We start from the raw sequence: 54,696 nt of genomic DNA, 5'->3' as shown, positions 1-54,696 counted from the left end.
CCTCACCGGATCGGTCCAGGGCGACACCGTCATCGGCGCCGCCAGCCTCTCCGCGCAACGCGTGATGGGCTTCCGCGCCCCGGTGGTCAGGCCGCCGTCCGGCCTGTACCGCGCGGCCGCCCGGACGACCGCGGGCGCGCAGCTCGTCGGCGGCTGGATCATCCTGCCGAGCGGAGCCCAGGTCGGGCTGGTCAACGACGGCCGGCAGGCCCGCCCCGCCCCCGTCCTCGATCCGGGCGCCGGCGCGATCACGATCGGGAACCGACGGCTCCCGGTCGCGCCCGCCGACCCGGACAAACCCTAAGGAGCACTTCACTGGCGACCTTCGACCCGCCCCAGGTGGGTCCCTACGAGGTGGTGCGGCGGCTCGGGGCAGGGGGCATGGGCGTCGTCTATCTCGCCCATGCCCCCGACCGGGAGTTCGTCGCCGTCAAGGTGATGAACCCCGGCTGGGTGGCCCAGTCCGGCTTCCAGATCCGTTTCGAACGTGAGGTCGAGGCGATCCGCCGGGTCGCCCCGTTCTGCACCGCCCCGGTGCTGGACGCCGCCATCGAGGGTGACCTCGCCTACATCGTCACCGAGTACGTCGAGGGCGACACCCTCTGGCAGACCGTCAAGTCGAAGGGGCCCCTTGCCGGGGCCCGTCTCGAATCGGTCGCCGTCGGCACCGCCGTGGCCCTCACCGCGATCCACCGCGCGGGCGTCACCCACCGCGACCTCAAACCGGGCAACGTGATCCTCTCCCCGGAGGGCCCCAAGGTCATCGACTTCGGCGTGGCCCGCCTGGCGGAGTCCACCCCCATCACGGGCGACGTCGCGATCGGCACTCCCCCGTTCATGTCACCCGAACAGGCCCTCGGCGAGCGGGTCACCCACGCCTCCGACGTCTTCTCCTGGGGCGCCGTCGTGGCCTTCGCCGCCACCGGTCATCCCCCGTTCGGGCGCTCGACCGGCCCCGAGGTCTTCTACTGCCTCGTCCACGAACGCCCAGACCTGACCGGCCTCCCCGACGGCCTCGCCCTCATCGTCAACCGGGCCATGGACAAACGCCCCGGCCGCCGCCCCACCGCCCGCGACCTGATCGACGTCCTGGTAGCCCACGAAGCCCAACCCAACCCCCTGTCCCGCCCGCGGCCCCATGACCAGCCCGCACCGCAGGACCAGCCCGCACCGCACGACCAGCCCGCGTCGGCTGACCAGCCCGTGGAGGGCGGCGAGCTTCAGCCCGTGGAGGGGGGCGAGGCTGAGGCTGAACACCATGACGAGGGCGTGTCTGACGACCAGCATGCGGCCAAGATTCTGGCGATTGGTGAGGAGACGAGGCTCGATCCGGTTGAACGTGAGGGGGACGAGGAACTCGGGCCTCGGGGCGTCGTGGGGTGGCTTTTGCTGGGGGCGGTCATCTGCTCGTTGATCGTGGTCGGGATCGTCTATCTCGTTTCTGCGGACAACGAGCGTTCGTCTGCCGCGTTCGACGACGACTTCGACACCAAGCGCGGATGGCTGGAGCGGGAGCACAGTGACGGGGTGGCCCGTTACTTCGACGGCGGATACCTGCACCAGTTGCCGCCCGAACGGGGCATGGCCGCCACGGCGCCGGTCAAGGCGAACGAGATGGGGGATGTCCGGGTGGTGGCCCGGGTACGGCTGCAGGGCGGGGCCGGGTCGTACGGCATCTGGTGCGGGGGCAACCCGGTCACGCAGGCGACCAATCGGTATGACTTCTATCTCACGAGCGCGCGCACCGCTGGGATCGTGAAGGAACTCCAGAACGGGGCGCGGCAGGAGTTGCGGCCGCTCCAGGCGGCCCCCGGGATCACCGGCGGGGAGAACCGGATGGAGGCCGAGTGCCGGTTCGGGGACGGGGTCACGCGGTTGAGGCTGCGGGTGAACGGGCGCCTCGTCGCCACCTATGACGACCGGGCGCGGCCTCACGGGGCGGGCGCCTGCGGAACCGCCGCCATCTCGGAGGCGGGTTCCACGGCGACGATGACGGTGCGGTACGAGTCGTTCAGCGTCCGATCGCTTCGGGAGTGACCGGCGACGGGTCGGTTTCCCCGGCCGGGTTCACGGTGGTGGTCTGCACCTTGAACCGGCGGACCATCCAGACGATGAACGCGGCGTAGAGAAGCATCGGCGCCACATCGGCCACGACGTACTGCCACGGCACCGAGCCCTGCTCGATGTCCAGCTTGCCGATGGCGGCCGGGAGCAGGAACGCGATCAGGTTGTTGAAGACGTGCACGGCGATCGCCGCCTCCAGGCCGCCGGTGCGGATCACCAGCCAGCCCGCGATCGCGCCGAAGAGGAAGACGTCGAGAACGCCCCAGCTCGTATAGCCATGACCTGCCGTGAACAGCGCCGCGCCGGCGACGATGCCCGGCCAGGGCGTGCGGAAGACCACGCTGAACGCGCGGCCGATCTTGCCGGTACGGGTCTCCAGCGTCCAGGAGCCGATCGCCTGGAGCAGCCAGCCGCGGAAGATGTACTCCTCGGCCGCCGCCTGGAACGGCACCAGGACGATGATGATCACGGCGGGCAGCAGGAAGTCGTCCCAGCCGACCCACTTCTCCGGCGTCTTGGCGGGATCGGGGTCGGTCACGACGAGGGAGGCCGCCCACGAGAAGGTGATCGACACGATGCAGAAGACGACCGCCACGCCGCAGCATCCCAGCAGCCACTTCCAGCGGAGCCTGCCCGTGACGGAGGAGACCGTGCCGGGGCGGCGGCGCTGCACGCAGAACGCCGCCAGCGGCACCAGCGGCAGCAGAATGGCGAGGGAGCCGAGCTGGAAGGCCAGATCGGCCGTGTCGTCGCCGAACAGCTCGTCGCCCCTCGGCTCGTACACCCCGCCGTTGATCACCGAGTACGCGATCGCCCCGATGACCATCAGCCCGATCATCGCGATCAGGGCGCCGATGACGATCAATACCGAGCCGACCAGCGGCCGCCACCAGCGGTGCACGGCGTTCCGGGCGACCTGGTGGTACCTGACCCCGTCCGGCGGCGGAACGGCCCATTGCCGCTTTACCGGCGGGCCGTACCCCGGGTAGACGGGGCCGCCATACGGCTGTGGCAACTCGCCATAGGGCGTTCCGTACGGCTGAGACTGGCCTGCATATGGCGGAGGCTGCTCCGCGTACGGCTGAGGCTGGCCTGCGTACGGCTGGCCGTACTGCTGGGGATGGTCGGTGGGCTGGTACGGAGGCTGTCGCGGTGCCCTGTCAGGAGGCGGGCTCGCCGTCCCCGAGTCCGGCGGCGCCCAGCCGTTGACGTCCGCCGGGTCCGACACGCGCGACCTCCTCGTAGAGCCCTCCAGTACCTGAAATCGTACGTGGCGAAACCGGCGAACCGGACTGGCTAGGCCGGTGGCTCAAAGGTCTTCGTCCGTTCCAGCCCGGCGGCACGGCCCTTCACGGCGATGACCAGGGCCATCTTCCGGGACGCCTCATCGATCATCTCATCGCCCAGCATGGCGGCGCCGCGGCGTTCCACCGTGGTGTAGTACTCGTACGCGTCGAGAATGAGCTCGGCGTGGTCGTAGTCGTCCTGCGCCGGCGAGAACACCTCGTTGCCCGCCTCGACCTGCGACGGGTGCAGCACCCACTTGCCGTCGAAGCCCAGGGCGGCCGAACGCTGCGCCACCCGCCGGAACGCCTCCACGTCGCGCACGTTGAAGTACGGCCCGTCGATCGCCTGCAGGTCATGGGCGCGGGCGGCCATCAGGATCCGCATGAGGATGTAGTGGTACGCATCGCCCTCGGTGTACCCGGGCGGCTGCTCGCCCACCACCAGGGTCCTCATGTTGATCGAGGCCATGAAGTCGCCCGGCCCGAAGACGAGCGTCTCCAGCCGGGGCGAGGACGCCGCGATGGCGTCGATGTTGACCATCCCGCGCGCGTCCTCGATCTGGGCCTCGATGCCGATGCGGCCGACTTCGTGCCCCATCGCGCGTTCGATCTGGGTGAGCAGCCGGTCGAGCCACTGCACGTGGGAGGGATCCTGCACCTTGGGCAACATCACGCAGTCGAGGTTGGCCCCGGCGCCCTCCACGATCTCGATCACGTCCCGGTACGTCCACTCGGTCTCAAGATCGTTCACTCGGACGGCGCGGACCTTGCCCGTCCAGTCCCCCTCGTTGAGGGCGGCGACCACGTTCTTGCGGGCGTCCTCCTTGGCGGCGGGCGCCACCGCGTCCTCCAGATCCAGGAAGATCTCATCGGCCGCCAGTCCCTGCGCCTTCTCGATGAAGCGCGGGTTGCTGCCCGGAACCGCCAGCGTGGTACGTCGTGATCGCATGGCCCGGATGCTATCCACCCGGTGTGCCGCCACGGCGTTCGCCTCCTGCCGGCGTTGTGAGACGCTGGCGGTATGGGTGATGCGCTGGTTGAGGAGGCGGCCAAGAAGTCGGGGCTGCTGTGGCTCGCGCTGCCGGGGCTGTCACAGCCGCGCGCGGCCTGGCACCTGTGGCACGAAGGCGCCGCGTACGTCCTCACCGGCGGCGAGGGCGAACAGCCGCTGCCCGGCCTGCCCGAGGCCGACCGGATCCATGTGACGCTGCGGAGCAAGGACAAGGGCGGCCGGCTCGTCTCGTTCGTCGCGGCGTGCGAGCCCGTGGAGCCCGGCTCCGAGCTGTGGGACACCGTCGCGCCTCTGCTGGCCAAGGACCGGCTCAACGCCTCAAGCCACGAGGGCCAGATCGAACGGTGGGCGGACGAGTCCTACATCATCCGCCTCACGCCGACGGACGAGATCACAGAGGCCCCCGGCGGCTATTCCGGCGACTACGCGCACGTACGGCCCGTCCCGACCCCGGCGACGACCGCCGGGCCGCCGCCGCGCATGTTCGGGGGTAAGAAGCGCAAGGTCGACCGATGACGCTCAGCGCCTGGATCGGCGGCTACCGCAGGGCCTGGGAGTCCAATGATCCGGACGACATCCTGGCTTTGTTCACCCCGGACGCCGTCTTCTTCACCGAGCCGTACGCCACCCCGTTCCGCGGGCACGAGGAGATCGTCGCGGGCTGGCTCGCCAAGCGCGACGAGCCGGGCGCCGCCACGTTCACCTGGGAGCCGGTGACCGAGACGCCGGAGCTGGGCGTCATCCGCGCCCGCACCGATTATCCCGCGCTGGGCGAGACCTACAGCAACCTGTGGGTGATCTGCTTCGCGCCGGACGGCCGGGCCACCGAGTTCACCGAATGGTGGATGGAGCACCCCCGCTAGAGAGGCAGTTCCTGGCCCTCCGCGACCGCTTGGAGCTTGTCCGGGTTGGCCACGAGATGGATGGCCCGGACCCTGCCCTGGTCGTCGATGTCCACCGAGACGGTCGTGATCGGCCCGGCGGGCCCGTCGATGACCAGCGCGTGCTCACCGTTCAGCAGCACGGTCCGGATCCGCATGTCGTGCGGCTCGACGCCCGCGTAGGGCTGGTGCGTGACCGCGGTGAGCCAGCGTGCGACCTTCGCGGCGCCGTGGATCGTCCGCAGTGCTGCCCTGACCTTGCCGCCGCCGTCGGTCCACAGTGCGACGTCCGGAGCGAGGATCTCCATGAGCCGGTTGATGTCGCCGCCCATGGTCGCGTCCAGGAACCGTTCGGTGGCCTTGCGCCGCTCCCGCGGATCGGCCTCGAACCGCGGCCGCCGCGCCTCGACGTGCTTGCGGGCGCGCATGCTGAGCTGCCGGACGGAGGCCTCCGACCGGTCCAGCGCCTTGGCGATCTCCGCGTACGGGAAGCCGAAGACCTCCTTCAGCACGAACGCGGCCCGCTCGAGCGGGCTCAGGGTCTCCAGCACCACCAGCATCGCCATGGACACCGACTCGGCCAGCTCCGCGTCCTCGGCGACGTCCGGCGAGGTCAGCATCGGCTCGGGCAGCCACGGGCCGACATAGGTCTCGCGCTTCACCTGCGCGGACCGCAGCCGGTCGAGAGCAAGGTTGGTCGTGATCCGGATGAGGTACGCCTTCGGGTCCGCCACGTCGGAACGATCAGCGGCGGACCATTTCAGCCAGGCATCCTGCACCGCGTCCTCGGCGTCCGCCGCCGTGCCCAGCATCCGGTAGGCCACCGCGAACAGCAGGTTCCGGTGTTCCTGGAACACCTCGGCCGCGACGTCGCTCACGGACACGAGCTTCTCATGCGTCGCGCCCAGGGGGTCATGGGCCCCTCACGCGCCGCCCTTCACGAGCACACGCACCTCACGCGTCGTGCCGGGACGGGGCGGCAGCACGGCCGGCCGGGGCCTCGCACATCTCCTTGAAGCCCTGGCCGGTCAGGCCCGCCGCCGCGTTGAACCGCGACCGCAGGTTCTCCAGTGCCACGATCATGGTGAGCTCGACCAGCTGCTTCTCGGTCAGGTGCCGGCGCAGCGCCTCGGTCAGCTCGTCGGTCACCTCGGGCGGGTCCGCGGTCATGGCCTCCGCGTACTCCAGGACCAGGCGCTCGTCCTCCTCGAACAGCTCGCTGTCGCGCCAGTGCGGCACCGCCTCGACCTTCTCCAGCGGCGTCCCGTGCATGTTGGCCTCCCAGGTGCCGAAGTCCACGCACCACGAGCACCCGATCCTGACCGCCGCGGCCATGCAGGCGAGATCCTTGAGCCGGTGCGGCAGAGCCTTCCAGCGCAGCACCTGGGCTTCGAGGATCCCGTACGCGGCCGACACCCCCATGTGGTGGCCCATCGCACGGCCGGGGTCGAGCTCCTTGCCGAACTTCTTACGGGTGAGCCACGCGCCGAGGCGGTAGGTGCGCGTCCTCGGGGGGTCCAGCGAGATGCGAGCCATGACGGCCTTCCCTTCTGCTCCGGCCCGCGGTCGGGCCGTTTCCCGGTCATTCCCTACGACGGGACGGCCGCACGGGATGTGACATGGCCCTCGCAAACCGCAGGTCGATCACGCTCCAGGTCCGGGTCAACCCCATGATCGTGGGTAGTGTGCCTCCCATGAGCGGATCCCCGACCCGGGTGTTCATCGCCCGCCTCGCCGGAATCGCCGTGTTCGACCCCGCGGGCGACCAGGTCGGCCGTGTCCGCGACGTGGTGGTCGCGCTCCGCCTGGGCGCCAAGCCGCCGCGCGTCCTGGGCCTGGTGGTGGAGGTACAGCCACGGCGGCCGGTGTTCCTGCCGATCACCCGGGTGACGGTCATCGAGTCGGACGCGATCGTGTTCAACGGGCGGCTGAACGTGCGCCGCTTCCAGCAGCGCGAGTCCGAGACCCTGGTCATCGCCGAGATGCTGGACCGGACGGTGAAACTGACCGAGACCGGCGAGGCCGTGTCCGTGGTGGACGTGGCCATGGAGCCGACCCGGACGAGGGACTGGCTGGTCAACAAGGTGGCGGTGCGGCGCGGCGGCGGCCGCGGGCTGCGCCGCAGGCACGGCGAGGTCTTCGTCGTCGACTGGGATGCGGTGACCGGTTTCTCGGCCGTCGAGCACGGCCAGGGCGCCGCCGGCGTGATCGCCGCGTTCGAGAAGATGAAGCCCGCCGACCTGGCCAACTTCGTGCACGACCTGCCGGAGAAGCGCCGCGCCGAGATCGCGCTGGCGCTCGACGACGAGCGGCTGGCCGACGTGCTGGAGGAACTCCCCGACGACGACCAGGTCGAGATCCTCGGCAAGCTGGAGGTCGAGCGCGCCGCCGACGTGCTGGAGGCCATGGGGCCGGACGACGCCGCCGACCTGCTCGGCGAGTTGCCCACCGACCAGCGCGAGCAGCTGCTGACCCGGATGGAGCCGCAGGAGGCGGCGCCGGTGCGGCGGCTGCTGACGTACCAGGACGACACGGCGGGCGGGCTGATGACCACCGACCCGGTGATCGTGTCGCCGGACGCGAGCGTGGCCGACGCGCTGGCCCAGATCCGCAACCCCGACCTCAACCCGGCGCTGGCCGCGCAGGTGTACGTGTGCCGCCCGCCCACCGAGACCCCGACCGGCCGTTACCTGGGCACCGTGCACTTCCAGCGCCTGCTGCGCGAGCCGCCGTCGTCACTGGTCAGTGGCAGTGTGGACAGCGAGCTCGACCCGCTGCGCCCGACGATGACGCTGGAGGCCGTGGCGACGTTCCTCGCCACCTACAACCTGGTGGCGGGCGCAGTGGTGGACGAGAACGGGCACCTCCTCGGCGCCGTCACGATCGACGACGTGCTCGACCACCTGCTCCCCGAGGACTGGCGGGAGACCGTGATGGACGCCACGGCCGAGGAGACGGCCGACCCCGAGGAGGAGGCGGTCCGCAGCGGCGAGTTCCCGGTCGTCCGCGATGAGATCGAGACCCCGAACGGCACGGAGGGCACCACATGAGCCCGTCCCGTCTTGAGCAGCCACGCGAGATCCGCCGGACCGTGCTGCCGCGGCCGCACTACGATCCCGAGTCGTTCGGCCGGCTGTCGGAACGCATCGCGCGCTTTCTCGGCACCGCCCGGTTCCTGGTCTACATGACCGTCTTCGTCGCGGTCTGGATCCTGTGGAACCTGCTGGCCCCGGCGCCGCTCAAGTTCGATCCGTACCCGTTCATCTTCCTGACGCTGATGCTGTCGCTGCAGGCGTCGTACGCGGCGCCGCTGATCCTGCTCGCCCAGAACCGGCAGGACGACCGCGACCGGGTGCAGTACGAGCAGGACCGGGCGCGCGGCGAACGGAGCATCTCCGACACCGAGTACCTCACCCGCGAGGTCGCCGCGCTCCGTCTTGCGCTGAACGAGGTGGCCACGCGCGACTTCCTGCGTTCGGAACTTCAGGGGATGCTCAAAGAGCTCGACTCCAACGGCAAGAACTCCAGCCACAGCCTCTGACAGCCCCGGCCACAAGAGGACGGGCCCGTTACAGGACAGGCGCCGTCACAGGACAGGCGCCGTCACAGGACAGGCGCCGTCACAGGACAGGCGCCGTCACAGGACGGGAGCCGCCACGACCGGGTCGTCGGCGAGCTTGTCCAGGATGTGGCCGAACTGGCGCAGGTCTTCCTCGTCGAGCCTGCTCAGCACGTACTCGCGTACACCTCGCTGGTAGGTCGGGGTGGCCGCGGCGAGCCGGGCGCGGCCCGCCGGGGTCAGCACGGCGAACAGCCCGCGCGCGTCGCTGTCGCACGACGCGCGGCAGACCAGCCCCTCCCGCTGGAGCCGGTCGACCAGGCGGGTGAGGCCACTGCGGGAGAGCAGCACCCGGTCGGCGAGGTCGTTCATCCGCAGCCGGCCATCCGGGGCCTCGCCCAAATGCATGAGCACGTCGTACGAGGCGAGCGCGAGATCGTGGTCGGCCAGCAGGTCGGCCTGGATGCGGCGGGAGATCTGGACCTGGGCGCGGAGCAGGGTGCGCCATACGGTCAGCTCGGCGGCCGAAATGGTGCTGGACGGCAGTGTCACGCCCCGATCGTACGGCTCCTCGCGGGCCCGCGCGATGCCGTCCGGAGCCGTGTCGTCCCCGGTCATCCCGTTCCGCCGGACCATCTGCCGGACCATCCGAAGATCACCCCCGGGGGGTTTGCGACCCCGGATTAACAAGCATCCGCGCCGACTTCATACCATGGGTGGCATGGCCTCCCAGTTGACGACCGAGCAGGTGACCGCGGCGCTCGCCACGGTGAACGATCCTGAGATCCGTAAGCCCATCACCGAGCTCGACATGGTCAAGAGCGTCGACATCGCGCCGGACGGCTCGGTGCACGTCGGCATCTTCCTGACCGTGGCCGGCTGTCCGATGAAGGACACCCTGACCAGCGGCGTCACCGAGGCCGTCGGCAAGCTGGACGGCGTCACCTCGGTGCGGGTCGAGCTGGACGTGATGAGCGAGGAGCAGCGCAAGGCGCTGCGCGAGAAGCTCCGTCCCGGCGACGCCGGCAAGGAGATCCCGTTCGCCAAGCCGGGCAGCCTCACCAAGGTCTACGCCGTCGCCAGCGGCAAGGGCGGCGTCGGCAAGTCCTCCGTCACCGTCAACCTGGCCGCCGCGCTGGCCGCCCAGGGCCGCAAGGTGGGCGTGGTCGACGCCGACATCTACGGCCACTCGGTGCCGCGGATGCTGGGCGTGGAGCACCCGCCGACCAAGGTCGAAGACATGATCATGCCGCCGTCGGCGCATGACGTGAAGGTGATCTCGGTCGGCATGTTCACCGCCGGCAACCAGCCCGTCGTGTGGCGCGGCCCAATGCTGCACCGGGCGCTCCAGCAGTTCCTCGCCGACGTCTACTGGGGCGACCTCGACGTCCTGCTCATGGACCTCCCGCCCGGCACCGGCGACATCGCGATCTCGGTCGCGCAGCTGCTCCCCTCGGCCGAGATCCTGGTCGTCACCACCCCGCAGCAGGCCGCCGCCGAGGTGGCCGAACGCGCCGGCGCAATCGCCGCCCAGACCCACCAGCAGGTCGTCGGCGTGATCGAGAACATGTCGTACCTCGCCTGCCCCCACTGCGGCGAGCGCCAGGAGATCTTCGGCTCGGGCGGCGGCCAGACCGTCGCCGACGCGCTCACCCAGACCCTGGGCACCCGCGTCCCCCTCCTGGGCCAGATCCCCATCGACCCCCGGCTGCGCGAGGGCAGCGACAACGGCGAGCCCCTCGTCCTGGCCGACCCCGACTCCGGGGCAGGCAAGGAGCTCCGCACCATCGCCGACAAGATCGGCGGCCGCTCCCGCGGCCTCTCCGGCATGTCCCTAGGGATCACCCCCAAGAACAAGATGTGACCCACCCCACGTAAACGAAGGGCCCGCCCCACCTGGGACGGGCCCTTCCTAAGTTCGGCGGCTCATTCGGAATCGAGAACCTCGTCGATCTCGTCTTCCGTCGCCTCGGCGACCCCGAGGTGCTGCATGATCTTGCCTAGGTCGAGCTGTGTCGCGACGCTCTCCCGCCGGATCTTGTAGAGCTGCATGCCGAAGTGATTCTCGACGTCGGCGCCCCTCGCTTCAAGCGCGGTCAACCGGAGTTCGAGCGTCTGCACCGATGCCACTCTTCACTTCCTCTGGTCGCGCTGAATCCGTCACTCAAGGTTAGGTGGCTTCGTTGTCGAAGGGCGGGCGTTCGCCGTATTCGAGGCCGCCGGCCACCGTCGCGTAGGGCTCGTCGTCGAAGACCTGGCCGTTGGCGTGGCCCGGCTCGTCGTCGGGGTCTTCGAGGAGGTGTTTGCGGACGAAGGTCTTGGGGTTGAGGTCAGCGATGTCGAAGTCCTTGAACTCCGGGCCGAGCCCGTCCTGGAGATCGGCCTTGGCACTGTTGGCCATCTGCCGAAGCTGCCGCAGCGCCCGGCCCGCCTGGCCGGCGACCTGGGGCAGCTTGTCACCGAAGATGACTAGTGCGAGCACGACGAGCACGGCCATCTCGCCCAGTCCGACGTCGAACAACCCGTCCTCCACAAGCGCCAGGGGATCCGGGCCGTACAGCCCCGGATCCCCACAGCGTATCTCCAGCCCGGATGAACCGGATCTGAACGTCAGGCCGCGGCGAGGGTGACCTCGACCGTGGCCTCCTTACCGCCACGCGTGTACGTGACCTTGACCTTGTCTCCGGGCGCCTTGCTGCGGATCTGCGCGGAGAGGTCGGCCGGGTCCTCGATCGGCTGGTCGTTGATCTTGGTGATCACGTCGCCGGGCTTGAGACCGGCACGCTCGGCCGGGCCGCCCTTGACGATCGGGACGATCCCGTTCTGCTCGGTATCACTGATCTTCACACCGGGGCCCGGGAAGCGCTGGTCCATGCCGATGCCCAGCTGGGTGCGCTTGGCGGTGCCGGTACTGATGATCTCTTCGGCGACCCGCTTGCCGTGGTTGATCGGGATGGCGAAGCCCAGGCCGATGCTGCCGCTCTCCTGCCCCCCGTTGAGGGTGGCGATGGCGGTGTTGATCCCGATGACCCGGCCCTTGAGGTCGACCAGCGGCCCGCCGGAGTTGCCGGGGTTGATCGCCGCGTCGGTCTGGATGGCGTTGAGGACCGAGCCGTCGCCGCCGCCCTCGCCCCGGGTGGGCACCGCGCGGTTCATCGAGCTGATGATCCCGCTGGTCACCGAGCTCTGCAGGCCCAGCGGCGAGCCGATCGCGACCACCGGGTCGCCGACCGCGAGGTCGTCGGAGTTGCCGATGGTCAGCGCGGGCAGCGAGTGCGCGCCCTCGGGCTTGAGCACCGCGATGTCCGAGGACGGGTCGCGGCCCTTGATCGTGGCGGGCAGCTGCTTCTTGTCGGTGAAGACGACCTTGATTTGAGGATCCCCGCCGCCCGCGGAGACCACGTGGTTGTTGGTGACGATGTAGCCGCCGTTGACGATGAAGCCGGTGCCCGCGCCGCCCTGCCCACCGGGCGTCTCCACCCGGATCATGACGACGCTGGGCAGCACCTTCTGGGCGATCCCGGCGATCGAGTCCGGCGGGCGGTTCTTCACGGCCGGGCCCGCGCCCGAGCCGCTGCCGCCGCCGAGGCTGACGCTGCCGCCGTCGTCGTCGCTCGCCATGACCGCGACCCCCGCACCGACACCGCCGGCCACCAGGGCGATGATGAGGCCGATGACGGCCAGCACGCTGATGCTGGGGCCGCCGCGCACGGGCACGGGAGGCGGCGGAACAGGGGCCCAGTTGGGGCCGCCTGGAGGCGCCCCGAAACCGCCGGGGGCGCCCATCGGCCGCGGGCCACCTGGAAGCGGCGGGCCCATCGGCCGGCCTCCCGGAGGCGGCGGCACCGGGCCGCCCGCACCGGGCGGCGGAGGCTGGTGGCTGGACTGTGGCGGCCAGCCGTACGGGGTGCCCTGCATGTTCTCAGCGGCGGCACGCGGGTCCTGGTTGTGCGGTACGAAGCCGGGACGGTGCCGGCCCGGATCGAGGCCCTCGGGGAGGGGCGTCTCGACTGCGGTCGGCCGCGTGTCCCGCGGCACGTCGTCCTTGGCGAACGGGTCCGGCGGGGCGAAGCCGCCTCCCGCGTCACCGCCCGCGGATCCGACGGCGCCGTGCTCGGCCGTCCAGCCGGGCTCGGTGTCCGGCTCGGCCGTGTCCTCGGCCTGGGGACCGGCCGCCGCCTGCTGGAGATCGTCCGCCTGGTCCTGCGTGCCTGCGGACTCTGCCCGTTCGGCCCCGTAGCCGGCGACGACCCGGTCGTCCCCCGGCGACGCCTTGACCGGCTCGCGGCTGTCTTCCGTCATCCCCATCTCTCCTACGGAGTGGTTCTCATCATCCGCGCTCATCGTGCCCAGCGGCGCATGTGGTGAGCATAAGACCTCAGCCGAAGGGGTTGGCCCATGAGCCGAGTCTGCGCATACCCCGGCCCAGCCGACCCCAGAAGCGCGTCCCGCCGTCCGGGAATGCCTTGATCACCGAGTCGGCGGTGCCGGCCGGCGCGTCGGTGAGGACCGTGTAGACGTAGCCGTCCCCGGACCAGACCGCCCACCGTTGCAGGGAGTCGCGCCGGAACACCGTGCGCCCGTTGCTCTGGGTCCGCTGCCATCCGGCGAAGCGACGCTCGTCCAGGCCGCCGCGCTGGACGAAGACCGACACGGCCGCCAGGCCGTCGGAATAGCTGAGGTGAACGGTGGAGTCGTCGGCCTTCGGGGTCGAACGGCGGGCGTCGTGGAGGGCCAGGCGGCCAGGCAGCTCCTGTGGCATCCGCCAGCCACGGTCACGCAGCGCGCTGATCTCGTCGGCAGCGAGCTGGTCCTGCCAGGGCAGGGCAGCAGAGGCCGACGGGAGCTCTGGCGTGCTTTCGCCCATTGAGCGGCCGCCGCGAAGGTGAATGGGTTCGCCACCGCCCGGCGAGGTGATCCGCACCTCGCGGAAGCCGGTGACCGCGACCGCCTGTCCCGCGTCGTCGATCAGCTCACGGTGCAGCATCAGGCCCGTCTCGGTGTCGAGCCAGAACCGCCCGGCGGCGGTGCCGTCCGGCCGGCGCGCCTCGATCACCCGGGCCCGGCGGCCGCACACGTCGGCGTCGGCGGCGCGGACGACCGAGTAGTTGCGGGTCAGCAGCGCCAGCATCTCCATCGTGAAGCCGGTGAGCGCGCCTCTGATCGCGGACGCGTCGGGATGGAAGGTGCGGCCGGCCGCCATGATCGTGGCCGTGCCGGGCGGCGTGGCCGTCCGGGGCACCGGTGGCGGCGCGCCGCGCGACGGCGCCTCAGGGGTGAAGTGAGTGCCCTCGCCCGGCGTGTGCGCCACCTTGACGAGGGAGGTCTTGGCACCGTCGCCGCCCCAGGTGGTGAGGAACTGCATGCCCTCGTACGGGACCTGCCGGGCCGCCTCGGCCGCCGCCTGCAGCAGCCGTAGGGCCTCGGGGTCGCTCCGCAGCCGCCGTGAGGCACAGGCGTCTCCGGCCAGCGCCGCGGCCAGCGCCAGTGAGCCGACGATGCCGCCCGCCACCAGGGCGCCCCGCCGTCCGCCGTGCGCGGTGCCGAAGGTCACGGCTCCGGAGAGACCTGGACCGGAATGTCCTCGTTCACCGGATCGGTGAGGGGGACGTCCCCGGACGTCAACGCGTGTTCGACCGCGAACCGGTCGAAAGCAGGGGTCACGGTGGGCGCCTCGCGCTCGCCACCGGCGACGTAGGAGGCGGTGCCCAGCCCGAGGAAGAGCGTGGCGGCGCCGACGGCCAGGTAACGGCGGCGCGGCGCGCGATGCGCCAGCACACCCCCGGCGCCCAGGCCCGCACCGCGTCCGGCGCTCCGGCTCACGGCGGCGCGACCGGCTGGGCGGTTGTCCCGTGGCCTGGACGCGAGCGGCGATCTCTCGCGCGGCCCGCCGTGCCGCAACAGCGGCGAACGTACCGGCGACGGCCGTCCGGTCGGCGGAACGACGCCCTCGCCCGGCGCGTTCACGCCCGGCACTCCTTCACCCGGCGCCCCTTCGCCCGGTCCGGTGCCCGGTCCCGTCCCGGTGCCCGCCCCCATCGCGCGCAGCCGGGACATCAGATCACCGGACGGGAGTGGTTCGTCCCCGTCGATCAGCGGAAGGTCGGCGAGACCGCGCAACCGGCCTTTGAGACGGCGCAGCGCGTCCGCCTCTGTCCGGCACCGCTCGCAACGCGCGAGATGGGCGAGCGCGCGATCGCGCTCCTCATGGCCCAGCTCACCGTCGACAAGAGCGGTCAGACGCTCCCCCAGACAACTCACGCGGCTCCCTCGTCGTTCCGATCAGTCACGCCCGACCATGGTGGTGGTCAGACGCAATCGTCGCGCATCCGGCGCGGCTAGACGCCCTCCGGCTGCAGTCTCCGGTGGGGCGCGCGGTGCTCGAGCGCGGCACGCAGCTGCGCCCTCCCCCGGTGGATGCGGCTGCGCACGGTCCCCAGTTTGACGCCCAGCGTCGCCGAGATCTCCTCGTACGACAGCCCCTCGATGTCGCACAACACCACGGCCGCCCGGTATTCGGGGGCCAGGGCGTCGAGCGCGGCCTGGACGTCGGCGTCGAAATTGCGGTCGTCGAACGCCTGCGCGGGCGTGGGTTCACGGCCCTGCAAGCGCTCGGCGGCGTCATCTCCCAGTCCCTCGAAGCGAATGCGCTGGCGGCGACGCGCCATGTCGAGGAAAAGGTTCGTCGTGATGCGGTGCAACCAGCCCTCGAACGTGCCCGGAGTGTAATTGGACAGCGAACGGAACACCCGGACGAAGACCTCCTGCGTGAGATCCTCGGCGTCGTGCTGGTTGCCCGTCAGTCGGTAGGCGAGCCGGTAGACGCGCCCGGAGTGCTCGCGGACGACCTCGTCCCACGAGGGCGGCGCCCACTCCGCGTCCGGAGCGTTCTCCCTGGCTGCTGCGTTACCGAGCCCCTGCCTGGGGCCGACCCCCACAGCGCCCTTGAATGTAAGTGCTGCGACTCCCATGGTCCCGGGTTGTTCCTCTCTGTGCCTCACGCTGTCGCATTGGAACGACACGGTCGCGCCTGGGCTGGGGCGGTTGTGGACCGACTGTCAGTTAGAACGCGACGAAACGCGAGTTGGTTCCCGGTCAGCGATATGGTCTTTCCAGCATGAGCCAGGCGGGGGTCCCGCGAGGAGGCAGCCATCGACGCCATTCAGGCCACCCTGGCCTACGTGGAGGAATTCCTTCCCGAAGACGAACCGATAATCCACGCCCGCCATCTCGGCGAGGAGTTCGGCGCGGTGCCGATCGGCGCCGCGGGAGGCGCCGCGCTGCGCTTTCTCGCGGCCATGATCGACGCGCGGACGGTCGTCGAGATCGGCTCCGGCTGTGGTGTGTCCGGGATCTGGCTGCTCCGCGGCATGCGCAAGGACGGCGTGCTGACCAGCGTCGACGTCGAGCACGAGAACCAGCGGCTGGCCAAGCAGGCGTACGCGGAGGCCGGGTTCGCCGCCTCCCGGACGCGGATGATCGTGGGCCGCGCGCTGGAGGTGCTCCCACGGCTCACCGACGGCGCGTACGACATGGTCTTCTGCGACGCGGCCAAGCAGGAGTACCCCGAATACCTGACCGCGGCGCTCCGGCTCCTGCGGCCCGGCGGCGTGGTGGCGTTCGACAACGCGCTCTGGCACCACCGGGTGGCCGATCCCGATCACCGCGACCCGGAGACACAGTCGGTCCGCGAGGTGAACCGGATGGTCCGCGAGGACGAGCGCCTCGTGCCGCTGCTGCTGCCGGTCGGCGACGGCCTGCTGTGTGCCGTCAAGCGCGACGACTGAGCCGGCCATGGCGCGCACGGACGAGCAGGCCCTCCCGGCGTTCCCGGTCCGGGCCCGCCTGACCTGGCGCGTCGCCGTCCAGATCATCGCGTGCCTGATCCTGATGATCGCCTCGGTGGCGTTCGTCGCGGGCGGCCTGATGCGCGGGATGAGCGGCGGCAGCGTGCTCTTCATCGGGCTGGGGGTGGCAGGGCTGGCGCTGTTCGGCGCCGGGTTGTCCACGTCCGCCGGGACCCTGCTCAGCCGCCGTCCGGTGCTGGAGCTGGACGCCGAGGGCGTGCGCCGCCCGGCCCGCTGGCCGCTGCCCCGCCGCGCCGACCGGGTGCTGCCCTGGCGGGAGATCCACGCGATGTGCGCCGTCCGTCGCGGCCTGACGAACGCCAAGCGGGGCGAGCAGGACTACCTGGTCTTCCTGCCGTCCGCCGAACTGCTCGAAACGGCCCGTACGGCCGAACGGCCCCAGCTGGTCGCGCTGACCCTGCCGGACGTGCCGGCGACCGCCGAGGCCGCCCGGTGGTCCTTCGCCGTCGACGCGAGCTGGACCGCCTCGCTCAAGGAGATCGTCGCCGAGGCGCGCCGCCGCCACGCGGTCCCGGTCGTCGACCGCCGCAAGCAGTGATCAGCATCACCTGAGACCTGCGTCATCACCGGTGAGCTGCGTCATCACCGGTGAGCAGGGTCATGCCGGGAGCGCGGCGGCGAAGACGGGATCGGTCGTCGGCTCCGGTGACCCGCCCTCCGGCTCGACGGTGATCCCGATACCGGCGGCCGCGCCGATACCGTCCACGACGATCGGGCCGGACCCCGTGTCGGTCAATCCGGCGGGGCGCGGCGCCCCGGCCCCCAGCAGCCAGAGCTCGTAGGTCCGCGACGGTGGCGCCGCCGGCAGACCCGTCATGATCACGACGGCCCGGTTCTCCCGCCGGGAGACCACGACCGTGCCCCGGCCTCCGGTACGGACCGCGGCTGTGACCGTACGCGCGTCGGGCGCCGTCAGGACCGACTCCACCTGGCGCTGCCGGGCCTCGACCCGGTCCAGGCGGTCCTGGGTGCGGACGGTGACCACCCCGAGGGCCACCGCTACCAGGAGGCATGCGGCGGCGGCCAGCGCGAGGAGCCGCGGCGGGAACACTCGGCCGCCGCGCCGCCGGATCCCCGCCGCCCAGGGCCGCACCTGGGGCGTCCGGGAGATCTCAGTGAGCACCCGGTCCCGCAGCTGGAGCGGCGCGGTCCGGGCGGCGGCGGTGCCCAGGCGTGCGGCCGTCGCACGCAGGCCGCGCATTTCCCGGGCACAGGTGCCGCATTCCGCGAGGTGCGCTTCGAACTGCCGCGCCTCGATCTCCGGAAGGGCGTGGAGCGCGTAGGCCCCGGCAAGGTCGTGCATCGTCTCGGAAGCCCGTGTCATCGATTCACCCCCCAGTCGCGCACCCGCGCCCCTTTGACACCTATTCGGCTTTGACACCTATTCGGCGCCGGCGGCATCACGGATCGGTCGGCGGCGGATACTTTCCGTTCGTGATTTCGGCCACCTCAGCCATTGCCGGTGACGCGGCCGTGCAGTATGAGCGCCCAGGCGAGGCAGCCCAGCGCGGCGGTGGAGGTCAGCGCCCGGACGATGTTCCACGTGACCCAGCGGGCCTCGAACGCGGTGCGGACGGCGGCCAGGTCCGCGATGTCGGCCGGATCTCCCGCGGCCGCGAGCCGGTCGTTCAGCGGCACGTTGATCGCGAAGGTGATGATCAACACGATCAGGTAGAGCACGAACCCGGCGATGATCCACGGCAGCGCCGGACGGTCGTCGCCCTTCCAGTGCAACGCCGCCGCAAGGCCGGCGAACGCCAGCGCGCCCATGAAACAGATCATGAACCAGCCGTTGACGATCGCCACGTTGATCCGCTGCATCGAGTCGATGAACGCACGGTCGTTGACCTTGGCCAGTCCCGGCATGACCGCGTAGGAGAACGACGCGAAGAGCCCCGCCATGAGCCCCATCGTGACCACCGCGGCGATGAGCGAGCCTGCCTGCAGCACCTTGAACATGAGTTGGCTTCCTCTCAGAGATACGACGTTTCTTCCGTCGTGTCTCAAGCCAACAACCGGCCGGAACGCGGCGACATGTCTCAGAAGCGGCCCCGCATACGCGGGAGTCCAGCTCGCCGGGGCGGCGAGCTCGCCGGCCTCAGGAGGAGGCGGGGGCGAGCCAGCTGAGGAGGAGACGGGCGCCGAAGCCGGTGGCGCCCTTGGTGATCTCGGCGTCGTCACTCGTGGCGCGGCCCGGGCCCGCGACGTCCAGGTGCGCCCAGGCACGATCGCCCACGAACTCGCGCAGGAAGAGCGCCGCCATGATCGAACCGCCGCCGAAGCCGCGCCGCTCGATGTTGGCCACGTCGGCCACGTCCGACTCGATCGCCTCGCGGTAGTCCTCGACCAGCGGCAGCCGCCACAGCGGCTCACCGGCGGCCGCGCCTGCGGCGTCCAGTTCGGAGGCGAGCGCGTCGTCGTTCGCGAAGAGCGCCCCTGTCCGCAGGCCGAGCGCGACCTTCGCGGCCCCGGTGAGCGTGGCGACGTCGACGACGACGTCCGGGGCGAGCTCGGCGTCGGCGTACGCCAGGGCGTCGGCGAGGACGAGCCGGCCCTCGGCGTCGGTGTTGAGCACCTCGGACGTCGTGCCGCCGAAGTGCGTGATCACGTCGCCGGGACGCATGGAGGAGCCGGAGGGCATGTTCTCCGCGGCAGCGATCAGCCCGGTGACCCTGGCGCGCACGCCCAGCGCGCGGAGGGCGCCCATGACCGCGATGACCACGCCGCCGCCGGCCATGTCGGTCTTCATCGTCTTCATGTTGTCGTTGGGCTTGAGCGAGAGCCCGCCGCTGTCGAACGTGATCCCCTTGCCCACCAGAACGATGTGCCGTTCGTCCCCCTCGGAAGGGCCCTCGGGACGGTAGGACAGCTCGATCAGGCGCGGCGGGCGGGGTGACCCCGCACCGACCGCGATCAGCCCGCCGAAGCCGCCCTCGGCGAGCTCCTTCTCGCCGCGCACCCGCACGGCGAGCCCGGTCTCGGCGGCGATCTCCGTGGCGCGCTCGGCGAGCCAGGAGGGCCCCTTCTCGGTCGCCGGGGTGTTGGCCAGGTCGCGGGCCAGCGCCGCCGTCCGGGCCACCACCGTGCCGCGCTCGACGGCCGCCGCGTCGGCCTCCGGGCCCGCCTCGGTCAGGATCGCGAGGGTGCCCAGCGGCGCCTTCTTCGGCGGCCGGCCGCCGGCTCCCGGCAGGGCGGACACAGTGAACGTGTACGAGGCGAGCAGGGCGCCCTCGACGAAGGCCGCGAGATCACCCGAGGGGACTCCAGCGGCCATCGTCGTCCGGCCCCTGCCGCGGCGTGCGAGCGCGGCCCCCGCCTTGCGCAGGTCCGCGGGAGCGGCCTCGCCCACCCCGTACAGCAGCAGCTCCAGCACCCGGCCGCCCACCCGCACAGGGGCGGAGACGAGCTCGCCAGGCTCGCCCTTGGCGCTGTTCAACGTGAGCAGCTCGTCCAAGGTGAACGGCAGGAACGACGCGATCTCGGCCTCCGGCGCCGTCGGCCCTGAACGCACCGGAACGGCCACCACCTCGGCCCCAAGACGCTCAGCCGCCCCGGACAAAGTGCCGCCGACGCTGCTGACATTGGTCTCGATGGGCATGAACGGGGGCCTCTCTCATCGCTCTGGCTGCTGGCGAACACGGCGAGAGTCCCGGCGTCTCCGCCGGGACCTTCACCACAACTCGGGGCTGAGGCGCTAGCCGACGACTTCCTTGAGAGCGTCGCCGAGCTCCTTGGCCTCGTCTGCGGAGAGCTCCACGACAAGGCGTCCGCCGCCTTCCAGCGGGACCCGCATGACGATTCCGCGCCCCTCCTTGGTCACTTCGAGCGGACCGTCTCCTGTCCGCGGCTTCATCGCCGCCATGCGTGCATCCCCTTCCTGCCTAGGGCCGCGTGGGGCCTCCGGGCACCGTTGGCCGCGTGGCCGCCTGTCGCATCCGCGTCATCAGTAGTGGTCCATTATCTCGTCTTCCGAGCGCGAAGTGGTAACGATCAGCCTCCAGATCGAGAGACTGCACTCATGAATGCTCGTTCGGCGCTGTTCGATCTCTACGGCGACCATCTTCGGGAGCGGGGCGGGCAGGCCCCGATAGCGGCGCTCGTCCGGCTGCTGGCCGCCCTGGAGATCGCCGCTCCGGCGGTGCGCACCGCCGTCTCCCGGATGGTCCGCCAGGAGTGGCTGGAGCCGGTCCGGCTGCCGCCCGGACCGGGGTACGCGCTGACCCCGCGCGCGGTGCGGCGGCTCGACGAGGCCGCGCACCGGATCTACCGCGACCTGGGCCCCTGGGACGGTCGCTGGCATCTGCTGGTGGTCGAACGCGTGCGCGAGCGGGCGCGGCGGGACCGGCTCGCGGCGGGGCTCGGTTACCTCGGCTACGCCCGGCTGTCGGAGAACACCTGGATCAGCCCGCGCGCGTCGAGCGAGCTCGATCCGCTCCTGGACGCCGAATCCGTCCGGGCGGAACGGTTCCACTCCGCGTACGAGGGCGACGCGCACGGGCTGGTGGCGCGGGCCTGGGACCTGGACGGCCTGGCCCGCGCGTACGAACGGTGGCTCGCCGACGCCCATGCCCTCGTGGCCCGCGACCAGGCGTTCTCCGACGAGCAGGCCTTCGCGATGCGGAGCCGGCTGGTCCACGAGTGGCGCAAGTTCCTCTTCCGGGATCCGGGACTGCCGCAAGACGTCCTGCCCGAGGGCTGGCCCGGCACCCGCGCGGCGCGGTTCTTCGACGCCGAGGCCGCGCGCCTCTTGCCCGCGGCCTCCCGATTCGTCGAAGGTTGCCTGGAGGACCCCAGCCCGCGGGGCGACGAGGAGGACGACGATGTCTGAGACCGTGCTGTACGACCTCACCGAGGGTGTGGCAACAATCACACTCAACCGGCCGGACGCGATGAACTCGCTGACGGACGAGACGAAGTCGGCACTGCACGCCGCCCTCGAACGCGCCGCGGCCGACACCGCCGTGCGCGCGGTGATCCTCACGGGGGCGGGCCGCGCCTTCTGCGCCGGTCAGGATCTGCGCGAGCACGGTGACAACCTGGCGGCCGGGAAGGGTCTGAACGACACCGTGCGCCGCCATTACAACCCGATCGTGCAGGCCATCGCGGAGATGCCCAAGCCCGTCGTGGCCGCCGTCAACGGCGTGGCGGCCGGCGCGGGCGCGTCGCTGGCACTGGCCTGCGACCTGGTGGTCTCCTCAGACAAGGCCTCGTTCGCCACTGCGTTCACCGCAATCGGCCTGGCACCCGACAGCGGCATGTCCTGGACCTTGCAGCGGCGCGTGGGCTGGACGAAGGCCGCCGAGCTGCTGCTCCTCGGAGACCGGGTGAAGGCCGCCGAGGCTCTCGAACTCGGCCTGGTCAACCGGGTGGTCCCGGCCGACGAGCTGGCGCCGGCCGCCGTCGAGCTCGCGCGCCGCCTCGCCGCGGGCCCGACCGTGTCGTACGGAGCCGTCAAGCAGGCCCTGCACCACGCGTCCACCAGCGACCTGGCCTCCTCCCTGGAGAAGGAGGCGGAGCTGCAGGACCTGTGCGAGAAGACCAAGGACCACCACGCCGCCACCGAGGCGTTCCTGGCCAAGCAACAGCCGACCTTCGAGGGCAGCTAGAGCTCGCCGCGCAGGTAGAGCAGCACCGCACGCACGCGGCGGTGGTCGTCGGGGGCGGGCGGGAGGTCGAGCTTGGCCAGGATCGAGCCCACGTGCTTGATCACGGCCGCCTCGGAGACGACGAGGCGCCGGGCGATCGCGCCGTTCGACCGGCCCTCGGCCATCAGCTCGAGCACCTCGCGTTCGCGCTCGGTGAGGCGTTCGAGCGGCGAGTGCTCGCGCCGCCGGGAGAGCAGCCGCCGGACCACCTCGGGGTCGATGACGGTGCCTCCGGCGGCGACGCGGTCGAGCGCGTCGATGAACTCGGCCACCTCGCCCACCCGGTCCTTGAGCAGGTAGCCCACGCCGCCGCCGGTCTGGAGGAGCTCGGAGGCGTACGACTGTTCCACGTACTGCGACAGGACGAGGATCGGCAGCTCCGGCCGTTCGGCCCGCAGCGCGAGCGCGGCGCGGAGGCCCTCGTCGCGGAACCCGGGCGGCATGCGCACGTCGGTGACCACGATGTCGGGCAGATGCTCGGCCACCGCGGCCGCCAGCCCGGGAGCGTCGCCCACGGCGGCGACGACCTCGTGCTCGAACCGGCCGAGGATCTGGCTCAGGCCCTCGCGCAGCAGCACCGAGTCCTCGGCGATCACAACTCGCATGGGATCTCCACCCGCAGGATCGTAGGGCCGCCGGGCGGGCTGGCGAGCCGCAGCGTGCCGTCGTAGACGGCCACCCGGTCGGCCAGCCCCTGGAGCCCGCTGCCCTCGCCCGCCCGGGCGCCGCCCTTGCCGTCGTCCCGCACCTCCACCACCAGCAACCGGCCCTGGTGCCTGACCAGCACCCTCGCCCGGTCCGCCTCGCTGTGCTTGACCACGTTGGCCAGGGCCTCGGCGATCACGAAGTAGGCGGCGGACTCCACCCCCTCGTCCGGCCGTCCGGGCAGCTCGACGTCCACCTCCACCGGCACCGGCGCGCCCTCCGCCAGCGATTCCACGGCCGCCCTCAGCCCGCGGTCCGTGAGCACCGACGGATGGATGCCCCGGACCAGGTCGCGCAACTCGGCCAGCGCGGCCCGCGCGTCCTGCTGGGCCTTGTCGATCAACTCCGAGGGCGTCTCCAGCCGGGCCAGGCCCAGGGTCATGATCAGGCCGGTGAGGCGCTGCTGCGCGCCGTCGTGCAGGTCCCGCTCGATCCGGCGCCGTTCGGCCTCGAACGCGTCCGCCATCCGGGCGCGGGACGCGCGCACCGCGACCAGTTCGTCCTCGACCGGCCGGACGAGCAGCAGCCGCGCCAGCGCCGCCCTGGCCCCGGCCAGCACCGCCATCACGTACAACCCGACCACGAACATCGCCACGCCGGCGGCGACGCCCACCCACGCCTCCTCAGGCTGGTCGACGGTCCCGTACGGCCCGTACTGGAGCTGATCGCCATGGCCCACCAGATAGGCCGACCCGACCTGCACCGATGACCCCACGATGATCACGAACGGCACCACTACGTCCACCGCGCCGAGCAGCGCGAACAACAGCGCGAACCCGAACTCCCGCCACGTCGCGGCCTCCCGCAGCCGGAGCCGCAGCCACGGCCGCCACCCCGGCGCGGCCGGTTCGCGGTGCGGGGACGGCGCGGGCCGCGCGTCCAGCAGGCGCAGCCTCCGCCGTTCGACCGCCGCCAGCCCGATCGCCGTCAGCGGTACGAACAACAACAGCCCGAGGCCCACCACCAGCGGCGCCAGCAGCACGCCCGCGGCCCCGACGACCAGCACCACCGCCAGCCACCCGACCGCGACCAGCGGCCCGGTCGCCAGGTAGGCGATCGAACGCCACGGCCACGACGACAGCAGGAACCGCAGCGGGTTCCGCGCCATGGCGCGCCAGACGGTCATGCCCTGACCGTAGGCGACGCGCGGGAGAGCAGGCCACGCAGCCGGTCGTACGAGCGGTCCCAGGTCCAGTCGGCCTCCGCCCAGGCCCGCCCGCGCTCCCCCATCCGGCCGTCCTCGGCCGTGAGCAGCTCGATCAGCCGGGCGGTGATCTCGGCGACCGATCCGCCGTCCACCACGTAGCCGGTCTCGCCGTCCCGTACCGCCTCCGGCGCGCCGCCGGAATCTCCCGCGAGCACCGGCAGCCCGGCGGCCGCCGCCTCCAGGAACACGATGCCGAGCCCCTCGGTCTCCAGGCCGAGCCGCCGGTTGCGGCACGGCATCGCGAAGACGTCGGCGGCCGCGTAGAAGGGTGGGAGCTCGTCGTGCGGGAGCCCGCCCGCGAAGACGACCGCGTCGTCCGGGGCCATGCCGCGCAGCCAGAAGTCCTGCGGCCCGGACCCCACGATCAGGAGCGTCGCCCCCGGAACCGCCCGGCGGACGCGAGGCATGGCCCGGATCAGCTGGTCTTGCCCCTTGCGTGGGACGAGCCGCGACACGCTGAGGATCACAGGCCGATCGCCCAGCCCGTAGTGCTCGCGTATCGGCGTCCCGTCGACGTCCGGGTGGAAGCGCGTGCTGTCCACGCCCGGGACCAGCCGGGCGGTATGGGCGCGCGGGCCGAGCGCGGGGGCGATGCGGGCACGCGTGTATTCGGTGAGATACGTGACCGTCCCCACCCGCTCCCCGATCTTGTGGAGGATCTGACGGGCACCCGGGACGCTCGCCCACCACACCTCGTGCCCGTGCGTGGTGGCGACCGACGGCACCCCGCCGAGCTGCCCGGCAAGGAGCCCGAGCGGTGCGGCCGCGCCGAACCACACGCTGTCGCAGCCGTACTCGGCGATCAGCCTGCGCGCGGTGCGCGCGACGGCCCGGGTCGGGAGCAGCGTCCGGGAACGGTCACGGACCACCGGGAACGGGAGCCCCCGGTCGAACGCCTCCGCGCCGGGCTCGTCCGACGTGTAGACGACCACCTCCCTGGCCGGGAACCGCCGGGCCAGCTCGTACACGAACGTCTCGATGCCGCCGCGCCGGGGCGGGAAGTCGTTGGTGATGATCAGGCAGCGAGGCACAGCTCCGCCTCCTTCCGGCGCTCGTTCAGGTAGGCCCAGCAGACGAGCACGGCCGGGTAGATGAGGTAGCCCTCGCGGGTCGCGGGCATGAGCGCGGTGGCGAGCACCAGGCCCAGGGCGAGCCGGAAGACCGCGGCCCTGAGATCACCGGGCGGCCGGACGACCAGCGAGATGCTCATGCCGAGCACGGCCAGCCCGAGGATCGCCACCGCGGCCGCATGCCCGTACGCGCCGGTCTCGGCGAGCAGATGCCCGGGCAGCGGGCTTTCGGCGGGCGACTCCACGCCGGCGAGCCCGAGGGGGAACGCGACGACGTTCTCGAACATCCCAGCCGGATCCACCAGCGCCGGTACCCCGACCCCGAGCGCGACGACCCCCGCGGCCACCACCCCGTACCGCCGCGCCTTGCTCCGCCGGGCCGCGACCAAGGCCAGGCAGACCAGAGCGGCGGGCCAGGCGGTGGCCTTCAGCGTCGCGGCGAGTCCCATGGCGAGGCCCGCGAGCTCCGGCCGGTCCCGTACCGCGAGCGCGAACCCGACGCACACCAGGCCGATCACCGGCAGATCGTCACCGCCGACCACCAGCGGCAACGCCACCAGCGGTGAGGCCGCGAGGATCCTGCCGTGACGCCCCAGCAGCGCGAGGAACACGCCGCCGAACACCAGCCGGGCGTCGATGCCCGTGATCGCCGACGGCAGCCCGAGCAGCGCCATGCCTGGGAGGTAGGGGTTGTACGACTCGTACGAGCCGCCTGCCAGCTCATCCGGGCTCAGGTAGGGCGTGCCGTGGGTCAGCAGATGCTCCCCGGAACGCTGGACGACCGCCACCTCCGGCTGTCCCTGCCCCGCGAGCACGAGGACGGCGAGAGGGAGCACCACGGCACCGCCCAACGCCAGCCAGGCGGCCGCCCGCGTTCGCCAGAACACCGCCGCGAGGCCGTACGCGGCAGCCGCGAAGAGTCCCCAGATCCGGTGGGGACCGAGATGGGTGACCGCCGCCGTCACGGCTGCGAAGACCGCGAAGCCTCCGTAGAGGAGGGGCTCCGCGCGGGTCCTGACGGCGGCCGGGAGGGCAGGTGGGAGGGTCAGCGTGGTCATGCCACCAGGCAACCGGCCGGACGAACCTAGATCATTAGACCTGTCCGCCGACTTGGAGGTATGGCCAGCTCTACCTCCGAACTCCACAGCCCTGGAAGAACACCTGGTCAGCGGCACTCAACGGTGACGCCCCCGCGTTGCAGCACATCGAGCACTTCGTCGAGGGAGGGGACAGGAGGATCGCTCGGCTCCGGCGTCCAGGACCGGCGCGCGACGTCGAAGTCGTTCCAGACCAGGGTGAACCTGCCCGCCGTGCCGTACCCGCCGCACAAGCAGTCAGAGAGCGAATCCAGGCCGGTCGCCGTCCTCGGTCTCGGCGATCAGCCGATAGCGCGCCATCCCTTGTCCCCCAAATGGCCGGGGAGGTAACAAGATCTACCGGTAGGCGCCGCGACGATGGCAGTCCACCAGATGGTCGTCGACCAGCCCACAGGCCTGCATGAGCGCGTACGCGGTGGTGGGCCCCACGAACCGGAAGCCGTGCTTCTTCAGCTCCTTGGCCAGTGCCGTCGAACCCGGCGTGACCGCCGGCACGTCCTCCGTGGACTTCGGCGCCGGAGCGTCCGGGTCGGCGAAACGCCAGACGGTCGCCGCCAGGCCCTCCGCCAAGTCCAGCCCTGCCCGTGCGTTCGCGATCGCCGCTTCGATCTTGGCCCGGTTGCGCACGATCGCCGTGTCGGCCAGCAACCGCGCGACGTCATCGGGACCGAAACCGGCGACCTCGGCCATGTCGAACCCGGCGAACGCGGCGCGGAAGCCCTCCCGCTTACGCAGGATCGTCAACCACGAGAGGCCCGACTGGAACGCCTCCAAGCACAGGCGCTCGTACAGCCCCTGATCGTCGGTGACCGGCCGTCCCCACTCCTCGTCGTGGTAAGCGATGTAGTCAGGAGCCGACAGCCCCCACGGGCAACGCGCGAGCCCGTCCTCGCCCAGGATCGCAGTGCTCATCCGCCCGTTCTACCGTCCACCTCCGACAAACCGGCCAGCCTTCGCAACCCGAGCCGCATGAAAAGCCTCGTCACCGGCCCGAGGACCAGCCACCCGGCCCGCCCGAGCACGCCGAGCGGAAGGTCGATGCGCTCGACCCAGAGCACCCGGCTCCCCACCCCGAGCGGCGTCACCTCGAACCAGGCGTCGCCCCGCACGACCTTCCCGGTGTGCCGGACCACCACCCGCCGCCCCGGCGACCACTCGGTGATGACCATGGTGTCGAGGAACCCGACGGGCCCGATACCCGTCCACCCCTCCAGCGTGGCGCCGACTCCATGCCCGCCCTCGGCCCGCGTGAACGGCATCCACTCCCCGTGCCGGGGCCAGTCGGTCAGCACCCCGAACACCGTGTCGGCAGGCGCCGCCGCGTACGCCTCCGCATGCACCGCGACCCTCATGAGCGCTCATCCCGCCGCACGACCGCAGCCCCGTTCGACTCGTGATCGTCGAAGAGCTCCGCCTCGAAGAGCTCGTCCTCCTCGAACGAGGGCTCCTCCCTGTTCACCGGCCGCTCACCGGGATAAGCCGCCTCCGCCTTGGCCCAGACCGACGTCTCCCCGCCAGCACGCGGCTGCTCAGCCACAGACGCCTCGCCGACGCCAGGCAGCGCCCCAGGTTCAGGCGCTTCCCCAAAGGTCGGCGGCTCGTCCTCAGCTGGCGTCGCCGTGAAGCCAGAAGGCTGCTCCGGCGCGGGCTGTTCTGCGTCGTCAGGCGGCCCTGGCGGTTCCGGGGACGCCGCCCCAGTGGCGGTCGGCGGGATCTCGTCGGTGTCCGCCTGGGCCGGCTCAGGCGTCTCCACAAACGAAAGCGGCTCGGCGGCCAGCGGCCTGTCGTCAGGTGGCGCTGCGGGCAGCTCATCCCGAGCGGGTGGCTCGCCATCAGTGAGCGGCCCTGACACTGGCTCGCTCGATCCAGGCAGTGATTCTGCCGCTGGCGCATCACCGAAGGCAGGCGCGTTGGAAGGCGGCTGCTCCGGCGCAGACGGCTCGGTGGATCCGGACAACGACCATGGCTCAGGCGCTCCGCTGACTGAATCCGCATCGCCGGACGGCGACTCTGCCACAGGCGTTTCCGAAGAGAAAGGCAGGTCAACGGCCGTCCGTGGCTCCACAACCGGCGGATCATCGGCAGGCGGCCGCTCTGGCGCGGGCAGGTCGTTGAAACCCGGGAGCGACTCTCGTGCAGGCGCTTCCGCGCCGAAGGGCGCATCAGCAGTTGGCGGCGAGCCATCGGCAGGCGGTTGCTCGGTGGAGCTGGGCGCAGGCGTTCCGCCGAATGCTTCCGCATCGCCGGGCGGCGACTCGACCGGAGACGCTTCCGGGGAGAGAGGCGCGTCAACGGCCGTCTGCGACTCCACTACCGGCGGGTTGTCAGCAGGCGGCTGGCCCGACGTGGGCAGCTCGCCAAAGCCCGGAGACGACCCTGACGCAGATTCGCCCCTGAAGGAAACCGCGTCTGAGGGCGGCGGCTCCGCGGAGAAGGGCACATCGGCGGCCGTCGGTGGTCCCGCGAGCGGTGGGTCGTCGGCAGGCGGCTGCTCTGGCGCGGGCGACTCGCCAAAGCCCGGCAGTGACCCACGTTCAGGCGCATCCCCAAAAGAAGGCGCATCGGAAGGCGGCGGCTCCGCGGAGAAGGGCGCATCAGCGACCGTCGGTGGTCCCGCGAAAGGCGGGTCGTCGGCGGGGAGTTGGGGTTGGGTGTCGGCGGGGAGGCTTGGCTGGGTGGATTCGGGGGTGGTGCCCAGGCGGTGGTGGAGGTCGGCCAGCTGCTGCTCCAGGGCGGCTGTGCGGCTTTCGCGTTCGGCCAGGGAGTAGGCGAGGCGGCGGAGGGCTTCGTCGGTGGCGCCGACCTGGTAGCCCCAGAGGCCGCGCGGGAGGTGGAGGAGGGCCACGTCGGTGCCTGTGAGGGGGCGGCCGGGGAACGGGAGCGGGGGGTGGTCGGGGTGGGTCGCGGCCAGCTCGCCGCCTCTGCCCATGGCAAGCACGACGACGGCGCCCAGCACGGCCAGGCCGGCCAGGACGAGGACCACAACCACGATCATGCTCCGATCTGTCTACGCCTTCCCATGAACGATCGTGCCATGTCCTGGAGGGTGAAGGCGCATGACCACGGAGGACGCCCCCCGCGATCACTGACCGCAGGGGGCGGACCGTCAGCGGTGCAGGCGGTGCCAAGGGCCGGTGATCGCGAAGGTCACGCCCGGTGTCTGGCGGTTGGCGTAGAGCGTGCGGCCGTCCGGGGAGAACGTGACCCCGGCGAACTCGCTGTCGTTCAGCGCGTTGCGGCCGAACGCGAACGGCTCGCCCTTGCGGGTGGTGCCGATGAGGAACTGCTCGCCGTCGCCGTCCTCAGCGAGGATCACACCGCCGCCGTACGGGGAGACGGTGATGTTGTCAGGGCCGTCGAACTTGCCGCCGGCCTTGAAGACCAGTTCGAGCTCGATCGTGTTCTGGTGCGGGTCGTACTTCCAGACCTGGCCCGCGTGGTCGGCGGCGGCGCCGTCGGACTTACGGGAGTAGCTCGCCACGAAGTAGGCCTTGCCGTGGCCCCACCAGGCGCCTTCGAGCTTCTGGCTGCGGGTGATCGTCTCGAACTGCTTGCGGGTGGACGTGGCGGCCGCCGAGGGGTCGGGCACCTTGACCCAGCGGCAGTGGAACGTGGCGCCGGGTTCCTGGACCATGGAGAGGTCGGGCAGGTCCCGTACGTTCATCGCCTCCAGACGGCCGCCCTCCAGGTAGGAGTGGTATTCGCCGCGGTGGGCGCGGGGCCGGAACCGGTAGAAGAGGCCGAACGGCTTGCTGGCGTCCTCGGTCAGGTAGGCCGTGTGAGTGTGCGGGTCGATGGCCACGGCCTCGTGGGCGAAACGGCCCATGCCCGTGATCGGGACGGGCTTGGTGCGCTTGCCGCGCGGGTCGACCTCGAACACCCAGCCGTGCGACTTGGTCTGCGCGGCGAAGCCCTCGGTCTCCTCGCAGGTCAGCCAGGTCCCCCAGGGGGTGCGCCCGCCGGCGCAGTTGGTGGAGGTGCCGGCGAGGCTGATCTGCTGGTCGACCAGGTTGCCGTGCCGGTCGACCTCCAGGGTGGTGGTGCCGCCGAACGCGGCCGGGTCGTACACCAGCTCCGCGGGCGCGACCGGCTTCACGCCGCTGGCCGTCTGCTCGTGGTTGCGGACCAGGCGGAGCGTGTCGTGGCGCCGGCCGGGGTAGGTGGCCATGCCGTCGTGCTTGCCCGGCACCGTGACGCCGTCCGCGATCAGGTCGCCCTCGGCGGAGAGCGTCTTGTACGAGAAGCCCTTCGGCAGGTCGAGGATCCCCTTCGGGTCGGGGACGAGCGGGCCGTAGCCGGAGGTCTCGGCTCCCGCGGACGTCTGGAAGACCGATTCGAGGCTGCCTGCCAGGGCGATGGACAGCGCGCCTGCCGCGCCGCCCTTCATCACCCCGCGACGGGACACGGACATGGGGACTCCTTCACGTTGAGGGGATCACGCCGGAGCCTGGCCGCGTCCCCTGAACGCGAAGTGAACCGCCGGGGGTCGGATGAGAAACCCCCAGCGCACAGCTCAGATCTCGGCCTCCGCGTAGTCCTCGGCGGTGGGCTCGATGCGCGGTTGGGAGCGTTCCAGCAAGTCGAACGCCTCGTCCACCGAGCCCGTCCAGCCGATGGCGTCGAAGATCTTGGCGCGGGCGAAGCCCTGGTCCATGAGGCCCGTCATGAGCTCGCGCAGCGGGTCGTACACGCCGTACGGGTCGAGGATCACGACCGGCTTCTCGTGCATGGCGAGCACCCGCGCGGTCCAGACCTCGAACAGCTCCTCCAGCGTGCCGATCCCACCGGGGAGGATGAGGAAAGCGTCGCTGCGCCGGTCCATCTCACCCTTGCGGGAACGCATGTCCGGCGTGACGATCAGCTCGTCGTTGTCCTCGTCGGAGATCTCGACGCTGACCAGTCCCTCGGGGATGACGCCGATCGTGCGGGCGCCGCCCGCGCGGGCGGCCCTGGCCACCGCGCCCATGCACGAGACCTGGGCGCCGCCGCTGACCAGGGTGTGGCCACGGCCCGCCAGTTCCGTGCCGACCTGGGTGGCCAGGTCGAGGTACTTCGCGTCGATCCGGCTGCTGGACGCGCAGAACACGCAGACAGCGAATCCCATCAGGTGCCGTTCCCGCCTTCGGCCGCCGTCTGCTGGACGGCCTGTTCCTCCTCGCGCCGCCGCGCCTGCTGCTCGTGCGCCTCGACGATCACCCGGACGACCTCCTCGGGGTCGTCGGTCAGGTGGAAGAGGTCGATGTCGGCGGGCGAGATCTTGCCCGAGGACAGCAGCGAGGTCTTGATCCACTCGACCAGGCCGCCCCAGAACTCCGTGCCGACCAGCACGATCGGGAAGCGGGTGACCTTCTTGGTCTGGACGAGCGTGATCGCCTCGAAGAGCTCGTCGAGGGTGCCGAAGCCCCCCGGCAGCACCACGAAGGCCTGCGAGTACTTCACGAACATCGTCTTGCGGACGAAGAAGTAGCGGAACTCCAGCGAGATGTCGCAGTAGGGGTTGATGCCCTGCTCGAACGGCAGCTCGATGCCCAGCCCGACCGACAGGCCGCCGTTCTCGTCAGCGCCCTTGTTGCCGGCCTCCATGATCCCCGGACCGCCGCCGGTGATCACCGCGTAGCCCTCGTCCACCAGCCGCGCGCCGACCTGTTCGGCGAGCTTGTACTCCTCGGAGTCGGGCTTGGTCCGGGCGCTGCCGAAGATGCTGACCGCCTTGGGCAGCTCGGCCAGCAGACCGAAGCCCTCCACGAACTCCGCCTGGATCCGCAACACCCGCCAGGGGTCGGCGTGGACCCAGTCAGAGGGCCCTCGGTCGTCGAGCAGCCGCTGGTCGGTGGTGGTCTGCGGTACGGCCCTTCCCCGCAACGTCGCGGGCCCCTGCCGTCGGCTCCGGGGACTCAACTCGGAAGTCATGACCTCACCGTAGCCAAGGCCCCGGGCGATCTCCCACGATTAACCTGATCGACCCCGCGACGGCCACGGCCGTTCCCGGCCGCCTTCCGCACGCTTCCCGGCGATTCTCCCGTGCGCCCGAAATCGGGTGTGACGCCCGGGGTGGTTGCGGCGCTGATGTTTGCGTGAGCATCGAAACCCACGCCGGCAACGACGACGCGACCCGCCGGCTGGACGAATCCGCACCAGAGCCTGTGACCACGGTCACCATCGCTCCGGCTCCCACTGAGCCCACGGGACCCGTCTTCGTCGACGGCAGCGGCCGCCGGGCCCGGACCGTCCGCGGCGTCGGCGCCCTCGCCGGCATCGCCTTGATCGCATACTTCGTCGTGGTGGGCGTGAACCTGTCCACGGGCGCCGAGGTGCCGTTCACCCCCTGGCCGGCCGGGAAGTCGGCGACCGATGGGGACCAGCGCGGGCCGGACGGCAAGCCGCGAACCCGCGACCAGTCACCCCGGCCGGTCGGTCCGGGAACGGGGTCGGCGAACGGCGGCACCCAGAACCAGGTCCCGGGCAACGGCGTTCCCTCGAACGGTGGCCTGCCGTCGAACGGGGTGCCCGCACCCGGCAACCCGTCCGCGGCGCCCCAGCCACCCGCCACCGCCAATCCCCAGGTGCCGCCGACCACCGCGCCCGCCCCCACGCCGCCGTCCACCGCCACGCCGGTACCCAGCCCCACGCCGACCCGGCCCGGCAATTCACAGGCCTCACCCCCGGCTCACGGCAAGAAGAAGAAAGAACAGAGCGGCTAACTCGTGGAGAACCGCGAACCCAAGGGTCATTGGATCCTGTTGTTGCTCACCGGGGTGGCCCTGGCCATCGCCCTGCTGGTGAATGGTTTCGCCAGCGGCCAGATGGGCGAGGGCACCGGTGGCCCCGGCAGGACCGCCGGTGAGCCTCCGACTGCGGCCACCCGCGCAGGCGCGGTGCTCAACCTGACCAACGGTGAGCTGCGCAGCGCCCGCCCGCTCCCCCGCAGGATCGCCCTGACGTTCGACGACGGCCCCGATCCGGAGTGGACACCGCAACTGCTGGACGTGCTGCGCAAGCACAACGCCCACGCCACCTTCTTCGCCATCGGCGCCAACATCGCCAAGAACCCCGGCCTGGCCCGCCGCATGATCCGTGAAGGCCACGAGATCGGCAACCACACGTACACGCACATCGACATGGGCTCGGCTCCCGCCTGGCGCACCAAGCTGGAGCTGGACCTCACCCAGCGGGCCCTGGCCGGGGCCACCGGCAGGAGCACCAACCTCATCCGGCAGCCGTACTCCTCCACCCCGTCCGGACTCACCGGCGCGCAGTGGCAGGCCGCCCAGTCCTCGGCCAAGCAGGGTTATCTGACGGTGTTCACCGACCGGGACACCGAGGACTGGGCCCGTCCCGGCATTGACAAGATCGTCGAACGCGCCGTCGGGGCGGGCGCCGGAGCCGGCGCGATCGTCATGCTGCACGACTCGGGCGGCGACCGCACCGAGACCGTCAAGGGCGTCGAGGCGATCCTGACGCGGCTGGCAGGCAAGGGGTATGAGTTCACCACCGTCTCCGAGGCGATCGGGCTGCCGCCGGGGAACACTCCCGCCTCCACTGACGAGAAGGTGATCGGCAAGGCTCTGGTCTGGGGGCAGCTCGGCTCGTCCTGGATCATCGGCGCCCTGGCGTTGCTGTTCGCCGTGGCGGCCGTGCTCACCGCGCTGCGGCTGGCCATCCTGCTGATCTTCGCCCGGGTGCACGTCGGACGGGTCCGGCGGCTACGCAAGCGCCGTGCGCAGCGCCATCAGCCCGTGTTCAGCCCGCCCGTGTCGGTGATCGTGCCCGCCTACAACGAGGAGGCGGGCATCGAGGCGACGATCCGTTCCCTCCTCGACACCGACTACCAGGCGCCGATCGAGGTGATCGTGGTCGACGACGGCTCCACCGACCGCACCGCCGAGATCGCCCACTCGCTCACGCCCCACCCACCTCCCCATAACCCCCTTCACGGCGTCCGCCTCATCCGCAAGCCCAACGGCGGCAAGCCGAGCGCGCTCAACACCGGTATCGCGGCCGCCCGCGCCGACATCGTGGTGCTGGTGGACGGCGACACCGTCTTCCAGCGTGACACGCTCGCCAACCTCGTCGCCCCGATGGTCAATCCGCAGGTGGGCGCGGTGAGCGGCAACACCAAGGTCGCCAACCGGCGCGGGATCATCGGGCGCTGGCAGCACATCGAGTACGTGATCGGGTTCAACCTCGACCGCCGGATGTTCGACGTCCTGCAATGCATGCCGACCATCCCGGGCGCGATCGGCGCGTTCCGGCGGCGGGCACTGGCCTCGGTCGGCGGCGTGTCCGACGACACCCTCGCCGAGGACACCGACCTCACGATGGCGATCTGCCGCGAGGGCTGGCGGGTCGTGTACGAGGAGTCCGCCCTGGCGTGGACGGAGGCGCCCTCCTCGATCCGCCAGCTCTGGCGCCAGCGCTACCGCTGGTGTTATGGGACGTTGCAGGCGATGTGGAAACACCGCGGCTCGCTGTTCCAGGGCGGCCGATCGGGACACTTCGGCCGCCGCTGCCTGCCCTACCTGACCGTCTTCCAGGTGGCGCTGCCGCTCTTCGCCCCCGCCGTCGACATCTTCACCCTCTACGGCCTCTACTTCCTCGACCCGGGCAAACTCGCGCTCTCATGGCTGTTCTTCACGCTGCTCCAGGCGCTGGCCGGGGCGTACGCGCTGCGCCTGGACGGTGAGCCCCTCCGTACGTTGTGGGTGCTCCCGCTCCAGCAGATCGTCTACCGGCAGCTGATGTACCTGGTGACCATCCAGTCGATGGTCACAGCCGTCGCGGGTGCCCGGCTCCGCTGGCAGACCATCCGCCGGACGGGGACGTTCTCCACCCCTCCGGAAACGGCCCCGCAGGTCCGCTGACCGGCTGGCGCCCCGGCCGCATAGGGCGGGAGGCAGCCGGTTCGCCGCCGGTCGGCGGACCAGCCCTCAGGGCGTGAGGCGGACCACCCGTCAGGCGTGAGGCGGACCAGCCCTCAGGGCGTGAGGACGGGCTCGGGCTCCGACGCGGTGGGCTTCGCCGTCCGGCGCGGCAGGAGCACGAGAGCGAGCAGGGCTCCCAGCACGGCGATTCCCGCGCTGGCCAGCATCCCGGCCTGGAAGCCCTCGTTGAGGGCCACCGAGGGAACGCGTTCACCGGAGGCGAAGGCGTCCTCGGTGACGGCGGTGGACACCGCCACCGCGACGGCCAGCCCCAGCGCGCCGCCGACCTGCTGGGTCGTGTTGATCAGTCCCGAGGCCAGGCCGGACTCGGCGGCCGACGCGCCCGCCGTCGCCGCGATCGTCGTGGCGACGAACACGATGCCGCCGCCGACGCCCATCACGACCGCCGGGCCGAACACGTCGACCAGGTAGCGGCCGTCCGGAGCGGGCATCCGGGCGAACCACAGGAGTCCCGCAGCCGCGACCAGGAGGCCCGCCACCAGCGGCACGCGGTAGCCGAGCCGGGTGACCAGCTGTGAGCCGGCCCCGGCGCCCGCGCCCATCGCGATCGCGACCGGCAGCTGCCCGAGACCGGCCTTGATCGGCCCGTATCCCATCACCTGCTGCAGGTAGAGCGTCATCACGAAGAACATCGGGAAGATCGACATGGTCATCGCCACCGCGACGAGGTTGGCACCGCGCAGTTCCCGGACCCGGAAGATCCGCAGCGGTACGAGTGGATGCTTCATCCGCGCCTCGATCACGAAGAACGCGACGATGAGCGCGAGCGCCACCCCGCCCAGCCCGTACGTCTGGGCCGAGGACCATCCGGTGTCGTTCGCGTCGACCAGCGTGTAGACCAGCAACGCGAGGCCGCCGGTGGCCGAGACGGCGCCGAGGAGATCGAAGCCGCGCACGCCGCGGTCGCGGCCCTCCGGCAGCAGCAGCGGGGCGAGACCGATGGCGACGGCACCGATCGGCACGTTCACGTACAGCACGGACTCCCAGCCGAACGCGTCGGTGAGCAGCCCGCCGAGGATCACCCCGGCCGCGCCACCGGCTCCCGCGACGGCGCCGAAGAGCCCGAGCGCCCGGTTGCGTTCGGGCCCGGGCTCGAACAGCGTCATGATCAGCGACAGCGCCGCCGGGGCGACCAGGGCGGCACCGAGTCCCTGGACGGCACGGGCCACGACCAGCGCCATCGAGGTCGGCGCCAGGCCGCCGGCGAGCGAGGCGGCCGTGAAGAGGGTCAGGCCGACGACGAACATCCGCCGGCGCCCGGCGAGGTCGGCGATCCGGCCGCCGAACAGCAGGAACCCGCCGAACGTGAGCGTGTAGGCGTTGGCGACCCAGGACAGGTCGGCCTGGTCGAAGTGCAGGTCCTTGCCGATGGCCGGGAGCGCGACGTTCACGATCGAGGCGTCGAGGACGAGCACGAACTGGACGGTGACGAGCAGGGCGAGCGCGAGCCCGCGATGCCTGCGGTGTGCGTGATGGACGGGGTGGACGTCCGGTGGCATGGAGGCTCCTAACTGGAAGTCGAATTCCGATTCCGCTTAACGCGGCGGGAACGATACGGAATCTGGATTCCTGTTGTCAACTCGTGGTTGACTGGAGCTGATGACCGATTCGCAAAGCTCAGCCGTCAAGGTGACGGCCGACGCCCCCACCTCGCCGGGCCGTCCGGAGGGCCGTGCAGAGGGCCGTCCGCTGCGCGCCGACGCCCGCCGCAACCGGCAGCGCGTCCTGGACGCAGCGCGGGTGGCCTTCCTGGAGCACGGCACCGAGGCTCAGATGGAGGACATCGCCAGGCGCGCCGGGGTCGGCGTCGGCACCGTTTACCGCCACTTCCCCACCAAGCAGGTGCTGGTGGACGAGCTCACCGACGAGTGGATGGCCGAGGGAGCCGTCAACGCGGCGGAGGCGCTCACTCTCCCGGACGCGTGGGAGGGGCTGGCCATGTTCGTCCGCCGGAGCGCCGAGATCATGGTGCGCAACCGCGGGCTGCGCGAGGTGTTCGGCGACGTCGGCAGGCTGCTCGACAACGGCACGGGCATCGAGAATCACGAGCTCCGCACCAACGTGACCGAACTGCTCGACCGCGCCCACAAGGCCGGTGCGCTCCGCGCCGACATCGGCTACTCGCAGTTCCAGGCCCTGATGTGCGGCCTGGCCATGGCGACGACCCGGGCCGTGCCCGGCGAGCACCACATCTACGCGGACGTCATCCTCGCCGGTTTGAAGGCTTGAAAGATCAGGTGGTCAGCCAGGCGCGCATGCGGCGCTCGCAGTCGGCGATCAAGGGGATCTCGACGAATTCGTCCTTCGTGTGGGCCAGCGTCGGCTCGCCGGGCCCGTAGTTGACCGCGGGCACGCCCAGCGCGGAGAAGCGCGCCACGTCCGTCCATCCCAGCTTGGCGCGGACCTCCGCCCCGGTCGCCATCACGAACGCCGCGGCCGCCGGGTGCGTCAGTCCCGGCCGCGCCGCCGCGGCCCCGTCGGTGACCTTGACCTCGAAGCCCTCGAACAGTTCCCGCAGGTACGCCTCGGCCTCGTCCAGCGTCTTGTCGGGCGCGAACCGGTAGTTGACGGTCACCACGCACTCGTCGGGGATCACGTTCCCCGCGACCCCGCCCCGGATGAAGACGGCGTTGAGCCCCTCGTGGTACTCCAGCCCGTCCACGACCGGCCGCGTCGGCTCGTACGAACGCAGGACGTCCAGGATCTCGGCGGCCTTGTGGACGGCGTTCGACCCCATCCACGCCCGCGCGCTGTGCGCCCGTGCCCCCCGCGCGGTGACCTCGACGCGGATGGTGCCCTGGCAGCCTCCCTCGATCAGCGCCGCGGTCGGCTCCATCAGCACCGCGAAGTCCCCGGCGAGCAGCTCGGGACGGGTCTCGGCGAGCCGCCTGAGCCCGTTCCGCTCCGCTTCGATCTCCTCGCAGTCGTAGCAGAGGTACGTGACGTCGCGGGTCGGCTCGGTGACGGTGGCGGCCAGCTTCAACGCCACCGCGACTCCGCTCTTCATGTCGGTCGTCCCGCACCCGTAGAGCCGGCCGCCCTCCACCCGCGAGGGCAGGTTGCCGTTCAGCGGCACGGTGTCGAGGTGCCCGGCGAGCACGACCCGCTCGGCCCGGCCCAGGGCGGTGCGGGCGATCACGTTCTCGCCCACGCGTTCCACGGTCAGATGCGGCAACGCCCGCAGCGCCTCCTCCACCGCGTCGGCGAGCTCCTTCTCGTTCCCGCTCACCGACTCGATGTCGACGATCGCCGCCGTCAGGTCCGCCACGTCCAAGGAGAGGTCAAGCCGCATGACCGCCAACCCTACCGGCGGGACGAGAAGGGCGCCCGGAGCCGGCCGGCCCGGGGCGCCCGCCCTGCTCGCGCCGTGTTCGCGCGCACTGTTCGCGCGCCCTGTTCGCGTGAGGTCAGGTGTTGATGCCGTGGTCGCGGAGGATGTCGTTGAGCTCGGCCTTGTTGTGCCGCTGGCCCTCTTCCAGGCGCTTGAGGATCAGCACGGCGGGCATGCCGAACGTGCCGCCCTTGAACTCCTTGAGCCGGGTGCCGCCGACCGCCACGCACCAGTCGGGGATGCGGCCGCGGCTGATCTCCTCGCCGGTCTCGACGTCGATCACCGGCATCGAGGCCGACAGGTTGGTGCCGGAGCCGACCACTGCGCCCTTGCCGACCCGGGCACCCTCGACGATCATCGACCGGCTGCCGATCATGGCCTCGTCCTCGACGATGACCGGGACGGCGTTCGGGGGCTCCAGCACGCCGCCGATGCCGACGCCGCCCGACAGGTGCACGTTCTTGCCGACCTGCGCGCAGGAGCCGACCGTCGCCCATGTGTCGACCATCGTGCCGCTGTCGACGTACGCGCCGATGTTGGTGAACGAGGGCATCAGCACCACGCCGGGCGCCAGGTAGGAGCCCCAGCGGGCGATCGCGCCCGGGACGACGCGCACGCCCTCCAGGCGGCTCTTGAGCGGGATGCGGTCGTGGTACGCGAAGTCGCCCACCTGCGAACGCGCCATCCCGAGCACCTTGAAGCTCATCAGGATCGCGCGCTTGGCGCGCTCGTCGACGACGACCTGGTCGGACGCCGGGTCGATGAGGGCGACGCGGGCCTCGCCGGCGTCGATCTGGTCGACGGCCGCGACGATCGCCGTGCGCGCCTCGGTGTCGTCCGGGGTGAGCTCGGCGCGCCGCTCCCACAGCTCGTCGATGACGGCGGAGATCGGGCTGGTGAACGATTCGGTCATGGCCCATGAGCTTACTGGGGGCCAACTCCCGGTACCGTCGTCGCGTGGCTGTATGGGATCACCGACGGGCGCGGGTGACCGGGATCACGCTCGCCATCCTGCTCGTGCTCGGGGTCGCCGGGTACGCGCTCTTCGCGCGTGTCCGGCCCTACCTGCACGGGTCCAACTGCGAGGTGCGGACGGCGGCGGGCAAGATGCCGCTCGACCTGGAGCAGGGGGCGAACGCGGCGACGATCGCCGCGGTGGCCTACCGCAAGAAACTGCCCGAGCGGGCGGCGGTGATCGCGTACGCGACCGTGATCCAGGAGTCGCACATCCGCAACCTGCCCGGCGGCGACCGCGACTCGGTCGGCATGTTCCAGCAACGCCCGTCGCAGGGCTGGGGTCCCCCGGAAAAGCTGCGCGACCCGGTGACGTCCACGAGCAAGTTCTTCGACGCGCTGGTCAAGGTGAAGGACTACCTCGACCGTGACCTCCACGACGCCGCGCAGCGCGTGCAGCGCAGCGCCGACGGCACCGCCTACGCCCAGCACGAGCCGCAGGGCAAGCTGCTGGCGCAGGCGTTCACCGGCCGTACGCCGGCGTCGGTGCGGTGCTGGTTCGCTCCGGACAAGAAGACCAAGCCGCGGCGGGCAGAGGCGATCCGGGAGCTGCGCCGAGCCTTCGGCAGCCGCCTCCAGGTCGAGAACCCGGCGGCCAGCGTGAGCGCCACCGAGACGGCCGAGCCCCCGGCCGACTCCGACGCGGTCCGGGTGAGCAGCGGGCGGACGGGCTGGGCGGTCGCCTCGTGGGCGGTGACCCACGCGCAGGCCTACGGGCTCACCGAGGTCAGGCACGGCGGCAAGGGCTGGACGGCCGACGACGGGCACGACGGCTGGACCGACGACGGCGGCGCGCCCAACGACCGCGTGATCATCAAATAGCGCGGGCGATGGCCCGGCGGCTCCAGTCCCCGGCTTCCGGCGTGCTCACTTGCCGACGTTGAGGAGGCCTGCGGCGACGACGCCACGGCCGAACGGGCGGGCCAGCTCGGCCAGCCGCTTGCAGCCGTCCTCGCCGAGGGCCGTGTAGGCGGGCATGGCCAGGGTGTCGGTGCGGTCCTCGATGTGCTGGCGGAGGGCCTTGCCCTCGGCGCTCAGCGTCTCGCCGTCGAGGAGGCCGCGCTCGCGCAGCCGTTCCTCGGTGGCGTCCCACTCCTCCTCCGGCCAGGCCCGGCTGATCTTGAGGAACGCGGTGGTGACGTCGCCGCTGGCGGCATGCAGGATGAGGGCCTCCAGCCCGCTCACTCCCTCGCTGAGCAGCGCCGCGATGTGACCGTCGCCGCGGAACTCGCGAAGCAGGGTCTGGGCGTGCCACAACTGGTCGATCGGCTCGTCCGGCCACGGCAGGGTGACATGGGCGGCGAACAGCGGGCGGCCGTGCAGGTGCTGGGCGGCGGCCTCCGCGGCGCGCCGGGCGAGGCCGAGGGTCTCCTCCAGCCCGGGCAGCTCGTGGATCCCGGCACGGCGCAGCGCCTCACCCGCGGCCCGGCGCCGGGCGTCGAGGATCTGCTCGGGCGTCACCACGTCCCACGCGGCGGGCAGCGACTTCCGCACGAGGTCGGGGTTGAAGTTGTAGAAGGTGGCGATGACCAGCTCGGCCGAGGCGCGCCCGAAGACCGCGCCGCGCGAGGCGAAGTAGCCCGCCATGCCCTTGAGCCCGAGCTCGGCGTAGCGCCGGCCGCCCTCCGGCACGAAATAGATCATGCTGTGCACCGGCTCCAGCCGTCGCCATGCCTGCCGAGCTGCTGCGCGCATTCCGTGCCCCTCTGAGATACCGACCGGTCGGTACTAGAATCTAATTCTAGTCAGTCGGCCGCGTCAATCCCGCCCCGATCCCGGCCGTCTTGACCTTGGCCGTCTTGACCTTGGCCGCCTTGACCTTTGCCGCCTTGACCTTCACGCAACGTCAACGTTTCTAATGAAGGCATGAAGATCGGCGAACTCGCCGCCCTGGTCGGGGTGTCCACCCGGACCGTCCGGCACTACCACCACCTGGGGCTCCTGCCCGAGCCCGAGCGGCTGCCCAACGGCTACCGCGAATACCGACTGCGGGACGCCGTCCTCCTCGCCCGCGTCCGGCGGCTGGCGGAGCTAGGGCTGGCGCTCGACGAGATCCGCGACGTACTCGCCGACGACCAGGGCAAGGAGCTGCGCGAAGTCCTGCTGGAGCTCGACGCCGATCTGGCCGGGCAGCAGGAGGCCATCCGGCTGCGGCGGGAACGGCTCGCCGCGCTCCTCGCCGAGGCCGACCTGCATCCCGACTCGGCGGTGTCGCCCGCGATGGCGTCGGTGCTGCGCGGCCTTCCCTCCGGCGGCTCGAAGTTCGCCGACTTCGACCGGGAGATGCTCGCGCTCGTCGACACGACCGCCGACCCAGGCGAACGGGAGGCGTTCGCCGAGCTGCTGCGGCCGCTCACCACGCCCGAGGCGCTGGCGCGCGGCGAGGCCATCTACGCGCGCATCGACGAGCTGGCGGAGGCCGCCCCCGACGACCCGCGCGTCGCCGAGCTCGCCGCCGACATCGCCGACCACCTCCCCGAGGAGATGAAGGCGATGATGCTCGCGAGCGTGGACGGCCATCCGGACACCTTCAACGAGAACGGCCGGTGGCTCAGCGAGATGTCCCTCACCCTGTCCCCCGCACAGGCCGAGGTCTTCCACGTACTGATGACGATGTTGAAGGAGAGAAGTTGATGCTGAGGGTCGCCCGTGCCGCCCTGTACGCCATCGTTCCCGCCGAAGTGGTGTTCGTGGTCCTGCTCGTGTCCGGCGTTCCCCTCCCGCATTCCGTGGCTCTCGCGACCGAGGCGATCATCACCGCGGTGCTCCTTCTGGAGGGCGCGGTCGCCTTCTGGCTGTACCGGTCGGCGCGCCGGAGGGGCGCGGGCCGCCGCGCCGCCCTCGGCTCGGTCCTGGACGAACTGGTGCCCGCGAAGGTGCGGCGGCTGATCGGATTTGACACGAAGGGACTGGTCAGCCTCGTCCTATGGCTCGGACGGCGCCGCCACGGGGTACCGCCCGGCGCCACCGCCGCCTCGTACTCCGGCGCCCAGACGGCCACGATGATGATGTTCCTGTTCGCGATGGTGGTCGAGCTGATCGGCGTCGAGATCCTGCTCCGGGCGTTCGGCGCGCCGGCGGTGGTGCGCAACGTCTTCCTGGCGATCGACGCCTACTCGATCCTGGCCGTGCTCGCCGTCGTCGCCGCCTGCGTCACCAGGCCCCACGTCATCACGGCCGACGAGGTGCGGATCCGCTACGGCGCGTTCTTCGACCTGCGGATCCCCCGACGGCAGATCGCCTCGGTACGGCGCGTCCGCAACTACGACGAGGAGCGACTGATCACCGTCGAGGACGACCGGCTCGGGATCTCGGTGTCCTCCCAGACCAACATCGTTCTGGAACTGACCGAGCCGATCACCGCCATCCGCCCGTTCGGCCGGACCGCCGAGGTACGGACGATCCGGATCTTCGCCGACTCGCCCGCCACCGTGCTGGACGCGCTCACCCCGCGCCCCAAGCCCGCCGTCGGAGTCTGACGCCGGAGTCCGACGCCGTCGTGCGGCGTCAGAGTGTGGCGTCAGAGTGCGGCGTCAGAGTGTGGCGTCGCGGCTTGGTCCCGTGAACGGTCAGGTTCTGATCGGGGCGGCGGCGAAGACGGAGTCGAATCGCTTGCACCAGATGACCACGCTCTTGTACTGGCTGAGGTCCACTCCGGCCGCGATGGAGTAGTTCGAGCTGCCTTTGTTGCCCTTGAGCGTGCCGAGGTTGCGGTAGTCCGGGCTCAGGTTCTGCTGGGTCTCGTGGCCGCCCTTGGAGAGCACGACCTTGAGGTCTGGGCCGTTGGAGGTGTCGAGGTCTTCCAGGCGCAGCGCGTACGAGCCGTCAGCGTGCTTGTAGACCTTGACCTTGCCGGTCGTGGTCCCGTGCGAGATCGACTGCCAGCTGGAGGTGCTGAAGACCTCCTGCGTCCGCGCCACCGTTCCCTGGGCCGCCCCTTGAGCCGCCCCCTGTCCCGCTCCCTGAGCCGCACCGGCCGCGGGCGCACCAGACCCGGCCGCGCCGGCTGCGGGTGCGCCTGGCACCGGCGGGGCGGCGGCGGGCGGCGCAGCCTCGTTCGCGGTCTGGTCGACCCACAGCTTCCACGGCTGGAACGCGGCGAGGGCGAGGGCGGCCACCAGCCCCATGGCCAGGACGCCGGCGGCAGAGATCAGCTTGTGCCTGAGGATCAGGCTCTTAACGTTCTTCATGCCGGGTACAACGCCGCCAGCCGCCGGGGAAGGCCCGATTTCTTCTTACGTACCGCTTACGGCATTAGTTAGGGAGCTTTCTTTACGAAAACCCCGAAGCCGTTTATCGTCACGATCAGACCGGCGCGGTGTCCGGGGGCGGCCGCGCAGACCTGCTCCCGGAGGTGTCCATGCCGGTCAGAGGCACGCTGCTGGTCAAAGGCGCGCGAGCCACGTTCGTCCAGTACGTCTCCATCCTCGTCACGACGTTCGCGCTGCTCCTCATGGTCGGCGCCTGCGCGACCGGCGGCGACGCCCGTGCGGCCACCGTCGGCTCGGCCAAGCTCACCTCCGGCTGGGCCCTACGCTCAGCAACCGGCCTGGCCGATGCCGGCGACGTCATCTCCCGGGTCGGCTACGGCACCGCCGGCTGGCACCCGGTCACGCTCCCCTCGACGGTGCTGGCCGGGCTGGTCGACAACCGCGTCCACCAGAACATCTACTTCGGCCAGAACCTCAAGAAGGTGCCCGACCTCACCACCCAGAAGTGGTGGTACCGCGGCGAGTTCAAGGCGGCCGCCTCCGGACCCGGCCAGGCGTACTGGCTCCGTTTCAAGGGGATCAGCTACCGCGCGCAGATCTGGCTGAACGGGACGCGCCTCGACGCGAACGCCGTCGGCACACTGGTGCACCACGAGTACGACGTCAGCAAACTGATCCGGCCAGGAGAGGCGAACGCCCTCGCGATCCTCGTGACACCGCCCGCCCACGCCTGCAAGGACCTGTCGATCTGCACGGTCGATTGGAACCACGAGGCACCCGACATGAACGCGGGCGTGTGGGGCGACACGATCCTGGAGACCACGGGACCGATCGCCCTGCGCGACCCGTACGTCCGGACCGTCCTGCCCCTGCCCGCCACAGACTCCGCTGACCTGACCGTCTACGCCGACGCGGTGAACGCGACCAAGGCCCCGGTGACGGCCAAGGTCAGTGGCACCATCAGCAAGGCGGGCCATCCGACGATCACGTTCAGCCAGAACGTCACGCTCGGCGCCGGTGAACGCCGCGAGATCGCCTTCAAGCCCCTTCACGTGAAGAAACCCGCGCTCTGGTGGCCGCACCAGTACGGCAAGCCCGAGCTCTATCACCTGAAGCTCCGCGCGGACATCGACAAAGCGACATCGGACATCAAGGAGATCGACTTCGGAATCCGGCAGTTCACCGACTACCGCAAGTCCGTCAACGGCACCTCATGGGCGGCCTACAAGGTCAACGGCCAGAACGTGCTCTTCCGTGGTGGCGGCTACGTGTGGGACCTGCTCCAGCGCTGGGACACCAGGACGAACGCGACCCACATCCAGTACGTCAAGGACATGGGCCTGAACACGATCCGCCTGGAGGGCACCCTCGGCAACGAGGAGCTCTACGACCTGGCCGACCGGAACGGCATCATGCTCATGCCCGGCTTCGTCTGCTGCAGCGCCTGGCAGAAGGACAACGCGTGGACCGCCGAGCAGACCAAGGTGGCGATGGCCTCCCTCGACAGTCAGATGCGCGCCCTGCGCCACCACGCGAGCCCGTTCATGTGGAACTACGGCAGCGACGAACCGCCGACGCCGGCTCATCTCGCCACGTACAAGAACATCGCCGCGAAGCTGCACTGGCAGAACCCGACGGTGGACAACGTCGCGACCTGGTCGAACCCCGACGCGGGCATGAAAATGGACGGCCCTTACGTCTGGGAGCCGCCGGTCCTGTGGTGGGACACCACCCGTGTCGGGAGCGCGTTCGGCACCACCGGCGAAGAGGGCACGCAGGCACCGCCGCCGCTGGAGAGCGTGCAGAAGTTCTTGGCGCCGTCCGACCAATGGCCTCTGTCTGATGCCTGGAACTTCCACGCCGGGCGTCCATCGACCCCCTTCGACACGACCACGCATTATGACAAGGCGATCGACAACCGCTACGGCAAGGCGACCGGCGCGGCCGACTACGCCCGCAAGGCCGAGCTCCAGAACTACGAGAACACCAGGGCCTTCTTCGAGGCCTGGAGCGCCCACAAGTACACCAGGTCGTTCGGGACCATCTTCTGGATGCTCAACAACTCCTGGCCGTCGGTCCAGTGGAACCTGTACGACTACTTCTTCAAGCCCGGCGGCGGCTATTTCGGCACGAAGAAGGCCACCGAGCCCGTGCACATCGCGTACGACTACAACACCGGCAAGGTCCATGTGGTCAACTCGACGCTCACCTCACGCGCCGACCTCCAGGCGACCGCGACGTTCCACACCATCCCCGACCTCACCCAGAGGCACAGCACAACCAGATCCGTCACCGCACCTGCGAACGCCTCGTCCGAAATCATGAAGGTCCCGGCGGTCGGCGGGTTGTCTCCCACCTACTTCATCCGGCTCCAGCTGAAGGACTCCTCCGGCGCGGTCGTCAGCGACAACCTCTACTGGAACTCGACCAGGCCCGACGAGCTGGGCCCCAAGTCCGACTGGCACCACACCGAGGTCAAGACGTACGCCGACTTCAGCGGACTCAACAGCCTGCCCGCCAACCCTGCCCTCGCCGCCTCTGCCACTCGCACCAGCGCGAACGGGAACGAGACGGCCACCATCAAGCTGACCAACACCAGCCCGAAGAACCTCGCGTTCTTCGTCCGCCCCGAGATCACTGCGGGCGCCGACGGCACCGAGGTCCTGCCGATCACCTATTCCGACAACTACGTCTCGCTCTGGCCCGGCGAGTCCACCACCATCACCGCCACCTACGCGACTCGTGACCTGGGCGGCAAGCCGGCTCACCTCCGCATTCGCGGCTACAACGTCCCCACCAAGTCGATCCCGATCTCCTGATCCCCCCGTTGGCCCGTTGCCACCGGCAGCCCGTTGGTCCCGTCAGCCTGTTAGCCCGTCAGGAGTTTTGAGGAGGCGGCTGCGGAAGAGGTCCAGGACCTGGTTCAGGGCGGCGCGGGTGGGCTCGTCGGGCGCGTCGATGAGGTGCTCGGTCAGCACGGAGTGCCGTTTCGTGAAGGCGTCCGGGTTCGCGCAGGCGTCGTCGAGCTCGACGGCCACGAAGGCGTCGCCGAGCTCGCGGCGCAGAAAGTCGAACCGGCTGCCCGGCACCAGCGTGTCGCCCTCGAAACGGAGCCCCAGGACGGTCAGTCCGTTGGCGCACCTGCCCTTGACCTTCGCCAGGTCCTCGGGCGAGATGTCGATGGCCTCACGCTGCCGGCGCATGAGAGGGAGCGGCAGCGAGGGCTGGGACAGGACCGGGGCGAGCAGGCGATCGTCGGTGGCCATGGCGAGCGCGAAGCCTCCCGTGAAGCACATGCCGACCGCGCCGACTCCGGGGCCACCGGACCGTTCGTGCTCGCTCGCCGCGAGGGCGCGGAGCCAGTCGACCACCGGCGAGGTCTTGCCGGTGGCCAAGACCGTGAACTCCCTGCTGATGCAGGAGGGCACCAGCGAGGAGGCCACGTAGGACGCCGTCGCCCGCCAGCCGTGCTCCTTGGGGTGCGGGTCACGGCCAGGGCGGCCGAACAGGTGCGGCATGACGGCGGTGCAGCCGATGCCCGCGACCATGCGCGCGAACTCGGTCACCTTCGGCGTGATGCCGGGAATCTCCGCGATCACGATCACCGCGGGGCCGGTGCCCCGCCGGTAGATCGTCCGGGTCTTGCCCTGATGCGTGAACGTCGCGGTCTCGAAATCGCGCAGGTCGTCATCGGCCATGGGCCACCTCCGGGGGTCAAGGTTGCTTGAATTCCACCATGTAAGGCACTACTGACAACCGGGCCCACTGCCCTGAACTATGGTGATCGGATGCCGGACTCATCGCCGCGTCGGCTGCCCAGGGGGCGGTACGCGCTGTCTCGCGAAGAGGTCGAACGCATCCAGCGCACGCGGCTGTGCACCGCGATGGCTGAGGCGATGACCGAGAAGGGCTACGTGGGCACCTCCGTCGAGGACGTGCTCAAGCGGGCGGTGGTGTCCCGGCAGAGCTTCTACCAGCTGTTCGACTCCAAGCTCGACTGCTTCATGACCGCCTTCGCCGGGGCCGGCGACCTGCTGCTGCGGCGGGTGCTGGAGTCGGTAGGAGTGGACGAGGCCACCGGGCAGGCGCGGCTGGAGGGCAGCCCGCTGGAGCGGTTCGAGCGGGCGGTCACCGCGTACCTGGACGTGCTGGCGACCGAGCTGCCGTTCGCGCGGCTGTTCCTGGTCGAGGTGTACGCGGCCGGACCCGACGCCATCCGGCGGCGGAGCGAGGTGCAGGTCACGCTCACCAACGCGCTCGCCGACCTGCTGGAGGTCACCGGCGAAGCCGGCCGCTTCACCTGCCAGGTGATCATCGCGGCGGTCAGTGCCATGGTGACCCCGCTCGTGGCCGCCGGCGATGTGGACGGGCTGCGCGCCATCGGGCCGCCGATGATCGACCATGTCCGCCGGCTGTGGGAGTCCGGCACGTTCGGAACGCCCCAACCCGCGGGCTGCGAGACTCAGACCGCCGGAGGGACGCGTCAGGCCATCGGGGAGCCACCGGGCAGTTCGAAGCCGAAGATCCATCCGGAGTAGCCGACGACGAGCACGCCCGCGTCCGGATCCACCCCCAGCCTTGGACGCCACCGGTCGCGGCGACGCACATCGGCAGCGGGCCGTCGCATCTGAAGACGTTCACGCGGTCAAGACGGAGTAGACGAGGGCAATCGCGATGGCGAGGCCGTACGCGATCGTGACGAGGCGCACGGCGCGGAGGCGGCGCGCCTCGTTCCAGCCGATGAACGCCAGGAGCCAGGCGAGCGCGGGCAGGACCAGCACACCGTGCAGGCTCACCCCGTGTGCGAGCTTGAGGAACCCGGTGACGGCGTAGGCGGTCTCCTGGCTGCCGGTGTCGACCTCGATCACACCCCGGGCGATCATGGCGGCTCCGGTGGCCAGGCCGATCATCAGTGTCACGAATCCGGCCCGCAGCGCCAGCCGCATGTCACCGGACAGCCCCACGCCGGGCCGGAAGGCGGCCACGGCCATGATGCCGAGCACCACGATGAGCACGCCGCCGCCCGCCGCGAGCACCGTCGAGACCGCCGAGTCGAACGCCGTCTCCCGGTTGATGTGCGACGGCACGCCCCGCCAGGCCTGCAGGGTGATGCCGCCGACCTCCACGAAGCAGTCCGCCGCGAAGACCCCCAGCAGGACGTTCCGGAGCCGTTCGCTGAGCTGCAGGTACGAGGCGACCCAGGTGATCGTGATCAGCGTCAGTCCGAACGACAAGCCGAACGTGGCCGGCTTCCGCCAGGGCACGGGCCCCGCCCAAGGCCCGCCGTCCACAACGAACACCGCCAGATGGAAGAGCCCCGCCGCGACGAGGAAGGCGCCCAGTCCGTACCAGACCCGCTGCACCCGCCGCCTGCGCGCCGCCACCGTCGCAACCATCCCGAAGCCCCAATCCGCTTGAGAACGGCTTCATCGTGGGGCGGGAAAGGCAAGTGCCGCGTCCTCCAAGGGGAGGCTTCGCGCCTACTCCGAGTCGCGTACGCCGACCTTGGTGGCGCCGATGGCGGCGGTGATGGCGGGCCAGCTCCTGACCAGTTCGCGCTTCCAGTACGCCCACTTGTGCGTGCCCGGCCCGTACAAGTTGGCCGTGATGGGGACGCCCGCCTGCTTCGCGGCGTTCACGAATCTGGTGGCCATGTACCCGGAGAACTGTTCACCGACCCGCCCGGCGTGCAAGGGCTCCATGTCTGGGTCGTCGTACGGCCCGACACGGCCGTCACCCGAGGAGACGTAGACGCCGACGCCCTTGAGCCGGGACACCATCACGGTGGCGTCGTGCGCCTTCCAGTTGGCGCGGTCTCTCACCGGGTCGCCCCAGATGTCGTCGCCGGCGGCAGCGTTCAGCTGCATGAAAACAGTCGGCATACCAGGCGCGGTGATGTTGAGCGCGCCGCTGTAGGACGCCGCGTACTTGAACAACCCCCGGTAGCGCTGGGCATACGTGATGGCGCCCTGCCCACCCGATGACAGGCCGATTGCGGCCCGGGACGACCCAGCGTGGAAGTTGCGCTCCATCAGGGGGATGACTTCCTTGATGTGGAAGTTCTCCCACTGCGGGATGCCGCCCTTGCCGTCGTTCCACCAGTTGGTGTACGAGCCGTTCCAGCCGCCCTCGGGCATGACGACCATCACGTCATGGCCTGCGGCGACCTGCCGGATGTTGGAGTCCTTGGTCCAGGACGTGTAGCGGTTGTTGCCGCCGTGGAAGGCGTAAACAACAGGCCACGTCTTCGTGGTCTTGGACTTCCACGACTTGGGGAACAGAACGCGCGTCTTCACCTCGGTCCCGAGCGCCGGCGTGGCGATCGTGACGTCGTAAAGAGACGCACCGACCTTCTCCAGCTTGGTGATCTTCGCCCCGCTGTCGGCCGGCTTGAAGCCCGGCAGCCCCTTGGCCTTGGGCATCTTCGGCTTCGCCCCGCGCTTGTCACCGCGCAGGTCCGGGTCGTTCGGCGCGGGCCTCTCCCTGCCCGTGCTGAACGGATTGCTCGGCGGCTTCCGATTCGGCGACGTCACCGGCGGGGGCGAGGCCATCGACTCAGGCCCCGGCACGAAGTTGCCCGGGATCGACGGCGGCGTCGGCGTACCGGCCGCAGCCTGGGGACGCTCCTCACTACCACCCGCCCCGGTCTGCGCAATCGCGATCACGCTCCCGGACAGCGTGACGGCGATCGCGACGCCCGAAGCAATCGCGATCTTCTTGTCGATCGAGCGTCTCTTGATGCTCGCCGGCCTCTTGGTGTGCTTCTCCACGGCTCCCCAGTCCGCCGCTCCACACGGAACGAAACTTCGAAGGAAAGTTAGTGTTCCATCCGCCACAAACGCAGGCAACGACAACAAACGCGACATCAGGTCACGATTACCACTCGATTCCCCCGCCCCTTACCTCCGAGGTAATCGCTCCAGGCCAGCCCGAGGTGGAAGGGTCGCCGGCATGGAACGTGCGCTAGAGGTGGCGGCAGGCGGCCGCGTCGTATGGGGGGCACTGGCCTTGGCCGCGCCGGGTCTCAACCTGAAGCTGGCAGGCATGAGCAACCAGGACGCCCCCGAGCTGCGATACCTGATCCGGGTCTTCGGAAGCAGAGCCATCGCCCTGGGCCTGGGCTACCTCGCCAGCGACCCGGCAGCACGACGGCGCTGGCGGAAGCTCTGCCTGATGGTGGACGCCTGCGACACCGCAGCCGGAATCACCCACCTGATCCGCGGCGACGTCCCCCGCGCGACAGCAGCCGGCCTAGCCACAATCACCGGCGCCTACACAGTCCTGGACATCCTGGCCCTCCGCCCTACACCCCCAGAGACCGGCCGATGATCTCTTTCATGATCTCGGTGGTGCCTCCGAAGATGGTCTGGATGCGGACGTCCTGGTAGGCCTTGGCGATCGGATACTCGTTCATGTAGCCGTAGCCGCCGTGGAGCTGGACGCAGCGGTCGACCACGGTCTTGAGCATCTCGGTGGTCCAGTACTTGGCCATCGAGGCCTCTTCGGCGCTGAGCTCGCCCTTGACCTCCTTGGCGATGCACTGGTCGACGAACGCGCGGCTGACGGTGATCTCGGTCTTCATCTCCGCCAGCGTGAAGCGGTTGTGCTGGAACTTGCCGATCGCCCGGCCGAACGCCTCGCGGGTCTTGCAGTACTCCAGCGTCGTCTCGAACGCCTGCTCCGCGCCTGACACGGCCGAGACCGCGATGCACAGGCGTTCGCGGGCGAGGTTCTGCATGAGGTAGATGAAGCCCATGCCCTCTTCACCGAGGAGGTTCTTCGCGGGAATCCGTACGTTGTCGAAGAAGAGCTCGGCGGTGTCCTGGGCGTGCATGCCCACCTTGTCGAGGTTGCGGCCGCGTTCGAAGCCCTCCATGCCCCGCTCGACCATGAGGAGGCTGACGCCGCGCGCTCCGGCGTCGGGATCGGTCTTGGCGGCCACGATCACCAGGTCGGACAGGATGCCGTTGGTGATGAACGTCTTGGAGCCGTTCAGGATGTAGTCGTCGCCGTCCTTGACCGCCGTGGTCTTCATGCCCTGCAGGTCGGAGCCGGCGGCGGGCTCGGTCATCGCGATGGCGGTGATCAGCTCGCCGGAGCAGTAGCCGGGCAGCCAGCGGGCCTTCTGCTCGTCGTTCAGCAGCTGAACGAGGTAGCCGCCGACCACGTCGTTGTGCACCGCGAAACCGGGCCCGGTGGCCATCGCCCGGGCGAGCTCCTCGTTGAAGATCGTGTAGTAGCGGTAGTCGTCATTGCCGCCACCGCCGTACTCCTCGGGCATCTCGATGCCCAGCAGGCCCTGCCGCCCGGCCGCGAGCCACACGTCCCGGGAGACGATCTCGTCCTTCTCCCACTGCGCGTGGTACGGCGCGATCTCCTTCGCGATGAAGGACCGCACCATGTCGCGGAAGGCCTCATGCTCCTCGGTGAAGATCTCTCGCGCCATGCGGTCCCCTCGTAAGTGCTTGCTGATACAGGATTAATGTAACACTGGCACTGTCACATGAGGGAGGAGGTGCGATGGAGCTCACCATCGACGAGCTGGCGGGCCGCGCCGGAGTCAGCGTTCGCACCGTCCGCTTCTATGCCGGACGCGGTCTCCTGCCCCCACCACGCCTGCGCGGCCGGACTGGACTGTACGGCGCCGACCACCTGGCTCGGCTGGAGCTCGTCCGTGAACTGCAGTCGCTGGGCCTCACCCTCGCCGCCATCGAGAAGCACCTCGCAAAGATCCCGCTCGACGCCCAGCCGGAAGACCTCGCCCTGCAGCGAGCCCTGCTCTCTCCCTGGGCGCCCGAGCAGTCCGAAGAGCTCGACCGCCACGAACTCGACCGCCGCGCCGGGCGGCACCTCGACGACGAGGCCCTCAAGCGCCTCGAAGCCCTGGGAGTCGTCGAACTGACCGGCTCCGCCTCCGTCCGCGTGGTCAGCCCGGCCCTCCTCGGCATCAGCGCCGAGCTCGCCGAGCTGCCCATGCCGCTCGACACCCTCATCGCCTCGCATGAGGCCGTGGAGCGCTACACCACTGCGTTGGCCGCCGAACTGCAAGGCGTCTTCCAGGACACCGTGGTCCGGCCGTACCGCGAGCGCGGCCGTCCGCCCGAGGAACGCGAACAGCTCCTCGAACTCGCCACCAAACTCAAGCCACTGATGATCCAGTCGCTGGTCACCTCGTTCCAGCGCGCCGTCGACAAGGCCATCCGCCGCACCGTCCCCCACGACTGAGCGCCGTTACCGTTCTCGGCGCTGCGGAGCGACCGGCAAGCGGAGCCGGGAGTCGCGGGCGGACCTCAAAGCGCTCCCCAGGCCGGATCCGACACTGCGGAAGACGCCCCAGCCAGACTGACACCCGCCGTGACGCTGAACACCGCCGGACGTCTGTGCTTCCTCGGTCGCCTTAACAGCTCGAGCAGTTCGAACCCAACCTGGCCGCCTTGCTGCGGCCTCGTTCAGCGTGAGGTGACCCGGCGCTCCTGAAGTCGGCCCGCCGGCTCATCAAGTCAGACAACAACGCGATCTGGAACAGCACGGCAGCCCGCATCCTGGCGACCGCCGCATCGGCGTGCCCGCCGCGTCTAACCGCTGAGGATCGTACTGATCGCCTTGTCGATGCGCCGCTGCCGCGTCTCCGCGGTTTTGGCCGCCTCGATCGCGAGCACGTGCTTACGCCGGTGGCTGTACGCGAGGCGGTCGAACGCCGCGCGGGCGGCCGGGTCGCTGTCCAGCGCCGCGGCAAGGTCCGGCGGCTCGTTCACCACGCGCGGCTCGGTGTCGAGCTGGAGATCGACCTCGATCTCCTCGCCCTCGGCGATCCCGCTCGCCTTGCGGTTGGCGGCGCTGATCCCGATCAGAAGCTTGCCCCGCATGGCCGCCACCCGGCTGCGCCAGGTGTGGCCGTTGATCGTGATGACGACCGGCGGCCGCTGACCGGAGCCGAGGGCCTCGACGATCTCTGGCGGGACCTCGACCCCGTTGGCGTTGCCGGTGGCGGTGCGCTCCGCCGTCACCGTGGCTCGGAACTTCATGAGCGTTCTCCCTGCGTTCGTCTGCCGACGACTTGGCGCGGCCACCACGTTCGAGGCAGCACCATGTTGGAGAGACTCCTCAGCCGGATTCTGGAGAGACTGCCGCAGCCGGCTCAGGCATCCTGCAGGAGGCCGAACTGGTTGCCGTCGGCGTCCTTCAGGGTGGCGATCAGCCTGCCGCCACCGACGTCCTTGACGTCGGTGACGGTCTCCGCACCGGCGTCGAGGGCCGCCTCCACACTGGCCTTGATGTCGTCCACGTGCCAGTAGGCCACCGGACCCGTCATGCCGCTCTTGTGGCCGTTGGGGTCCAGGCCGATGTCCTGGCCCGCCACCTTGTAACCCACGTAGTAGGGCTCGTCAGCGTACGGTTCGACGCCCGCGAGCCCGGAGTAGACCGCCTTGGCCGCGGCGATGTCGGTGACCGGATAGATGATCGTCTGGATGCCCTTGGACATGGTGCGCTCCCTCTCTCGGATTCATTCACATCGTGTGACTTCGGCCTGGTGGGCCGCCTGTCCGGCCAGTTCGTTCGGGCCGTGACATCACGCTATGAGCCCAGGTGAGGGGTTGGCTTCTTCATTCGTGACCGGTCCCAGTGAAGATGATCCGAGACGTGCTCGGTGAAGACGCCAGAGGTCATGTGCGGCTGCCCGAGAGCCATGGCACCAGCAGGGCCGTGACCTCGCCGGCCGCACGCTCCACATCCGAGCAGCGGGCAAGACAAGCACCCGTCGACGACCAGAACCAGAGACCGTCCACCGTCACCGATTCGCCGA

General features: G+C 70.6%; 58 protein-coding genes (2 of these 58 cut by a window edge). 21 read left to right on the top strand and 37 right to left on the bottom strand.

Annotated features, from left to right (window positions below; all coding sequences use genetic code 11):
* Together F8566_RS42470 and F8566_RS42465 are read left to right on the top strand one after the other, a co-directional pair.
* A protein-coding gene (locus tag F8566_RS42470) for a hypothetical protein (RefSeq protein WP_151568784.1) crosses the window boundary here: on the top strand, positions 1–304 show its 3' end. 344 nt of this gene lie to the left of the window's left edge; 304 of the gene's 648 nt are visible here — the last part of the coding sequence; its start codon lies beyond the left edge, outside the window; its stop codon occupies positions 302–304.
* A gap of 35 nt (positions 305–339) precedes the next feature.
* A complete protein-coding gene (locus tag F8566_RS42465; protein ID WP_151568782.1) occupies positions 340–2,037 on the top strand; it encodes a serine/threonine-protein kinase in 1,698 nt (565 codons plus the stop codon).
* Here F8566_RS42465 and F8566_RS42460 read toward each other — a convergent pair.
* Positions 2,012–3,292, bottom strand: coding sequence for a CPBP family glutamic-type intramembrane protease (locus F8566_RS42460; protein WP_151568780.1), 1,281 nt, complete (start codon positions 3,290–3,292; stop codon positions 2,012–2,014). The genes F8566_RS42465 and F8566_RS42460 overlap by 26 nt on opposite strands.
* A 68-nt stretch (positions 3,293–3,360) precedes the next feature.
* Entirely contained in the window at positions 3,361–4,299 is a 939-nt protein-coding gene (locus F8566_RS42455; RefSeq protein WP_151568778.1) for an HpcH/HpaI aldolase/citrate lyase family protein, read from the bottom strand.
* 72 nt (positions 4,300–4,371) lie between these two features.
* Here F8566_RS42455 and F8566_RS42450 point away from each other — a divergent pair, with 72 nt between their 5' ends.
* A complete protein-coding gene (locus F8566_RS42450) occupies positions 4,372–4,878 on the top strand; it encodes a hypothetical protein (protein ID WP_151568776.1) in 507 nt (168 codons plus the stop codon).
* Complete coding sequence (locus F8566_RS42445) at positions 4,875–5,225, top strand: nuclear transport factor 2 family protein (protein ID WP_151568774.1); 351 nt, start codon at positions 4,875–4,877, stop codon at positions 5,223–5,225. Before F8566_RS42450 ends, F8566_RS42445 begins: the two co-directional genes overlap by 4 nt.
* Here the strand turns inward: F8566_RS42445 and F8566_RS42440 are convergent.
* Positions 5,222–6,121, bottom strand: coding sequence for an RNA polymerase sigma-70 factor (locus tag F8566_RS42440; protein WP_151568772.1), 900 nt, complete (start codon positions 6,119–6,121; stop codon positions 5,222–5,224). The two genes, F8566_RS42445 and F8566_RS42440, sit on opposite strands and share 4 nt — an antisense overlap.
* A 76-nt stretch (positions 6,122–6,197) precedes the next feature.
* The gene (locus tag F8566_RS42435; protein ID WP_151568770.1) at positions 6,198–6,779 is read right to left on the bottom strand and encodes a carboxymuconolactone decarboxylase family protein; all 582 of its coding nucleotides are present in this window, start codon (positions 6,777–6,779) and stop codon (positions 6,198–6,200) included.
* Positions 6,780–6,937: 158 nt separating this feature from the next.
* Here F8566_RS42435 and F8566_RS42430 point away from each other — a divergent pair, with 158 nt between their 5' ends.
* On the top strand, positions 6,938–8,293 hold the full coding sequence (locus F8566_RS42430; RefSeq protein WP_151568768.1) for a magnesium transporter MgtE N-terminal domain-containing protein: 1,356 nt from the start codon (positions 6,938–6,940) through the stop codon (positions 8,291–8,293).
* The gene (locus tag F8566_RS42425) at positions 8,290–8,784 is read left to right on the top strand and encodes a DUF1003 domain-containing protein (protein ID WP_151568766.1); all 495 of its coding nucleotides are present in this window, start codon (positions 8,290–8,292) and stop codon (positions 8,782–8,784) included. The genes F8566_RS42430 and F8566_RS42425 overlap by 4 nt, the downstream gene beginning before the upstream one ends.
* A 96-nt stretch (positions 8,785–8,880) precedes the next feature.
* Here the strand turns inward: F8566_RS42425 and F8566_RS42420 are convergent, their stop codons facing one another.
* Positions 8,881–9,450, bottom strand: a complete 570-nt coding sequence (locus F8566_RS42420) for a MarR family winged helix-turn-helix transcriptional regulator (RefSeq protein WP_225994023.1) — start codon at positions 9,448–9,450, stop codon at positions 8,881–8,883.
* 73 nt (positions 9,451–9,523) lie between these two features.
* Between F8566_RS42420 and F8566_RS42415 the strand changes: the two genes are divergently transcribed.
* Positions 9,524–10,666: an Mrp/NBP35 family ATP-binding protein gene (locus tag F8566_RS42415; protein WP_225994022.1), complete on the top strand. Its 1,143-nt coding sequence runs from the start codon at positions 9,524–9,526 to the stop codon at positions 10,664–10,666.
* A 62-nt stretch (positions 10,667–10,728) separates the two neighbouring features.
* Here F8566_RS42415 and F8566_RS42410 read toward each other — a convergent pair whose 3' ends face one another.
* From F8566_RS42410 to sigE, 6 genes are all read right to left on the bottom strand, one after another.
* A complete protein-coding gene (locus F8566_RS42410) occupies positions 10,729–10,923 on the bottom strand; it encodes a hypothetical protein (RefSeq protein ID WP_151568762.1) in 195 nt (64 codons plus the stop codon).
* A 49-nt stretch (positions 10,924–10,972) separates the two neighbouring features.
* The gene (locus F8566_RS42405) at positions 10,973–11,323 is read right to left on the bottom strand and encodes a sec-independent translocase (RefSeq protein WP_151568836.1); all 351 of its coding nucleotides are present in this window, start codon (positions 11,321–11,323) and stop codon (positions 10,973–10,975) included.
* A gap of 89 nt (positions 11,324–11,412) precedes the next feature.
* On the bottom strand, positions 11,413–13,104 hold the full coding sequence (locus F8566_RS42400) for a S1C family serine protease (RefSeq protein ID WP_151568760.1): 1,692 nt from the start codon (positions 13,102–13,104) through the stop codon (positions 11,413–11,415).
* A gap of 76 nt (positions 13,105–13,180) precedes the next feature.
* Positions 13,181–14,356, bottom strand: coding sequence for a MucB/RseB C-terminal domain-containing protein (locus F8566_RS42395; protein ID WP_151568758.1), 1,176 nt, complete (start codon positions 14,354–14,356; stop codon positions 13,181–13,183).
* A complete protein-coding gene (locus F8566_RS42390; protein ID WP_151568756.1) occupies positions 14,353–15,063 on the bottom strand; it encodes an anti-sigma factor family protein in 711 nt (236 codons plus the stop codon). The genes F8566_RS42395 and F8566_RS42390 overlap by 4 nt, the downstream gene beginning before the upstream one ends.
* Before the next feature lie 77 nt (positions 15,064–15,140).
* On the bottom strand, positions 15,141–15,773 hold the full coding sequence (gene sigE / locus F8566_RS42385; RefSeq protein WP_225994021.1) for an RNA polymerase sigma factor SigE: 633 nt from the start codon (positions 15,771–15,773) through the stop codon (positions 15,141–15,143).
* Between the two features lie 210 nt (positions 15,774–15,983).
* Between sigE and F8566_RS42380 the strand changes: the two genes are divergently transcribed.
* Together F8566_RS42380 and F8566_RS42375 are read left to right on the top strand one after the other, a co-directional pair.
* Positions 15,984–16,589 carry an O-methyltransferase gene (locus F8566_RS42380; protein WP_151568754.1) on the top strand — a complete coding sequence of 202 codons (606 nt, stop codon included), beginning with the start codon at positions 15,984–15,986 and terminating at the stop codon, positions 16,587–16,589.
* Between the two features lie 7 nt (positions 16,590–16,596).
* Entirely contained in the window at positions 16,597–17,208 is a 612-nt protein-coding gene (locus F8566_RS42375) for a hypothetical protein (RefSeq protein ID WP_151568752.1), read from the top strand.
* Positions 17,209–17,268: 60 nt separating this feature from the next.
* On the opposite strand, the gene F8566_RS42370 is transcribed toward F8566_RS42375, so the two are convergent.
* The 4 genes from F8566_RS42370 to F8566_RS42355 form a co-directional block, all read right to left on the bottom strand.
* Positions 17,269–17,994 (bottom strand): anti-sigma factor, encoded by a 726-nt coding sequence (locus tag F8566_RS42370; protein WP_151568750.1) that lies wholly within the window; start codon positions 17,992–17,994, stop codon positions 17,269–17,271.
* 125 nt (positions 17,995–18,119) lie between these two features.
* A complete protein-coding gene (locus tag F8566_RS42365) occupies positions 18,120–18,629 on the bottom strand; it encodes an anthrone oxygenase family protein (RefSeq protein ID WP_151568748.1) in 510 nt (169 codons plus the stop codon).
* A gap of 139 nt (positions 18,630–18,768) precedes the next feature.
* Positions 18,769–20,268: a leucyl aminopeptidase gene (locus F8566_RS42360; RefSeq protein WP_151568746.1), complete on the bottom strand. Its 1,500-nt coding sequence runs from the start codon at positions 20,266–20,268 to the stop codon at positions 18,769–18,771.
* A 96-nt stretch (positions 20,269–20,364) separates the two neighbouring features.
* The gene (locus F8566_RS42355) at positions 20,365–20,532 is read right to left on the bottom strand and encodes a DUF3117 domain-containing protein (RefSeq protein WP_151568744.1); all 168 of its coding nucleotides are present in this window, start codon (positions 20,530–20,532) and stop codon (positions 20,365–20,367) included.
* Positions 20,533–20,688: 156 nt separating this feature from the next.
* On the opposite strand from F8566_RS42355, the gene F8566_RS42350 reads away from it, so the two are divergent.
* Positions 20,689–21,498, top strand: a complete 810-nt coding sequence (locus tag F8566_RS42350; RefSeq protein WP_151568742.1) for a PaaX family transcriptional regulator — start codon at positions 20,689–20,691, stop codon at positions 21,496–21,498.
* Positions 21,491–22,276, top strand: coding sequence for an enoyl-CoA hydratase-related protein (locus F8566_RS42345; RefSeq protein WP_151568740.1), 786 nt, complete (start codon positions 21,491–21,493; stop codon positions 22,274–22,276). Before F8566_RS42350 ends, F8566_RS42345 begins: the two co-directional genes overlap by 8 nt.
* Here F8566_RS42345 and F8566_RS42340 read toward each other — a convergent pair.
* The 10 genes from F8566_RS42340 to F8566_RS42290 all read right to left on the bottom strand — a co-directional run bounded on the left by F8566_RS42340 (position 22,273) and on the right by F8566_RS42290 (position 32,304).
* Positions 22,273–22,920: a response regulator transcription factor gene (locus F8566_RS42340; RefSeq protein ID WP_192810144.1), complete on the bottom strand. Its 648-nt coding sequence runs from the start codon at positions 22,918–22,920 to the stop codon at positions 22,273–22,275. The genes F8566_RS42345 and F8566_RS42340 overlap by 4 nt on opposite strands.
* The gene (locus tag F8566_RS42335) at positions 22,908–24,146 is read right to left on the bottom strand and encodes a sensor histidine kinase (protein ID WP_225994020.1); all 1,239 of its coding nucleotides are present in this window, start codon (positions 24,144–24,146) and stop codon (positions 22,908–22,910) included. The genes F8566_RS42340 and F8566_RS42335 overlap by 13 nt, the downstream gene beginning before the upstream one ends.
* On the bottom strand, positions 24,143–25,258 hold the full coding sequence (locus F8566_RS42330; RefSeq protein ID WP_151568738.1) for a glycosyltransferase family 4 protein: 1,116 nt from the start codon (positions 25,256–25,258) through the stop codon (positions 24,143–24,145). Before F8566_RS42330 ends, F8566_RS42335 begins: the two co-directional genes overlap by 4 nt.
* Entirely contained in the window at positions 25,243–26,355 is a 1,113-nt protein-coding gene (locus tag F8566_RS42325; protein ID WP_151568735.1) for a glycosyltransferase family 87 protein, read from the bottom strand. Before F8566_RS42325 ends, F8566_RS42330 begins: the two co-directional genes overlap by 16 nt.
* Before the next feature lie 375 nt (positions 26,356–26,730).
* Entirely contained in the window at positions 26,731–27,306 is a 576-nt protein-coding gene (locus F8566_RS42315) for a DNA-3-methyladenine glycosylase I (RefSeq protein WP_151568733.1), read from the bottom strand.
* Positions 27,303–27,746, bottom strand: a complete 444-nt coding sequence (locus tag F8566_RS42310) for an SRPBCC family protein (protein WP_151568731.1) — start codon at positions 27,744–27,746, stop codon at positions 27,303–27,305. The genes F8566_RS42315 and F8566_RS42310 overlap by 4 nt, the downstream gene beginning before the upstream one ends.
* On the bottom strand, positions 27,743–29,389 hold the full coding sequence (locus F8566_RS42305) for a hypothetical protein (RefSeq protein WP_151568729.1): 1,647 nt from the start codon (positions 29,387–29,389) through the stop codon (positions 27,743–27,745). The genes F8566_RS42310 and F8566_RS42305 overlap by 4 nt, the downstream gene beginning before the upstream one ends.
* A 111-nt stretch (positions 29,390–29,500) precedes the next feature.
* On the bottom strand, positions 29,501–30,805 hold the full coding sequence (locus tag F8566_RS42300; protein WP_151568726.1) for an alkaline phosphatase PhoX: 1,305 nt from the start codon (positions 30,803–30,805) through the stop codon (positions 29,501–29,503).
* A gap of 102 nt (positions 30,806–30,907) precedes the next feature.
* Complete coding sequence (locus F8566_RS42295) at positions 30,908–31,498, bottom strand: LOG family protein (RefSeq protein WP_151568724.1); 591 nt, start codon at positions 31,496–31,498, stop codon at positions 30,908–30,910.
* Positions 31,498–32,304, bottom strand: a complete 807-nt coding sequence (locus F8566_RS42290; RefSeq protein WP_151568722.1) for an LOG family protein — start codon at positions 32,302–32,304, stop codon at positions 31,498–31,500. Before F8566_RS42290 ends, F8566_RS42295 begins: the two co-directional genes overlap by 1 nt.
* 164 nt (positions 32,305–32,468) lie before the next feature.
* Between F8566_RS42290 and F8566_RS42285 the strand changes: the two genes are divergently transcribed.
* Positions 32,469–33,095 carry a hypothetical protein gene (locus F8566_RS42285; protein ID WP_151568720.1) on the top strand — a complete coding sequence of 209 codons (627 nt, stop codon included), beginning with the start codon at positions 32,469–32,471 and terminating at the stop codon, positions 33,093–33,095.
* Between the two features lie 3 nt (positions 33,096–33,098).
* Complete coding sequence (locus F8566_RS42280; RefSeq protein ID WP_225994019.1) at positions 33,099–35,255, top strand: bifunctional polysaccharide deacetylase/glycosyltransferase family 2 protein; 2,157 nt, start codon at positions 33,099–33,101, stop codon at positions 35,253–35,255.
* A 113-nt stretch (positions 35,256–35,368) separates the two neighbouring features.
* Here F8566_RS42280 and F8566_RS42275 read toward each other — a convergent pair whose 3' ends face one another.
* On the bottom strand, positions 35,369–36,835 hold the full coding sequence (locus F8566_RS42275; protein ID WP_151568718.1) for an MFS transporter: 1,467 nt from the start codon (positions 36,833–36,835) through the stop codon (positions 35,369–35,371).
* Between the two features lie 100 nt (positions 36,836–36,935).
* Here F8566_RS42275 and F8566_RS42270 point away from each other — a divergent pair, with 100 nt between their 5' ends.
* On the top strand, positions 36,936–37,565 hold the full coding sequence (locus F8566_RS42270) for a TetR/AcrR family transcriptional regulator (RefSeq protein ID WP_151568716.1): 630 nt from the start codon (positions 36,936–36,938) through the stop codon (positions 37,563–37,565).
* Positions 37,566–37,569: 4 nt separating this feature from the next.
* Here the strand turns inward: F8566_RS42270 and dapE are convergent, their stop codons facing one another.
* A complete protein-coding gene (gene dapE, locus F8566_RS42265) occupies positions 37,570–38,628 on the bottom strand; it encodes a succinyl-diaminopimelate desuccinylase (RefSeq protein ID WP_151568714.1) in 1,059 nt (352 codons plus the stop codon).
* A 115-nt stretch (positions 38,629–38,743) separates the two neighbouring features.
* On the bottom strand, positions 38,744–39,580 hold the full coding sequence (locus tag F8566_RS42260) for a 2,3,4,5-tetrahydropyridine-2,6-dicarboxylate N-succinyltransferase (protein ID WP_151568712.1): 837 nt from the start codon (positions 39,578–39,580) through the stop codon (positions 38,744–38,746).
* A gap of 44 nt (positions 39,581–39,624) precedes the next feature.
* Here F8566_RS42260 and F8566_RS42255 point away from each other — a divergent pair, with 44 nt between their 5' ends.
* Positions 39,625–40,503 (top strand): hypothetical protein, encoded by an 879-nt coding sequence (locus F8566_RS42255; protein ID WP_225994018.1) that lies wholly within the window; start codon positions 39,625–39,627, stop codon positions 40,501–40,503.
* 45 nt (positions 40,504–40,548) lie between these two features.
* On the opposite strand, the gene F8566_RS42250 is transcribed toward F8566_RS42255, so the two are convergent.
* Positions 40,549–41,376: an SCO6745 family protein gene (locus tag F8566_RS42250; RefSeq protein ID WP_151568710.1), complete on the bottom strand. Its 828-nt coding sequence runs from the start codon at positions 41,374–41,376 to the stop codon at positions 40,549–40,551.
* A 171-nt stretch (positions 41,377–41,547) separates the two neighbouring features.
* Between F8566_RS42250 and F8566_RS42245 the strand changes: the two genes are divergently transcribed.
* Both F8566_RS42245 and F8566_RS42240 read left to right on the top strand, forming a co-directional pair.
* Positions 41,548–42,315 carry a MerR family transcriptional regulator gene (locus F8566_RS42245; RefSeq protein ID WP_151568708.1) on the top strand — a complete coding sequence of 256 codons (768 nt, stop codon included), beginning with the start codon at positions 41,548–41,550 and terminating at the stop codon, positions 42,313–42,315.
* A complete protein-coding gene (locus F8566_RS42240; RefSeq protein ID WP_192810142.1) occupies positions 42,315–43,160 on the top strand; it encodes a hypothetical protein in 846 nt (281 codons plus the stop codon). The genes F8566_RS42245 and F8566_RS42240 overlap by 1 nt, the downstream gene beginning before the upstream one ends.
* Before the next feature lie 90 nt (positions 43,161–43,250).
* Here the strand turns inward: F8566_RS42240 and F8566_RS42235 are convergent, their stop codons facing one another.
* On the bottom strand, positions 43,251–43,871 hold the full coding sequence (locus F8566_RS42235) for a DM13 domain-containing protein (RefSeq protein ID WP_192810141.1): 621 nt from the start codon (positions 43,869–43,871) through the stop codon (positions 43,251–43,253).
* A 170-nt stretch (positions 43,872–44,041) separates the two neighbouring features.
* Here F8566_RS42235 and F8566_RS42230 point away from each other — a divergent pair, with 170 nt between their 5' ends.
* On the top strand, positions 44,042–46,711 hold the full coding sequence (locus F8566_RS42230; protein WP_151568704.1) for a glycoside hydrolase family 2 protein: 2,670 nt from the start codon (positions 44,042–44,044) through the stop codon (positions 46,709–46,711).
* A gap of 42 nt (positions 46,712–46,753) precedes the next feature.
* Here the strand turns inward: F8566_RS42230 and F8566_RS42225 are convergent, their stop codons facing one another.
* Entirely contained in the window at positions 46,754–47,590 is an 837-nt protein-coding gene (locus tag F8566_RS42225; RefSeq protein WP_151568701.1) for a dienelactone hydrolase family protein, read from the bottom strand.
* Positions 47,591–47,680: 90 nt separating this feature from the next.
* Here F8566_RS42225 and F8566_RS42220 point away from each other — a divergent pair, with 90 nt between their 5' ends.
* Positions 47,681–48,430, top strand: coding sequence for a TetR/AcrR family transcriptional regulator (locus F8566_RS42220; RefSeq protein ID WP_151568699.1), 750 nt, complete (start codon positions 47,681–47,683; stop codon positions 48,428–48,430).
* Between the two features lie 99 nt (positions 48,431–48,529).
* Here F8566_RS42220 and F8566_RS42215 read toward each other — a convergent pair whose 3' ends face one another.
* Both F8566_RS42215 and F8566_RS42210 read right to left on the bottom strand, forming a co-directional pair.
* Complete coding sequence (locus F8566_RS42215; RefSeq protein WP_225994017.1) at positions 48,530–49,276, bottom strand: hypothetical protein; 747 nt, start codon at positions 49,274–49,276, stop codon at positions 48,530–48,532.
* Positions 49,277–49,372: 96 nt separating this feature from the next.
* Complete coding sequence (locus F8566_RS42210; protein ID WP_192810140.1) at positions 49,373–50,662, bottom strand: alpha/beta hydrolase; 1,290 nt, start codon at positions 50,660–50,662, stop codon at positions 49,373–49,375.
* Positions 50,663–50,843: 181 nt separating this feature from the next.
* Between F8566_RS42210 and F8566_RS42205 the strand changes: the two genes are divergently transcribed.
* Positions 50,844–51,221, top strand: a complete 378-nt coding sequence (locus F8566_RS42205) for a hypothetical protein (RefSeq protein WP_151568692.1) — start codon at positions 50,844–50,846, stop codon at positions 51,219–51,221.
* Here the strand turns inward: F8566_RS42205 and F8566_RS42200 are convergent.
* The gene (locus tag F8566_RS42200) at positions 51,196–52,338 is read right to left on the bottom strand and encodes an acyl-CoA dehydrogenase family protein (protein WP_151568690.1); all 1,143 of its coding nucleotides are present in this window, start codon (positions 52,336–52,338) and stop codon (positions 51,196–51,198) included. The genes F8566_RS42205 and F8566_RS42200 overlap by 26 nt on opposite strands.
* A 74-nt stretch (positions 52,339–52,412) precedes the next feature.
* On the opposite strand from F8566_RS42200, the gene F8566_RS42195 reads away from it, so the two are divergent.
* Entirely contained in the window at positions 52,413–53,117 is a 705-nt protein-coding gene (locus tag F8566_RS42195; protein WP_151568688.1) for a MerR family transcriptional regulator, read from the top strand.
* A 350-nt stretch (positions 53,118–53,467) separates the two neighbouring features.
* On the opposite strand, the gene F8566_RS42190 is transcribed toward F8566_RS42195, so the two are convergent.
* The 3 genes from F8566_RS42190 to F8566_RS42180 all read right to left on the bottom strand — a co-directional run.
* Positions 53,468–53,917, bottom strand: a complete 450-nt coding sequence (locus tag F8566_RS42190) for a YdeI/OmpD-associated family protein (RefSeq protein ID WP_151568686.1) — start codon at positions 53,915–53,917, stop codon at positions 53,468–53,470.
* Between the two features lie 113 nt (positions 53,918–54,030).
* On the bottom strand, positions 54,031–54,375 hold the full coding sequence (locus tag F8566_RS42185; protein ID WP_151568684.1) for a VOC family protein: 345 nt from the start codon (positions 54,373–54,375) through the stop codon (positions 54,031–54,033).
* A 181-nt stretch (positions 54,376–54,556) separates the two neighbouring features.
* Positions 54,557–54,696, bottom strand: the end of a protein-coding gene (locus tag F8566_RS42180; protein WP_151568683.1) for a hypothetical protein. 196 nt of this gene lie beyond the right edge of the window; 140 of the gene's 336 nt are visible here — the last part of the coding sequence; its start codon lies off the right edge, out of view; the stop codon is at positions 54,557–54,559.

Source organism: Actinomadura rudentiformis (genome assembly GCF_008923185.1).
GTDB classification, from domain to species: domain Bacteria; phylum Actinomycetota; class Actinomycetes; order Streptosporangiales; family Streptosporangiaceae; genus Spirillospora; species Spirillospora rudentiformis.
This window is presented reverse-complemented; position numbering and strand designations above follow the sequence as displayed.

What these genes read in the sequence shown, in the direction of transcription:
- F8566_RS42455 (WP_151568778.1), bottom strand. Translation starts at nt 4,299, where the DNA reads ATGCGATCACGACGTACCACGCTGGCGGTTCCGGGCAGCAACCCGCGC.
- F8566_RS42450 (WP_151568776.1), top strand. Translation starts at nt 4,372, where the DNA reads ATGGGTGATGCGCTGGTTGAGGAGGCGGCCAAGAAGTCGGGGCTGCTG.
- F8566_RS42445 (WP_151568774.1), top strand. Translation starts at nt 4,875, where the DNA reads ATGACGCTCAGCGCCTGGATCGGCGGCTACCGCAGGGCCTGGGAGTCC.
- F8566_RS42435 (WP_151568770.1), bottom strand. Translation starts at nt 6,779, where the DNA reads ATGGCTCGCATCTCGCTGGACCCCCCGAGGACGCGCACCTACCGCCTC.
- F8566_RS42430 (WP_151568768.1), top strand. Translation starts at nt 6,938, where the DNA reads ATGAGCGGATCCCCGACCCGGGTGTTCATCGCCCGCCTCGCCGGAATC.
- F8566_RS42425 (WP_151568766.1), top strand. Translation starts at nt 8,290, where the DNA reads ATGAGCCCGTCCCGTCTTGAGCAGCCACGCGAGATCCGCCGGACCGTG.
- F8566_RS42420 (WP_225994023.1), bottom strand. Translation starts at nt 9,450, where the DNA reads ATGGTCCGGCAGATGGTCCGGCGGAACGGGATGACCGGGGACGACACG.
- F8566_RS42415 (WP_225994022.1), top strand. Translation starts at nt 9,524, where the DNA reads ATGGCCTCCCAGTTGACGACCGAGCAGGTGACCGCGGCGCTCGCCACG.
- F8566_RS42400 (WP_151568760.1), bottom strand. Translation starts at nt 13,104, where the DNA reads ATGACGGAAGACAGCCGCGAGCCGGTCAAGGCGTCGCCGGGGGACGAC.
- sigE (WP_225994021.1), bottom strand. Translation starts at nt 15,773, where the DNA reads ATGGGAGTCGCAGCACTTACATTCAAGGGCGCTGTGGGGGTCGGCCCC.
- F8566_RS42375 (WP_151568752.1), top strand. Translation starts at nt 16,597, where the DNA reads ATGGCGCGCACGGACGAGCAGGCCCTCCCGGCGTTCCCGGTCCGGGCC.
- F8566_RS42370 (WP_151568750.1), bottom strand. Translation starts at nt 17,994, where the DNA reads ATGACACGGGCTTCCGAGACGATGCACGACCTTGCCGGGGCCTACGCG.
- F8566_RS42365 (WP_151568748.1), bottom strand. Translation starts at nt 18,629, where the DNA reads ATGTTCAAGGTGCTGCAGGCAGGCTCGCTCATCGCCGCGGTGGTCACG.
- F8566_RS42360 (WP_151568746.1), bottom strand. Translation starts at nt 20,268, where the DNA reads ATGCCCATCGAGACCAATGTCAGCAGCGTCGGCGGCACTTTGTCCGGG.
- F8566_RS42355 (WP_151568744.1), bottom strand. Translation starts at nt 20,532, where the DNA reads ATGGCGGCGATGAAGCCGCGGACAGGAGACGGTCCGCTCGAAGTGACC.
- F8566_RS42350 (WP_151568742.1), top strand. Translation starts at nt 20,689, where the DNA reads ATGAATGCTCGTTCGGCGCTGTTCGATCTCTACGGCGACCATCTTCGG.
- F8566_RS42345 (WP_151568740.1), top strand. Translation starts at nt 21,491, where the DNA reads ATGTCTGAGACCGTGCTGTACGACCTCACCGAGGGTGTGGCAACAATC.
- F8566_RS42340 (WP_192810144.1), bottom strand. Translation starts at nt 22,920, where the DNA reads ATGCGAGTTGTGATCGCCGAGGACTCGGTGCTGCTGCGCGAGGGCCTG.
- F8566_RS42335 (WP_225994020.1), bottom strand. Translation starts at nt 24,146, where the DNA reads ATGACCGTCTGGCGCGCCATGGCGCGGAACCCGCTGCGGTTCCTGCTG.
- F8566_RS42325 (WP_151568735.1), bottom strand. Translation starts at nt 26,355, where the DNA reads ATGACCACGCTGACCCTCCCACCTGCCCTCCCGGCCGCCGTCAGGACC.
- F8566_RS42315 (WP_151568733.1), bottom strand. Translation starts at nt 27,306, where the DNA reads ATGAGCACTGCGATCCTGGGCGAGGACGGGCTCGCGCGTTGCCCGTGG.
- F8566_RS42310 (WP_151568731.1), bottom strand. Translation starts at nt 27,746, where the DNA reads ATGAGGGTCGCGGTGCATGCGGAGGCGTACGCGGCGGCGCCTGCCGAC.
- F8566_RS42305 (WP_151568729.1), bottom strand. Translation starts at nt 29,389, where the DNA reads ATGATCGTGGTTGTGGTCCTCGTCCTGGCCGGCCTGGCCGTGCTGGGC.
- F8566_RS42300 (WP_151568726.1), bottom strand. Translation starts at nt 30,805, where the DNA reads ATGTCCGTGTCCCGTCGCGGGGTGATGAAGGGCGGCGCGGCAGGCGCG.
- F8566_RS42295 (WP_151568724.1), bottom strand. Translation starts at nt 31,498, where the DNA reads ATGGGATTCGCTGTCTGCGTGTTCTGCGCGTCCAGCAGCCGGATCGAC.
- F8566_RS42290 (WP_151568722.1), bottom strand. Translation starts at nt 32,304, where the DNA reads ATGACTTCCGAGTTGAGTCCCCGGAGCCGACGGCAGGGGCCCGCGACG.
- F8566_RS42275 (WP_151568718.1), bottom strand. Translation starts at nt 36,835, where the DNA reads ATGCCACCGGACGTCCACCCCGTCCATCACGCACACCGCAGGCATCGC.
- F8566_RS42270 (WP_151568716.1), top strand. Translation starts at nt 36,936, where the DNA reads ATGACCGATTCGCAAAGCTCAGCCGTCAAGGTGACGGCCGACGCCCCC.
- dapE (WP_151568714.1), bottom strand. Translation starts at nt 38,628, where the DNA reads ATGCGGCTTGACCTCTCCTTGGACGTGGCGGACCTGACGGCGGCGATC.
- F8566_RS42260 (WP_151568712.1), bottom strand. Translation starts at nt 39,580, where the DNA reads ATGACCGAATCGTTCACCAGCCCGATCTCCGCCGTCATCGACGAGCTG.
- F8566_RS42250 (WP_151568710.1), bottom strand. Translation starts at nt 41,376, where the DNA reads ATGCGCGCAGCAGCTCGGCAGGCATGGCGACGGCTGGAGCCGGTGCAC.
- F8566_RS42245 (WP_151568708.1), top strand. Translation starts at nt 41,548, where the DNA reads ATGAAGATCGGCGAACTCGCCGCCCTGGTCGGGGTGTCCACCCGGACC.
- F8566_RS42240 (WP_192810142.1), top strand. Translation starts at nt 42,315, where the DNA reads ATGCTGAGGGTCGCCCGTGCCGCCCTGTACGCCATCGTTCCCGCCGAA.
- F8566_RS42235 (WP_192810141.1), bottom strand. Translation starts at nt 43,871, where the DNA reads ATGAAGAACGTTAAGAGCCTGATCCTCAGGCACAAGCTGATCTCTGCC.
- F8566_RS42230 (WP_151568704.1), top strand. Translation starts at nt 44,042, where the DNA reads ATGCCGGTCAGAGGCACGCTGCTGGTCAAAGGCGCGCGAGCCACGTTC.
- F8566_RS42225 (WP_151568701.1), bottom strand. Translation starts at nt 47,590, where the DNA reads ATGGCCGATGACGACCTGCGCGATTTCGAGACCGCGACGTTCACGCAT.
- F8566_RS42220 (WP_151568699.1), top strand. Translation starts at nt 47,681, where the DNA reads ATGCCGGACTCATCGCCGCGTCGGCTGCCCAGGGGGCGGTACGCGCTG.
- F8566_RS42205 (WP_151568692.1), top strand. Translation starts at nt 50,844, where the DNA reads ATGGAACGTGCGCTAGAGGTGGCGGCAGGCGGCCGCGTCGTATGGGGG.
- F8566_RS42200 (WP_151568690.1), bottom strand. Translation starts at nt 52,338, where the DNA reads ATGGCGCGAGAGATCTTCACCGAGGAGCATGAGGCCTTCCGCGACATG.
- F8566_RS42195 (WP_151568688.1), top strand. Translation starts at nt 52,413, where the DNA reads ATGGAGCTCACCATCGACGAGCTGGCGGGCCGCGCCGGAGTCAGCGTT.
- F8566_RS42190 (WP_151568686.1), bottom strand. Translation starts at nt 53,917, where the DNA reads ATGAAGTTCCGAGCCACGGTGACGGCGGAGCGCACCGCCACCGGCAAC.
- F8566_RS42185 (WP_151568684.1), bottom strand. Translation starts at nt 54,375, where the DNA reads ATGTCCAAGGGCATCCAGACGATCATCTATCCGGTCACCGACATCGCC.